The organism is Blastococcus sp. SYSU D00813, assembly GCF_054050735.1.
In genome coordinates this window covers 111,913-161,081 of record NZ_JBJGZX010000007.1, presented here as the reverse complement: position 1 = coordinate 161,081, position 49,169 = coordinate 111,913, and the positions used below count along the sequence as shown (strand labels likewise).

General features: G+C 74.8%; 50 protein-coding genes and 1 tRNA gene. 20 read left to right on the top strand and 31 right to left on the bottom strand.

The features are described 5' to 3' along the window. Positions 1–106 precede the first annotated feature (106 nt). Entirely contained in the window at positions 107–1,840 is a 1,734-nt protein-coding gene (arc, locus tag ACI8AX_RS07485) for a proteasome ATPase (RefSeq protein ID WP_456549162.1), read from the bottom strand. A gap of 153 nt (positions 1,841–1,993) precedes the next feature. Continuing rightward, positions 1,994–2,872, bottom strand: coding sequence for a tRNA (adenine-N1)-methyltransferase (locus ACI8AX_RS07480; RefSeq protein ID WP_456549161.1), 879 nt, complete (start codon positions 2,870–2,872; stop codon positions 1,994–1,996). 102 nt (positions 2,873–2,974) lie between these two features. Between ACI8AX_RS07480 and ACI8AX_RS07475 the strand changes: the two genes are divergently transcribed. The 3 genes from ACI8AX_RS07475 to ACI8AX_RS07465 are packed head-to-tail and all read left to right on the top strand — an operon-like array spanning position 2,975 to position 5,367. Beyond that, complete coding sequence (locus ACI8AX_RS07475; protein WP_456549160.1) at positions 2,975–3,952, top strand: RecB family exonuclease; 978 nt, start codon at positions 2,975–2,977, stop codon at positions 3,950–3,952. A gap of 13 nt (positions 3,953–3,965) precedes the next feature. Beyond that, the gene (locus tag ACI8AX_RS07470; RefSeq protein ID WP_456549159.1) at positions 3,966–4,754 is read left to right on the top strand and encodes a maleylpyruvate isomerase family mycothiol-dependent enzyme; all 789 of its coding nucleotides are present in this window, start codon (positions 3,966–3,968) and stop codon (positions 4,752–4,754) included. A 43-nt stretch (positions 4,755–4,797) separates the two neighbouring features. Continuing rightward, on the top strand, positions 4,798–5,367 hold the full coding sequence (locus ACI8AX_RS07465; RefSeq protein ID WP_456549158.1) for an HtaA domain-containing protein: 570 nt from the start codon (positions 4,798–4,800) through the stop codon (positions 5,365–5,367). Between the two features lie 4 nt (positions 5,368–5,371). Here the strand turns inward: ACI8AX_RS07465 and ACI8AX_RS07460 are convergent, their stop codons facing one another. Then, a complete protein-coding gene (locus tag ACI8AX_RS07460) occupies positions 5,372–6,088 on the bottom strand; it encodes an HAD family hydrolase (protein ID WP_456549157.1) in 717 nt (238 codons plus the stop codon). A gap of 81 nt (positions 6,089–6,169) precedes the next feature. On the opposite strand from ACI8AX_RS07460, the gene ACI8AX_RS07455 reads away from it, so the two are divergent. From ACI8AX_RS07455 to ACI8AX_RS07445, 3 genes are all read left to right on the top strand, one after another. Then, on the top strand, positions 6,170–6,973 hold the full coding sequence (locus tag ACI8AX_RS07455) for a thioesterase family protein (protein ID WP_456549156.1): 804 nt from the start codon (positions 6,170–6,172) through the stop codon (positions 6,971–6,973). A 65-nt stretch (positions 6,974–7,038) separates the two neighbouring features. Next, the gene (locus tag ACI8AX_RS07450; protein WP_456549155.1) at positions 7,039–7,275 is read left to right on the top strand and encodes a hypothetical protein; all 237 of its coding nucleotides are present in this window, start codon (positions 7,039–7,041) and stop codon (positions 7,273–7,275) included. A gap of 219 nt (positions 7,276–7,494) precedes the next feature. Then, complete coding sequence (locus ACI8AX_RS07445) at positions 7,495–8,676, top strand: amidohydrolase family protein (protein ID WP_456549154.1); 1,182 nt, start codon at positions 7,495–7,497, stop codon at positions 8,674–8,676. A gap of 9 nt (positions 8,677–8,685) precedes the next feature. On the opposite strand, the gene metH is transcribed toward ACI8AX_RS07445, so the two are convergent. Further along, a complete protein-coding gene (gene metH / locus ACI8AX_RS07440; protein ID WP_456549153.1) occupies positions 8,686–12,489 on the bottom strand; it encodes a methionine synthase in 3,804 nt (1,267 codons plus the stop codon). An 87-nt stretch (positions 12,490–12,576) separates the two neighbouring features. Here metH and ACI8AX_RS07435 point away from each other — a divergent pair, with 87 nt between their 5' ends. The 3 genes from ACI8AX_RS07435 (at position 12,577) to ACI8AX_RS07425 (ending at position 14,295) form a co-directional block, all read left to right on the top strand. Further along, positions 12,577–13,437: a PAC2 family protein gene (locus ACI8AX_RS07435; RefSeq protein ID WP_456549152.1), complete on the top strand. Its 861-nt coding sequence runs from the start codon at positions 12,577–12,579 to the stop codon at positions 13,435–13,437. Positions 13,438–13,521: 84 nt separating this feature from the next. Beyond that, the gene (locus ACI8AX_RS07430; RefSeq protein ID WP_456549151.1) at positions 13,522–13,965 is read left to right on the top strand and encodes a VOC family protein; all 444 of its coding nucleotides are present in this window, start codon (positions 13,522–13,524) and stop codon (positions 13,963–13,965) included. Positions 13,966–13,968: 3 nt separating this feature from the next. Continuing rightward, positions 13,969–14,295 carry a TfoX/Sxy family protein gene (locus tag ACI8AX_RS07425; RefSeq protein WP_456549150.1) on the top strand — a complete coding sequence of 109 codons (327 nt, stop codon included), beginning with the start codon at positions 13,969–13,971 and terminating at the stop codon, positions 14,293–14,295. A gap of 3 nt (positions 14,296–14,298) precedes the next feature. On the opposite strand, the gene ACI8AX_RS07420 is transcribed toward ACI8AX_RS07425, so the two are convergent. The 8 genes from ACI8AX_RS07420 to ACI8AX_RS07385 all read right to left on the bottom strand — a co-directional run bounded on the left by ACI8AX_RS07420 (position 14,299) and on the right by ACI8AX_RS07385 (position 20,613). Further along, complete coding sequence (locus ACI8AX_RS07420; RefSeq protein WP_456549149.1) at positions 14,299–15,327, bottom strand: HD domain-containing protein; 1,029 nt, start codon at positions 15,325–15,327, stop codon at positions 14,299–14,301. Continuing rightward, positions 15,327–16,625 carry a cysteine--1-D-myo-inosityl 2-amino-2-deoxy-alpha-D-glucopyranoside ligase gene (gene mshC / locus ACI8AX_RS07415; protein WP_456549148.1) on the bottom strand — a complete coding sequence of 433 codons (1,299 nt, stop codon included), beginning with the start codon at positions 16,623–16,625 and terminating at the stop codon, positions 15,327–15,329. Before mshC ends, ACI8AX_RS07420 begins: the two co-directional genes overlap by 1 nt. Before the next feature lie 55 nt (positions 16,626–16,680). After that, positions 16,681–17,127, bottom strand: coding sequence for an SRPBCC domain-containing protein (locus ACI8AX_RS07410; RefSeq protein WP_456549147.1), 447 nt, complete (start codon positions 17,125–17,127; stop codon positions 16,681–16,683). Next, entirely contained in the window at positions 17,124–17,510 is a 387-nt protein-coding gene (locus ACI8AX_RS07405) for a VOC family protein (RefSeq protein ID WP_456549146.1), read from the bottom strand. Before ACI8AX_RS07405 ends, ACI8AX_RS07410 begins: the two co-directional genes overlap by 4 nt. A 146-nt stretch (positions 17,511–17,656) precedes the next feature. After that, positions 17,657–18,412 carry an SCO1664 family protein gene (locus ACI8AX_RS07400; protein ID WP_456549145.1) on the bottom strand — a complete coding sequence of 252 codons (756 nt, stop codon included), beginning with the start codon at positions 18,410–18,412 and terminating at the stop codon, positions 17,657–17,659. Between the two features lie 34 nt (positions 18,413–18,446). Next, on the bottom strand, positions 18,447–18,998 hold the full coding sequence (locus tag ACI8AX_RS07395) for a DUF3090 family protein (protein ID WP_456549144.1): 552 nt from the start codon (positions 18,996–18,998) through the stop codon (positions 18,447–18,449). Between the two features lie 40 nt (positions 18,999–19,038). Next, positions 19,039–19,740, bottom strand: a complete 702-nt coding sequence (locus ACI8AX_RS07390; protein ID WP_456549143.1) for a histidine phosphatase family protein — start codon at positions 19,738–19,740, stop codon at positions 19,039–19,041. A gap of 21 nt (positions 19,741–19,761) precedes the next feature. Further along, entirely contained in the window at positions 19,762–20,613 is an 852-nt protein-coding gene (locus tag ACI8AX_RS07385; RefSeq protein ID WP_456549142.1) for an undecaprenyl-diphosphate phosphatase, read from the bottom strand. 178 nt (positions 20,614–20,791) lie between these two features. Between ACI8AX_RS07385 and ACI8AX_RS07380 the strand changes: the two genes are divergently transcribed. Genes ACI8AX_RS07380 through ACI8AX_RS07370 form a run of 3 tightly spaced genes read left to right on the top strand, consistent with a single transcriptional unit; the run spans position 20,792 to position 24,440 of the window. Further along, positions 20,792–21,763 carry an aldo/keto reductase gene (locus ACI8AX_RS07380; protein WP_456549141.1) on the top strand — a complete coding sequence of 324 codons (972 nt, stop codon included), beginning with the start codon at positions 20,792–20,794 and terminating at the stop codon, positions 21,761–21,763. Then, the gene (locus ACI8AX_RS07375; RefSeq protein ID WP_456549140.1) at positions 21,760–23,706 is read left to right on the top strand and encodes an AAA family ATPase; all 1,947 of its coding nucleotides are present in this window, start codon (positions 21,760–21,762) and stop codon (positions 23,704–23,706) included. Before ACI8AX_RS07380 ends, ACI8AX_RS07375 begins: the two co-directional genes overlap by 4 nt. Before the next feature lie 2 nt (positions 23,707–23,708). After that, complete coding sequence (locus tag ACI8AX_RS07370; RefSeq protein ID WP_456549139.1) at positions 23,709–24,440, top strand: alpha/beta fold hydrolase; 732 nt, start codon at positions 23,709–23,711, stop codon at positions 24,438–24,440. On the opposite strand, the gene ACI8AX_RS07365 is transcribed toward ACI8AX_RS07370, so the two are convergent. The 3 genes from ACI8AX_RS07365 to ACI8AX_RS07355 form a co-directional block, all read right to left on the bottom strand. Then, positions 24,437–25,219, bottom strand: a complete 783-nt coding sequence (locus tag ACI8AX_RS07365) for a DUF2470 domain-containing protein (protein WP_456549138.1) — start codon at positions 25,217–25,219, stop codon at positions 24,437–24,439. The genes ACI8AX_RS07370 and ACI8AX_RS07365 overlap by 4 nt on opposite strands. A gap of 62 nt (positions 25,220–25,281) precedes the next feature. After that, positions 25,282–25,752 carry a hypothetical protein gene (locus ACI8AX_RS07360; RefSeq protein ID WP_456549137.1) on the bottom strand — a complete coding sequence of 157 codons (471 nt, stop codon included), beginning with the start codon at positions 25,750–25,752 and terminating at the stop codon, positions 25,282–25,284. 60 nt (positions 25,753–25,812) lie between these two features. Next, entirely contained in the window at positions 25,813–26,082 is a 270-nt protein-coding gene (locus ACI8AX_RS07355) for a hypothetical protein (RefSeq protein WP_456549136.1), read from the bottom strand. A gap of 131 nt (positions 26,083–26,213) precedes the next feature. Between ACI8AX_RS07355 and ACI8AX_RS07350 the strand changes: the two genes are divergently transcribed. From ACI8AX_RS07350 to ACI8AX_RS07340, 3 genes are all read left to right on the top strand, one after another. Continuing rightward, a complete protein-coding gene (locus tag ACI8AX_RS07350) occupies positions 26,214–26,417 on the top strand; it encodes a DUF5703 family protein (RefSeq protein WP_456549135.1) in 204 nt (67 codons plus the stop codon). 103 nt (positions 26,418–26,520) lie between these two features. Beyond that, a complete protein-coding gene (locus ACI8AX_RS07345; RefSeq protein ID WP_456549134.1) occupies positions 26,521–27,093 on the top strand; it encodes a class I SAM-dependent methyltransferase in 573 nt (190 codons plus the stop codon). Positions 27,094–27,203: 110 nt separating this feature from the next. Then, a complete protein-coding gene (locus tag ACI8AX_RS07340) occupies positions 27,204–28,163 on the top strand; it encodes an intradiol ring-cleavage dioxygenase (RefSeq protein ID WP_456549133.1) in 960 nt (319 codons plus the stop codon). Positions 28,164–28,184: 21 nt separating this feature from the next. Here the strand turns inward: ACI8AX_RS07340 and ACI8AX_RS07335 are convergent, their stop codons facing one another. From ACI8AX_RS07335 to ACI8AX_RS07325, 3 genes are all read right to left on the bottom strand, one after another. After that, positions 28,185–28,982: an SDR family oxidoreductase gene (locus tag ACI8AX_RS07335; RefSeq protein ID WP_456549132.1), complete on the bottom strand. Its 798-nt coding sequence runs from the start codon at positions 28,980–28,982 to the stop codon at positions 28,185–28,187. Positions 28,983–29,002: 20 nt separating this feature from the next. Next, positions 29,003–30,346 carry a M20/M25/M40 family metallo-hydrolase gene (locus ACI8AX_RS07330; RefSeq protein WP_456549131.1) on the bottom strand — a complete coding sequence of 448 codons (1,344 nt, stop codon included), beginning with the start codon at positions 30,344–30,346 and terminating at the stop codon, positions 29,003–29,005. 138 nt (positions 30,347–30,484) lie between these two features. Then, complete coding sequence (locus ACI8AX_RS07325; protein ID WP_456549130.1) at positions 30,485–31,225, bottom strand: SHOCT domain-containing protein; 741 nt, start codon at positions 31,223–31,225, stop codon at positions 30,485–30,487. Positions 31,226–31,341: 116 nt separating this feature from the next. On the opposite strand from ACI8AX_RS07325, the gene ACI8AX_RS07320 reads away from it, so the two are divergent. Together ACI8AX_RS07320 and ACI8AX_RS07315 are read left to right on the top strand one after the other, a co-directional pair. Then, positions 31,342–31,426 (top strand) — tRNA-Leu (locus ACI8AX_RS07320). 181 nt (positions 31,427–31,607) lie between these two features. Continuing rightward, positions 31,608–32,564, top strand: coding sequence for an NAD(P)H-dependent flavin oxidoreductase (locus tag ACI8AX_RS07315; protein ID WP_456549129.1), 957 nt, complete (start codon positions 31,608–31,610; stop codon positions 32,562–32,564). 194 nt (positions 32,565–32,758) lie between these two features. Here ACI8AX_RS07315 and ACI8AX_RS07310 read toward each other — a convergent pair whose 3' ends face one another. From ACI8AX_RS07310 to ACI8AX_RS07275, 8 genes are all read right to left on the bottom strand, one after another. Then, positions 32,759–33,073 (bottom strand): YdhR family protein, encoded by a 315-nt coding sequence (locus tag ACI8AX_RS07310; protein ID WP_456549128.1) that lies wholly within the window; start codon positions 33,071–33,073, stop codon positions 32,759–32,761. Positions 33,074–33,221: 148 nt separating this feature from the next. Continuing rightward, positions 33,222–33,881, bottom strand: coding sequence for a response regulator (locus ACI8AX_RS07305; RefSeq protein WP_456549127.1), 660 nt, complete (start codon positions 33,879–33,881; stop codon positions 33,222–33,224). Further along, positions 33,878–34,792: a sensor histidine kinase gene (locus tag ACI8AX_RS07300; RefSeq protein ID WP_456549126.1), complete on the bottom strand. Its 915-nt coding sequence runs from the start codon at positions 34,790–34,792 to the stop codon at positions 33,878–33,880. The genes ACI8AX_RS07305 and ACI8AX_RS07300 overlap by 4 nt, the downstream gene beginning before the upstream one ends. Next, a complete protein-coding gene (locus ACI8AX_RS07295; RefSeq protein ID WP_456549125.1) occupies positions 34,789–35,763 on the bottom strand; it encodes an ABC transporter ATP-binding protein in 975 nt (324 codons plus the stop codon). Before ACI8AX_RS07295 ends, ACI8AX_RS07300 begins: the two co-directional genes overlap by 4 nt. Continuing rightward, on the bottom strand, positions 35,760–36,788 hold the full coding sequence (locus ACI8AX_RS07290; RefSeq protein WP_456549124.1) for an NAD(P)-dependent alcohol dehydrogenase: 1,029 nt from the start codon (positions 36,786–36,788) through the stop codon (positions 35,760–35,762). The genes ACI8AX_RS07295 and ACI8AX_RS07290 overlap by 4 nt, the downstream gene beginning before the upstream one ends. Then, positions 36,785–37,561: a DUF4386 domain-containing protein gene (locus tag ACI8AX_RS07285; protein WP_456549123.1), complete on the bottom strand. Its 777-nt coding sequence runs from the start codon at positions 37,559–37,561 to the stop codon at positions 36,785–36,787. The genes ACI8AX_RS07290 and ACI8AX_RS07285 overlap by 4 nt, the downstream gene beginning before the upstream one ends. Before the next feature lie 49 nt (positions 37,562–37,610). Next, positions 37,611–37,850 carry a hypothetical protein gene (locus tag ACI8AX_RS07280; RefSeq protein WP_456549122.1) on the bottom strand — a complete coding sequence of 80 codons (240 nt, stop codon included), beginning with the start codon at positions 37,848–37,850 and terminating at the stop codon, positions 37,611–37,613. Positions 37,851–38,016: 166 nt separating this feature from the next. After that, positions 38,017–40,746, bottom strand: coding sequence for a LuxR C-terminal-related transcriptional regulator (locus ACI8AX_RS07275; protein ID WP_456549121.1), 2,730 nt, complete (start codon positions 40,744–40,746; stop codon positions 38,017–38,019). Between the two features lie 325 nt (positions 40,747–41,071). Between ACI8AX_RS07275 and ACI8AX_RS07270 the strand changes: the two genes are divergently transcribed. Further along, the gene (locus ACI8AX_RS07270; protein ID WP_456549120.1) at positions 41,072–41,668 is read left to right on the top strand and encodes a TetR/AcrR family transcriptional regulator; all 597 of its coding nucleotides are present in this window, start codon (positions 41,072–41,074) and stop codon (positions 41,666–41,668) included. A 58-nt stretch (positions 41,669–41,726) separates the two neighbouring features. On the opposite strand, the gene ACI8AX_RS07265 is transcribed toward ACI8AX_RS07270, so the two are convergent. Next, on the bottom strand, positions 41,727–42,413 hold the full coding sequence (locus ACI8AX_RS07265) for a hypothetical protein (RefSeq protein ID WP_456549119.1): 687 nt from the start codon (positions 42,411–42,413) through the stop codon (positions 41,727–41,729). A 187-nt stretch (positions 42,414–42,600) separates the two neighbouring features. Further along, entirely contained in the window at positions 42,601–43,188 is a 588-nt protein-coding gene (locus tag ACI8AX_RS07260; protein ID WP_456549118.1) for a helix-turn-helix domain-containing protein, read from the bottom strand. 107 nt (positions 43,189–43,295) lie between these two features. Between ACI8AX_RS07260 and ACI8AX_RS07255 the strand changes: the two genes are divergently transcribed. Both ACI8AX_RS07255 and ACI8AX_RS07250 read left to right on the top strand, forming a co-directional pair. Continuing rightward, positions 43,296–44,291 (top strand): NAD(P)/FAD-dependent oxidoreductase, encoded by a 996-nt coding sequence (locus tag ACI8AX_RS07255; protein WP_456549117.1) that lies wholly within the window; start codon positions 43,296–43,298, stop codon positions 44,289–44,291. A 74-nt stretch (positions 44,292–44,365) separates the two neighbouring features. Then, a complete protein-coding gene (locus tag ACI8AX_RS07250; protein WP_456549116.1) occupies positions 44,366–44,626 on the top strand; it encodes a hypothetical protein in 261 nt (86 codons plus the stop codon). Positions 44,627–44,650: 24 nt separating this feature from the next. On the opposite strand, the gene ACI8AX_RS07245 is transcribed toward ACI8AX_RS07250, so the two are convergent. From ACI8AX_RS07245 to ACI8AX_RS07235, 3 genes are all read right to left on the bottom strand, one after another. Beyond that, on the bottom strand, positions 44,651–45,295 hold the full coding sequence (locus tag ACI8AX_RS07245; protein WP_456549115.1) for a GNAT family N-acetyltransferase: 645 nt from the start codon (positions 45,293–45,295) through the stop codon (positions 44,651–44,653). Then, positions 45,292–48,522 carry a heavy metal translocating P-type ATPase gene (locus ACI8AX_RS07240; RefSeq protein WP_456549114.1) on the bottom strand — a complete coding sequence of 1,077 codons (3,231 nt, stop codon included), beginning with the start codon at positions 48,520–48,522 and terminating at the stop codon, positions 45,292–45,294. The genes ACI8AX_RS07245 and ACI8AX_RS07240 overlap by 4 nt, the downstream gene beginning before the upstream one ends. 88 nt (positions 48,523–48,610) lie before the next feature. Then, on the bottom strand, positions 48,611–49,111 hold the full coding sequence (locus ACI8AX_RS07235) for an N-acetyltransferase family protein (RefSeq protein WP_456549113.1): 501 nt from the start codon (positions 49,109–49,111) through the stop codon (positions 48,611–48,613). Positions 49,112–49,169 lie beyond the last annotated feature (58 nt).

Genomic DNA, 49,169 nt, shown 5'->3' with positions numbered 1-49,169 from the left:
GGGGGGGTGGCGGGGTCGGACGCAGCCATCGCGCGCGGCCCCCCGCCCCCCGGCCGCCGGGCCCCGGCGCCGGCCCCGGCCCCCCGGGGGGCGCCGGCGCCGCACGCTACAGGTACTGGCCGGTGTTCGTGGCGGTGTCGATCGCGCGGCCGGACTCGTTGCCCTTGCCGCTGATCAGCGTGCGGATGTAGACGATCCGCTCGCCCTTCTTGCCCGAGATCCGCGCCCAGTCGTCGGGGTTGGTCGTGTTGGGCAGGTCCTCGTTCTCCTTGAACTCGTCGAGGCACGCCTGCATGAGGTGACCCACCCGGAGGCCGCCGGAGCCGGTCTCCAGCCGCTCCTTGATGGCCATCTTCTTGGCGCGGTCGACGATGTTCTGCAGCATCGCCCCGGAGTTGAAGTCCTTGAAGTACAGGACCTCCTTGTCGCCGTTGGCGTAGGTCACCTCGAGGAAGCGGTTCTCCTCGCTCTCGGTGTACATCCGCTCGACGGTGCGCTGGATCATCGCGGAGATCGTGGCCTCGCGGCTGCCGCCGTGCTCGGCGAGGTCGTCGGGGCTCAGCGGCAGCGTCGTCGTCAGGTACTTGCTGAAGATGTCGCGCGCCGCCTCGGCGTCGGGCCGCTCGATCTTGATCTTCACGTCGAGCCGGCCGGGCCGCAGGATCGCCGGGTCGATCATGTCCTCGCGGTTGGAGGCGCCGATGACGATGACGTTCTCCAGGCCCTCGACGCCGTCGATCTCGCTCAGCAGCTGCGGGACGATCGTGCTCTCCACGTCAGAGGACACCCCCGAGCCGCGGGTGCGGAAGATCGAGTCCATCTCGTCGAAGAACACGATGACCGGCGTGCCCTCGCTGGCCTTCTCCCGGGCGCGCTGGAACACCAGCCGGATGTGCCGCTCGGTCTCGCCGACGTACTTGTTGAGCAGCTCGGGGCCCTTGATGTTGAGGAAGTAGGAGCGCCCCGAGTTCGCGCTCTCGTCCCCCTGCGCCGCGGCGACCTTCTTGGCCAGCGAGTTGGCCACCGCCTTGGCGATCAGCGTCTTCCCGCAGCCGGGCGGGCCGTACAGCAGGATGCCCTTGGGCGGGCGCAGCTCGAACTCCCGGAACAGGTCGGCGTGCAGGAACGGCAGCTCGACCGCGTCGCGGATCTGCTCGATCTGCCGGGACAGGCCGCCGATGTCGCTGTAGTCGATGTCGGGGACCTCTTCGAGGACGAGCTCCTCGACCTCGCTCTTGGGGATCTTCTCGTAGACGTACCCCGAGCGGTTCTCCAGCAGCAGCGAGTCGCCGCTGCGCAGCGCCGTGTCGGCGAGGGAGTCGGCGAGGAAGACGACGCGCTCCTCGTCGGTGTGCCCGATGACCAGGGCGCGGCGCACCTCGCCCTCGACGGGCTCCAGCAGCTCCTTGAGCATGACGATGTCGCCGCCGCGCTCGAAGCCGCGCGCCTCGACGACGTTCATCGCCTCGTTGAGCATCAGCTCCTGGCCGTGCCGCAGGCTCTCCACCTCGACCGAGGGGGACACGGACACGCGCAGCTTGCGCCCGCCGGTGAAGACGTCGACCGTGCCGTCCTCGTAGCGGGTGAGGAAGACGCCGTAGCCGGACGGCGGCTGCCCCAGCCGCTCGACCTCCTCCTTGAGCGCCACCAGCTGTTCGCGCGCCTCGCGCAGCGTGCCGGCCAGCTTGTCGTTCCGCTCCGAGAGGAAGGCCGCACGGCCCTCCGCCTCGGCGATCCGCTCCTCCAGCGCACGCACCGTGCGGGGGCTCTCGGCCACCTTCCGGCGCAGGAGACCGATCTCCTCCTCGAGGTAGGAGATCTGGCTGAGCAGCGCCGTCACGTCACGTTCACGCCGCGCTCGGAACTCGTCGGGACCCAGGCCCATCGCGCACCTCCGCACACCTCGGGGGAGCCAGGACGCAAATCTATACACGCGAGGGGTGACGGTGCTGCCGGCTCGCAGCACTGCTCCCGAGGTGATATCCGGGCCCGCTCAGTACTTCTGCGCGCGCCTCTGGCGGACCGGCGGGACGGTCCCGTCGGCCAGCCGCCGGGCGGTCACCAGGAAGGCGGTGTGGGCGACCATCCGGTGCTCCGGGCGGACGGCGAGGCCGACGGCGTGCCAGGGCCGGATCAGCGACTCCCAGGCGTAGGGCTCGGTCCAGACGCCCTGCTCGCGCAGCGCCTCGACGTAGGTGGACAGCTGGGTCACGGTGGCGACGTAGCCGACGAGCACGCCCCCGGGGCGCAGCGCCGCGGCGACCGTGGGCAGCACCGCCCACGGCTCGAGCATGTCGAGGACGACGCGGTCGACGACCTCGTCGGCCGGGTGGTCGGCGAGGTCGCCCAGGCGCAGGGACCAGTTCGCCGGGACCTCGCCGAAGAACGCGCCGACGTTGGACCGGGCGACGTCGGCGAAGTCCTCGCGCCGCTCGTAGCTGGTCACCGCTCCCCCGCCACCCACGGCGCGGAGCAGTGAGCAGGTGAGCGCCCCCGAGCCGGCGCCCGCCTCGAGCACGCGCATGCCCGGGCCGACGTCACCGAAGGCCACGATCTGGGCGGCGTCCTTGGGGTAGATCACCTGCGCGCCGCGCGGCATCGACAGCACGAAGTCGGCCAGCAGCGGGCGCAGCGCGAGGTAGCCGGTGTTGGCGGTGGAGTGCACCACCGAGCCCTCCGGGGCACCGATGAGGTCGTCGTGGGCGATGGCACCGCGGTGGGTGTGGAACAGCTTGCCCGCCTCCAGGACGACGGTGTGGTGCCGGCCCTTGGGGTCGGTCAGCTGCACCCGGTCCCCGACGGCGAAGGCCCCGGGCACGGGCTCCCGGGGCGGCGCGGCGGGCTCGAGGGGCTGTTCCTGCTGCGGGTCCACGGGCGTCGAGCGTACGGAGCACGCCTCCCGTCCCCCCGTCCGGCGCGGTGGGCACGGCGCGGGGACGCGGAACTGTCGGTGGGCCGACCTAGCCTCGGTGCCATGACGGTGCTCCACCCCGACCCGGTCTCCCCCGCCCCCGTCGAGGCGCCGGGCGCTCCTGCCACGACGACCGAGGCGAGCGCGACGCCCGCGACGACCGAGGCGAACGCGGCGACCGAGGCGGCCCCCCGCCGGCCCTCGCTATCGCCCAGCCGCGCGGCCGACTTCAAGACCTGCCCGCTGCTCTACCGCTTCCGCACCATCGACCGCCTGCCCGAGCGCAAGAGCCTCGCGGCCGTGCGCGGCACCCTCGTCCACGCGGTCCTGGAGAAGCTGTACGACCTGCCGGCCGCCGAGCGCACGCCCGACGCGGCCCGGCAGCTGCTGGGCCCCGCGTGGGAGGAGCTGTCGGCCGACCCGACCGTCACGGAGCTCTTCACGGCCGAGTCCGACGGCGCCCCCGCCCCGTCGCTCGAGCAGTGGCTGGCCTCGGCCGGGAAGCTGGTCGACGTCTACTTCACGCTGGAGGACCCCCGACGCATCCAGCCCGAGGGCCGCGAGCAGCTGGTCGAGGTGACGCTGCCCGACGGGCTGCTGCTGCGCGGCTTCGTCGACCGGCTCGACGTCGCGCGCAACGGCGCCCTGCGGGTCGTCGACTACAAGACCGGCTCGATGCCCCGCGAGGCCTTCGAGGCCAAGGCGCTGTTCCAGATGAAGTTCTACGCGCTGGTGCTCTGGCGCACCCGCGGCGTGGTGGCCAGCCAGCTCAAGCTCCTCTACCTGGGCGACGGCGACGCGCTCACCTACGCCCCCGACGAGGGCGAGCTGGTCCGGTTCGAGCGCACGCTGCAGGCCATCTGGGCGGCGATCGAGCGGGCGGTGTCCACGCAGGACTTCCGGCCCAACCGGACGAGGCTGTGCGACTGGTGCGACCACCAGGCGCTGTGCCCCTCCTTCGGCGGCACTCCGCCGCCGTTCCCGGCCGAGGCCGCCGCCGCGGCCGGCTGGGCCACCCTCCCCGTGGTGGAGCGCGACTGAGAGGCTGCCGGCCGTGCCCCTGGACCACGACCGGCTGACCGCCGTCCTCACCGAGCAGACCGACCTGCTGCGCGGTGTCGTCCGCGCCGCCGACCCCGGCGCGCCGGTGCCCACCTGTCCCGGCTGGACGCTCGGCGCCCTCGTCCGGCACCTGGCCGGCGGGCTGCGGTGGGCCGCGGAGGTCGTGGCCACCCGGGCGACCGAGCCGCCGGACGACAGGTTCTTCCGCGACGTGTCCCGCGGGACCGAGCAGTCCCCCGCGGAGCTCGACGCGCAGCTGGCCGAGGGCTCGACGGCGCTGGCCGCCGCCCTGCGCGACGCCGGCCCCGACGCGCCCCTGTGGACGCCGCTCGGGCCCGGCACCGCCGCGTTCTTCGCCCGCCGCTTCTCCCACGAGACCGCGGTGCACCGCGCCGACGCCACGCTGGCCGCCGGCCTGCCCTACGCCCTCGACCCCGACGTCGCCGTCGACGCCCTGGACGAGTGGCTGGAGCTCGGCTGCCTGCCGCAGGTCCTGGACCTCTTCCCGGAGCGCCGCGCCCTGCTCGGCCCCGGCCGGACCGTGCACCTGCACGCCACGGACACCCCCGCGGAGCTCGACGCCGAGTGGGTGGTCGACCTGACCGGCGCCGTCCCCACCTGGCGCCGGGCGCACGAGAAGTCCGCCGTCGCGGTGCGCGGGCCGGTGGCCGAGCTGGTCCTCTGCGTCTACGGCCGCCGCCCGGCCGACGGCGCCGACCTCCAGGTCTTCGGCGACCGCGAGCTGCTGGACACCTGGCTGGCGGCTTCCCCGTTCGGCTGAGGCCCCGTCGCTCCTCCGCGGCCATGGGGCAGGATCAGCGGCCATGACCGAGCAGCCCCAGGACACGGCGACGCCGGGTTCCTCGACGCCGGGTTCCTCGACGCCGGGTTCCTCGACGCCGGGTGACGTCCCCTTCGGCCTGCTCTGGGGGATCAAGCGGTCGTTCATCGCCTACGTCCGCCGGATGCCCGACGGCCAGGGCTCGATCCACGACGGCGCCGTGCCGCTGGGCGAGGACACGATCCTCTTCCCGCCCGTCCCGGACACCGTGCCGGCCGCCGCCGACGCCGACCGCACCTGGGCCTTCCGCGGCGACGTCCGATTCCGGGGACACGGGGGCATGCTGTTCGTGCGGGTCGCCGCGCCGCTGATCACCGTCCGCGGGGACACCGCCGAGCTGTCGATCGAGGACCCCTACGCCCGGCCCGAGGCCGACCGCGTCCCGCTGGTCACGCTGCGCCTGGAGCCCGGCCCCGCCCCGGAGGGCGCAGCGGTGTGGCTGGGCTCCGACGTCCGGCTGACCGAGGCCGGGTCGGTGCTGTTCAACGACGTCTACCAGCCGGGCGAGCCGTTCGAGCAGCTCAGCGTGGTCCTCCCGGCCCCCGGGGCCTGACCGCTCAGCAGCCCGCGGTCGCCCGGTCGGCCAGCAGGGCGGCCAGGTCGGCCGGTCCCAGCCCGGCCAGCGTCCCCCGCAGCACGAGCCCCGGCGCCGGGTCGAGCGCCTGCATCGCGGGGACGCCGAGCACCGCTGCGCCGGAGGCCAGCCCCGCCGTCACGCCGACCACCGAGTCCTCCACGACGACGCAGCAGCGCACGTCGACCCCGAGCGCCTCGGCGGCCTGGAAGTAGGGCGCGGGGTCGGGCTTGCGGGCGGGCACCTCGTCGCCGCAGACGGTGACGTCGAACGGCGTCCGGCCGTCGAACGAACGGGCCATCGAGCCGAGCACCAGGTCGGTCAGCCGCCGCGGCGTCGTCGTCACCAGCGCCGTCAGCACCCCCGCCGCGCGCACCGCGGCGAGCAGCTCCCGGGCCCCCGGGCGCCAGTGCACCCCGCCGGCCATCAGCCCGGCGACGGTGTCCTCCACCCAGACGGCGTCGGCGGCCATCGCGGCCTCGTCGACCGGCAGGCCCAGGTCGGCGTAGAGGACGCCGAGCGCCGTCCGCATGCTCGTGCCGACCGTGGCGGCTCGCGCCGGGGCGCTGAGCTCGCCGCCGCGGCGGCGGGCGAGGGCGAACAGCGCCTCGCCCCAGTGCTCCTCGGTCTCGACGAGCGTGCCGTCCATGTCGAACAGCACCGCGCCCAGCGGCGGGTCCTGGCGGTCGGGAGAGGTCAAGGGAGTGCCCGGCAGGCCCGCGTACGCATCGCCGCCCACGGTACGGGGGCGGCCGGACCACGCTGTGAGACGGTGGCCGCCATGGCCGAGCGTGCGCTGTTCCTCCGCGAGGGCGACTCCTTCGTCGCCACGGAGCTGTCCCAGGGCGCCTGGGACCCGCGGCACGCCAACGGCGGCTCGACCCTCGCGCTGCTGGCGCACTGCCTCGACGACGTGCCGACCCTGGTGCCGATGACCCTGGGCCGGCTGACGGCCGACCTCGTGCGACCGCTGACCCTGGGCCGGCCGCTCTCGGTGACCGCCACGGTCGTCCGGGAGGGCAAGAAGATCCAGCTGGTCGACCTCGAGCTGAGTGTCGACGGCGAGCTGTGCGCCCGCGCGTCGGCGCTGCGGCTGCGCGACGCCGACCTGGGCGCGCTCCCCGGCCACCCGGTCGGCGCGCCGGTCGCGGGCACCGCGTCGCTGGCGCCGCCCGAGGAGGCCGTGAGCCTGCGCGAGACCTCGACCACCCCGGCCGGTTTCCTGCAGGCCGTCGACATGCGCTACGCGCCGACGCTGGACGGGGCGGGCCGGGGCGTGTGGGTGCGGCTCGAGGTCCCGGTGGTCGCCGGGGAGCCGGTCCGCCCCGCGTCGCGGACGGCGCTGGCCTTCGACTACGCCAACAACATCAACGTCTCCATGGACGCCGGCACCGCGACGACCATCAACCCCGACGTGAGCGCCCAGGTGCTGCGCCAGGCGACCGGCGAGTGGCTCGCGCTCACCGGGCAGACGCGGTTCAACCCGGCGCTGGGCCGGGGCGTCTCCACCGCCGAGCTCAGCGACCTCGACGGGCTCGTCGCGGTCCTGACGGTCAGCCAGCTGGTGCAGCCCCGCGCGCGCTGAGGCCCGGCGCGGGGACACGCCGCGGACCGGTGACTGTGAGGTGGGTCACGTGGGACGCTCCGCGCATGACGGTCCGATACGTGACGGGGATCCACGTGGACACCGCGCCCGGCCGGGGCAGCGGCGGGCGCCCGGTCGAGCGGCGCACGCCGCACGCGGTGCCGCTGGACGAGGACGGCGCCGCGCCGGCCCAGGCCTGCTGCGGCGCGGACGTGCAGGAGGTGCACGCCGACGTGCCCTTCCCGCCCGGGCGCACGCAGCAGCTGGCCGCCGCCTGCCTGGAGTGCCAGGCGCGCGTCTGACCGCGTCGCGCCGCGCGGGCACCCCGCCGGGCGTCGCGGGCCTGCCGGCACGGCGGCGGACGCCGTCGTCGCCCTCGGCACGGCGTGCGAGTGCTCCCCCTCCCACGAGCAGTTGCCGGCACCCGCAGCACCGCCGCCCCCGAGGCCCGGTGAGCTGACCGCGCGCACGCTCCGGAGTAGCGTCCCGGCCACCACTCCTGCGGCCCGCTGGGGGTCGGCATGCGCGGATACCGGGCCGACCGTGCCTTCGACGGCGACCGCGTCCTGCCCGACGGCGCCCTCGTGCTCGTCGAGGGCGGGCGGATCGCCGGCGTGGAACCCGCCGCGGCGCCCGCCCCGGCGGGGGTCGACGTCCGCCACCTGCCCGGGACGACGCTGCTGCCCGGGCTCGTCGACACCCACGTCCACCTCTGCGCCGACGCCGGCCCGCGGGCGCTGGACACCGTGCCCGGCCGCTCCCCCGCGGACATGGACGCCGTGATCGGGGCGGCCCTGGACGCGCACCTCGCCGCCGGCGTCACCGCGGTCCGCGACCTGGGCGACCACGACTTCGCCGTCCTCGACCGCCACCGGGACCGGCCCACCGGCCCGACCGTCGTCGGGTCCGGGCCGCCCCTCACCTGTCCCGGCGGCCACTGCGCCTCCATGGGCGGCGCCGTCGCCGGCGAGGACGCGCTCCGCCGCGCCGTGCGCGACCGCGCCGACCACGGCGCGGCGGTCGTCAAGGTGATGACCAGCGGGGGCCTGCTCACCCCCGGCACCGACCCGCAGGCCTGCCAGTTCGAGCTCGCGGAGCTGCGTGCCGTGGTCGACGAGGCGCACCGGCTCGGACTGCCGGTGACCGGGCACGCCCACCCGCTCGCCGCCGTCGAGCGGTCGCTGGACGCCGGCCTCGACGGGATCGAGCACGGCAGCTGCCTGACCCGCGACGGGGTTCGCCTCCCGCCGGCGCTCGCCACGCGGCTGCGGGAGAGCCGGACGCCGGTCTGCCCGACGCTCGGCCGGCTCCCTGGGCTGCCCGTGCCGCCGCACGTGATCGCCCGGATGGCGGAGGTCGGGGCCAGCTACGAGGCCCAGCTGGCGCACGTCGCTGACCTGCACGCGGCCGGCGTCGCCCTGCTCGCCGGCACCGACGCCGGCGTCGGCCCGGTCAAGCCGCACGGCGTGCTGCCGCAGGGCGTGGTCGAGCTGGTCGGCTGCGGCCTGCCCGTGGTGACCGCGCTGGCCGCCGCGACCGGGGCGGCGGCCCGGGCCTGCGGTCTGGCCGACCGGACCGGGCGCCTGGCCGCCGGCCTGCAGGCGGACCTGCTCGTCGTGGACGGCGACGCCACGACCGACGTCACCGCCCTGCTGCGGCCCCGCACCGTGGTCTGCCGCGGCCGCGAGGCCGTGCCCGCCTGAGCCGGCGGGTCACTCGTCGTCGGGCCGGTACCCGAGGTTCGGCGACAGCCAGCGCTCGGCCTCGGCCAGGGTCCAGCCCTTGCGCCGCGCGTAGTCCTCGACCTGGTCGCGGCCGAGGCGGCCGAGCACGAAGTAGCGCGACTCCGGGTGGGCGAAGTACAGCCCGCTGACGGCGGCGCCGGGCCACATGGCCATGCTCTCGGTGAGCGTGATCCCGGTCGCGGCCTCCACGTCGAGGAGCTCCCAGATGGTCTGCTTCTCGGTGTGCTCGGGGCAGGCCGGGTAGCCCGGCGCCGGGCGGATCCCCCGGTACTGCTCGCCGATGAGGGCCGCGTTGTCCAGGTGCTCGTCGGCGGCGTAGCCCCAGAACTCCCGGCGCACCCGCTCGTGCAGCCGCTCGGCGAAGGCCTCGGCCAGCCGGTCGGCCAGCGACTCGAGCAGGATCGCGCTGTAGTCGTCGTTCTCCGCCTTGAACGCCGCGACCCGCTCGGCCGACCCGAGGCCGGCGGTCACCGCGAACGCGCCGACGTAGTCGCGCAACCCGGTCTCCTTGGGCGCCACGAAGTCGGCCAGCGACTTGCGCGCCGACCCGTCGCGGCCCTCGGTCTGCTGCCGCAGCTGGTGCAGCGTGGTGCGGACGGCGCCGCGGGTCTCGTCGGTGTAGACCTCGATGTCCTCGCCGCCGACCCGGTTGGCCGGGAACAGCCCGAACACGCCGCTGGCCCGCAGCCACCGCTCCCCGACGACCCGGTCGAGCATCGCCTGGGCGTCGGCGTACAGCTTGCGGGCCGCCTCGCCGCTGGCCGGGTTGTGCAGGATGTCGGGGAACCGGCCGCGCATCTCCCAGGCGTTGAAGAACGGCTGCCAGTCGATGTACTCGCGCAGCTCGGCCAGCGGGTAGTCGGCGAACGTCTTCACGAACTGGGTCGCGTGGGCGTGGTCGCAGCCCGGGCCGGTGCACACGTCCCGTGCCTGCTGCAGCAGCATCCGCGGCCGCGGCGGGCTGTAGCTCCCCCAGTCGAACGCGGGCGCGGCCGCGCGGGCGGCGTCCAGCGTCAGCAGCGTGCGGGTGTCGGAGCGGGCCGCGTGCCGCTCGCGCAGCTGCTCGTACTCGGTCTCCACCCCGGCCAGCAGGGCCGGGCGCTGCTCGTCAGACAGCAGCGCGGCCACGACCGGCACCGACCGCGAGGCGTCCTTCACCCACAGGACCGGGCCGTGGTACGCCGGCGCCACCTTGACCGCGGTGTGGGCCCGCGACGTCGTCGCCCCGCCGATGAGCAGCGGGATCTCGAAGCCCTGCCGCTCCATCTCGGTCGCCAGGTTCACCATCTCGTCCAGCGACGGCGTGATCAGCCCGGACAGCCCGATAACGTCCGCGCCCTCGGCCTTGGCGGCGTCCAGGATCTTCTGGCCGGGCACCATCACGCCCAGGTCGACGACGTCGTAGTTGTTGCACTGCAGCACGACGCCGACGATGTTCTTGCCGATGTCGTGGACGTCGCCCTTCACGGTGGCCATGACGACCTTGCCGTTGCTGCGCTCGGCGTCCCCGGGCTGCTTCTCCGCCTCGATGTAGGGGATGAGGTAGGCGACGGCCTTCTTCATCACCCGCGCGGACTTGACCACCTGCGGCAGGAACATCTTCCCGGCGCCGAACAGGTCGCCGACCACGTTCATGCCGCCCATCAGCGGGCCCTCGATGACCTCGATCGGCCGGCCGCCGCGGGCGGCGATCTCGGCGCGCAGCTCCTCGGTGTCGGCCTCGACGAACTCGTCGATGCCCTTCACCAGGGCGTGGGTGATCCGCTCCCCCACCGGCAGCGAGCGCCACTCCTCGGCCGCGGCCTCGACGGCCTCGCCGCTGCCGGCGAAGTCGCCGGCGATCTCCAGCAGCCGCTCGGTGGCGTCGGGCCGCCGGTTGAGGACGACGTCCTCGATCCGCTCGCGCAGCAGCTCGGGGACCTCGTCGTAGACCTCCAGGGCCCCGGCGTTGACGATCCCCATGTCCATGCCCGCGCGGATCGCGTGGAACAGGAAGACGGCGTGGATGGCCTCCCGCACGCGGTTGTTGCCGCGGAAGGAGAAGGAGACGTTGGAGACGCCGCCGGAGACCAGGGCGCCGGGGAGGTTCTCCTTGATCCAGCGGGTGGCCTCGATGAAGTCCAGCCCGTAGGCGGCGTGCTCCTCGATGCCGGTGGCGACGGCGAAGACGTTCGGGTCGAAGATCACGTCCTCGGCGGGGAAGCCCACCTGCTCGACCAGGATGTCGTAGGCGCGCCGGCAGATCTCCTTGCGCCGCTGCAGGTCGTCGGCCTGACCGTCCTCGTCGAAGGCCATGACGACGACCGCGGCGCCGTGCTTGCGGCACAGCCGGGCCTGGGCGACGAACTCCTCCTCGCCGTTCTTCAGCGAGATCGAGTTGACGATCGACTTGCCCTGCACGCACTTGAGGCCGGCCTCGATGACCTCCCACTTGGAGGAGTCGACCATCACCGGCACGCGGCAGATGTCGGGCTCGGCGGCGACCAGCTTGAGGAAGCGGTCCATGGCCGCGACCCCGTCGATCATCCCCTCGTCCATGTTGACGTCGATGACCTGCGCACCGGCCTCGACCTGCTGCCGGGCGACGGTCAGCGCCGCGCCGTAGTCGCCGTCGCGGATCAGCCGTCGGAAGCGGGCCGAGCCGGTGATGTTGGTGCGCTCGCCGACGTTGACGAACAGCGAGTCCCCGTCGACGGTCAGCGGCTCCAGGCCCGACAGCCGCAGCGCCGGCCGCCTCTCCGCCGGCGTCCGCGGCGCCGCGCCGTCGACCACCGCCGCGACGGCGGCGATGTGCTCGGGCGTGGTGCCGCAGCACCCGCCGACGACGTTGACCAGGCCGCTGGCGGCGAACTCGCCCAGGACGCCGGCGGTGTCGGCGGGGGCCTCGTCGTACTCGCCGAAGGCGTTGGGCAGGCCGGCGTTGGGGTAGCAGGAGACGAAGGTGTCGGCGACCCGTGCGAGCTCGGCGAGGTAGGGCCGCATCTCCTTGGCGCCCAGCGCGCAGTTGAGGCCGACGGCCAGCGGCCGGGCGTGCCGCACCGAGTGCCAGAACGCCTCGGTGACCTGCCCGGACAGCGTCCGCCCCGACGCGTCGGTGATGGTGCCGGAGATCATCACCGGCCAGCGGCGGCCGCGCTGCTCGAAGAGGGTCTCCAGCGCGTAGATCGCGGCCTTGGCGTTGAGCGTGTCGAAGATCGTCTCGACCAGCAGGATGTCCGCCCCGCCGTCGACCAGGCCGTCGGCCTGGGTCAGGTAGGCCTCGGCCAGCTCGTCGAAGGTGACGTTGCGGGCGCCGGGGTCGTTGACGTCGGGCGAGATCGAGGCGGTGCGGCTGGCCGGGCCGAGGGCCCCGGCGACGTACCGCGGCCTGTCCGGGGTGCGGGCGGTGACCTCGTCGGCGGCGGCCCGGGCCAGCCGCGCCGAGGCCAGGTTCAGCTCGTACGCCAGGTCGGACATGTCGTAGTCGCGCAGCGAGACCGCGTTGGCGTTGAACGTGTTCGTCTCGATGACGTCGGCGCCGGCGTCGAGGTACTCGCGGTGGATCCCGGCGATGATCTGCGGCTGGGTGATGCTCAGCAGGTCGTTGTTGCCCTGCAGGTCGCCCGGCCAGTCGGCGAAGCGCTCCCCGCGGTAGCCGGCCTCGTCGGGCCGGTCCCGCTGGATCGCGGTGCCCATGGCGCCGTCGAGCACCAGGATCCGCTCGCGCAGCAGCGCGGTCAGCTCCGCGGTGGCGTCCGGGCGCAGGTCCGGGGTCTCAGGCACGACGACCATGGTCGCATCCCGCGGCAACCCGATCGGTCACCTCGGGCCCGTTGGGGCACGGTGCCCCGGCCGGACCGACGTAGGCTTCCAGGGGTGATGGACCCGAAGTCCCCGTCCGAGGACCTGCCCGAGCTGACCGACCCCGTGGTGGTGGTCGCCTTCGAGGGCTGGAACGACGCCGGCGACGCGGCCACCGGGGCGCTCGAGCACCTGGAGCTGATCTGGGACGCCAGCCCGCTGGCCGCGCTGGACCCCGAGGACTACTACGACTTCCAGGTCAACCGGCCCACGGTCTCGCTCGTCGGCGGGGTCAGCCGGCGCATCGAGTGGCCCACCACCCGCGTGTCGGTGGCCCGCCCGCCCGGCTCCGAGCGCGACGTCGTCCTCATCCGCGGGATCGAGCCGAACATGCGGTGGCGCAGCTTCTGCGACGAGCTGATCGAGCTGTGCCGCGAGCTGGACGTGCGCACCGTCGTCGCCCTGGGCGCGCTGCTGGCCGACACGCCGCACACCCGCCCGGTGCCGGTGACCGGCTCGGCCTACGACGCTGAGTCCGCCGAGAAGTGGGGGCTGGAGACCTCCCGCTACGAGGGCCCCACCGGCATCCTCGGCGTCTTCCAGGACGCCTGCGTGCAGGCCGGGCTGCCGGCGATCAGCTTCTGGGCCGCCGTCCCGCACTACGTCTCCCAGCCGCCCTCGCCCCGCGCGACGGTCGCGCTGCTGCAGCGCGTGGAGGAGGTCCTCGAGCTCACCGTGCCGCTGGGCGCGCTGCCGCAGCAGGCCGAGGAGTGGGTCAAGACCGTCGACGAGATGGCCCAGGAGGACGACGAGGTCGTCGAGTACGTGCGCTCGCTGGAGGAGCGGGCCACCGAGGTCGACCTCTCGCAGGCCAACGGCGACTCGATCGCCCGCGAGTTCGAGCGCTACCTCCGCCGCCGCGGCTCCTCCCCCAACTGAGCGCCCCTCTCGGGCGGGAACCCAGGGACTTCCGCGCGCGAAGTGCTCGCCGGGTCGTCGGGGGTCGCTGGCAGGGTGACTCCCATGCAGCCACGCCTGGACCTGCTCACCGTCGCGGTCCCCGACCTCGACGCCGCCCGCCGCTTCTACGTCGACGGGCTGGGCTGGACGCCGGCCCTCGACGTCCCCGGCGAGGTGCTCTTCGTCCAGGTCAACCGCGGGCTGCTGCTGGCGCTGTTCGGCGCGACGGACCTCGCCGCGGACATGGGCGTGCCGGCCGGGGACGTCGTCGTCGGCGGCGGGTTCACCCTCGCGCACAACGTCGGCAGCCCCGAGGAGGTCCGGCAGGTCGTGGCCGACGCCGAGGCGGCCGGCGCCCGGGTGGTCAAGCCGCCGCAGCAGGCCGCCTTCGGGGGGTTCCACGCCTACTTCACCGACCCCGGCGGCGTCCGCTGGGAGGTCGCCCACAACCCGGGCCTGCGGGTCGACGACGACGGCACCGTGCACATCGGCGTGGTCGAGGGCTGACCCGTGCCCTACTCGCAGGAGCTCGCCGGGCGGGTCCGCGGCGTCCTGGCCGGCCGCGACGACGTCGAGGAGAAGCGGATGGTCGGCGGCGGCCTGTCGTTCATGGTCGCCGGGCGGATGTGCTGCGGCGTCACCCGGGAGGCGCTGATGGTGCGGGTCGGCGCGGACGCCGGGCCCGCGGCCCTGGCGGAGCCGCACGCGACGCCGATGACGCTCGGCGGCCAGGAGCTGGCCGGGTACGTGCTCGTCTCCCCCGAGGGCACCGCGGACGACGCCGCGCTGGAGGCATGGGTGTCGCGGGGGCTGGCCTTCGTCGCCGCCGGCCGGTAGCCGTCAGGCGACGCGCAGCAGCGGGCGCATCCGCGCGGTGGCGTCGCCGTCGAACAGCCGGTCGTGCGTGGTGAGCGCGAACCGGTCGGTCATGCCGGACACGTGGTCGACGACCTGGGTGGTGAGGTCGGCGCCGGCGTCGCGGTAGCTGGCCGGGATGAGCTCGGGGTGGGCCAGGTGGTGGTCGACCAGCCGGCGGATCACGTCGATCGCCAGCTGCTTCTGCCCGGCCGCCGTCTCCGAGGAGTAGACCCGCTCGAACATGAAGGCGCGCAGCTCGTGCATCGCCTCCAGCGGCTCGGGCGCCATGACCACCCGGCCGCCGTCGGCCAGCGACCCGGCGACGACGGCGTCGATCATCGCGCCGACCATCGCGCTGCCCGGCTCCCCGAACACCGCGCGGGCGCGGGCCGGCAGGTCGCCCGGCCGCAGCACCCCGGCGCGGACGGCGTCCAGGGCGTCGTGCGAGAGGTAGCCGATCCGGTCCGCGTAGCGGACGCACTCGGCCTCGCGGCTGGCCGGCGGTGGGCTGATCTTCCAGCTGTGCGCGCGGATGCCGTCGCGGACCTCCCAGGTGAGGTTGAGGTCCTCGAGCACCTCGACGATCCGCACCCCCTGGGCGGCGTGGTGCCAGCCGCCGGGCACGTAGGGCTCCAGCGCGTCCTCGCCGATGTGCCCGAACGGCGAGTGGCCCAGGTCGTGGCCCAGGGCGATCGCCTCGGCCAGGGTCTCGTTGAGGCCCAGGGCCCGGGCCAGCGCCCGCGCCACCTGGTCGACCTGCAAGGTGTGCGTGAGCCGGGTGACGAAGTGGTCGCCGTCGGGGTTCAGGAAGACCTGCGTCTTGTGCTTGAGCCGGCGGAAGGCCTTGGCGTGCAGGATCCGGTCGCGGTCGCGCTCGAAGGCGGTCCGCAGGGCGTCCTCCGGCTCGGGCCGGGCCCGGCCGCGGCTGGCCGAGGAGCGCGCGGCCGACGCCGCCAGGCGCTCCTCCTCCCGCTCGCGGGTGGCGCGGTCGGTGAGCCGGAAGCCGCCCATCAGCACTCCTGCAGCGCTGAGCTCACTGCGCACGAGTCCAGCGCCACCCCGAGCAGCGCGTCGACCGCGTCGCAGACGATGCCGGGGGCGCCCTCCTCCAGCGCCGGGTGGTCACCGGCGGCCAGGGTGCGGGCGGCCCAGTCGTCGACGACGGCGATGGCGCCGGGGCTGTCCAGGTCGTCGGCCAGCCGTTCCCGCAGCTGGGTCAGCACCGGCGCCGCCGCCGCGCCGGCGGGCAGGGCGGCGGCCCGCCGCCAGGTGGCCAGCCGCTTCTCGGCGTCGGCCAGCAGCTGCGGCGTCCACGCCCGGTCGGTGCGGTAGTGCCCCGACAGCAGCGCCAGGCGGATCGCCATGGGGTCCACGCCCTCGCCGCGCAGCTTGGAGACGAACACCAGGTTGCCGCGGCTCTTGCTCATCTTCTCGCCGTCCAGGCCGATCATCGCCGCGTGCACGTACGCCCGGGCAAAGGGCTCCTTGACCCCGGTGGCCGTGGCGGTCAGCGCCTCGGCGTGGACGGCGGAGTACTCGTGGTGCGGGAAGACGAGGTCGCTGCCCCCGCCCTGCACGTCGAAGGCCATGCCGATGGTGTCCAGCGCGATGGTGGCGCACTCGATGTGCCAGCCGGGCCGGCCGGCGGTGCCGCGCGGGCCGGCCCACGAGGGCTCGCCCGGGCGCTCGCCGCGCCACAGCAGCGGGTCGAGCCGGTTGCGCTTGCCGGGCCGGTCGGGGTCGCCGCCGCGCTCGGCGAAGTACCGCAGCATGGTCGCCTCGTCGTAGCGGGACTCCCCGCCGAAGCCCGGCGCCTGTGCCACGTCGTGGTAGACGTCGCCGGTGCCGTCGTCGAGGACGTAGGCCAGGCCCTCGTCGAGCAGCGACTCGATGTGCGCCACGATCCGCGGGATGGCCTCCACCGCGCCGACGTAGTCGTCGGGCGGCAGGACCCGCAGCGCCGTCATGTCCTCGCGGAACAGCGCCGTCTCGCGCATGCCGAGCACGACCCAGTCCTCGCCGTCGCGGTCGGCCCGCTCCAGCAGCGGGTCGTCGATGTCGGTGACGTTCTGCACGTAGTGGACGGCGTGCCCGGCGTCCCGCCACACCCGGTTGACCAGGTCGAAGGCGAGGTAGGTGGCCGCGTGGCCGAGGTGCGTGGCGTCGTAGGGGGTGATCCCGCAGACGTACATGCGGGCGATGCGGTCGGGGCTGGTGGCGACCACCTCTCCCCGCGCGGTGTCGTGCAGCCGGAGCGCAGGGCCGGTGCCGGGCAGGGTCGGCAGGAGCGGGGCGGGCCAGGAGAGCACGTAGCGAGCGTAGAGGCGGGCACCGACGCCGCCGCCGGGTCGTCCCCCGCCCGGGTCAGGCCCCCAGCAGGCGCGCGAGGCGGGCCAGCGCCATCCGCCAGCCCTCCTCGTTCTGCTCGGGCGGCACGCCGTCGGGGACGCCCTCGTGGACGGCGGTCAGCTGCGTGCCGCCGGCCGCGTCGCGCAGGGTGATCGTCGTCGTCATCTCGCCCTGCAGCGCCGGGTCGTCGGTCTCGAACTCGTCGACCTCGACCACGAGCTCGCCGGGGACCAGGCGGGGGAAGCGGGCGCGGTAGCTGTCGGTGTGCCCGCCGCTCTTGCCCGGGGTGGCCGGGTCGTCGTAGGTGAGCGAGACCCGGAACACCCCGCCGCCGAGCCGCTCGACCGCGCTGGTCATCCCGTCGGGGAAGCGCCAGCCGGCGATCAGGTCGGGCTCCGTGAGGGCGCGGTAGACGGCCTCGCGCGGCGCGGCGAGGTGCGCGGTGACCCGGGTGGTGCTCACGGCCAGGTGACCGCGTGCTTGTCGAAGGCCTCGCCGGTCTGGATGCCGACGACGCAGAACACCAGGCCGGCCGGGTCGGTCATCTGCCAGAACGAGCCCATGTCCCGGAGCCGGCGTGCGCCCAGGGCCTCGAGGCGGGCGACCTCGGCGGGGATGTCGTCGGTCTCGACGTCCACGTGCCAGCGCGGCGGCGTCCCCTCCCCCGTGCGCTGCACCTCGACGTGGAAGCCGTCGCCGAAGACGCCGAGGGAGTTCCAGTCGTCGTCGGAGGGGTCGGGCTCCACCGGGTGGCCGGTGGCGGCCGACCAGAAGTCCAGGCCGGCGACGTGGTGCTCCGGGGGGAGGTCCAGCAGCAGGATCGCCAGGCGCGAGCGGTGCGGCATGGGGACAACGTAGGGACCGGAGCCGCCCCCGCGAGTGGTCGTGCGCGCCGCGGGCGCGGAGGGTCCCCGGCGCGGTGCGACGGCGGGGCTCGGCGCAGGCCGGGACGGCACCCGGCCGCGGTGCGGTCCGGAGGACCGCGATGTGCTCAGAAGGGCGGCCAGGGCAGGGCGGGCCACTCGCCGCTGGGCTCGGGGTGCAGCTGGGTGCGCAGCAGCTCGGCGACGCGCTGCTGGGTGGCGCGCACCTCGCGGCGGGTGAGGTGCTCGTGGAGCTGCTCGCCGAGGTCGCCGCGCAGGTCGTCGGCCAGCCGCTCGAGGACCTCCAGGGCGGCCACCGGCAGCGGCTTGCCGGCCCAGCGCCACAGCAGGGTGCGCAGCTTGGGGTCGGGCGAGAAGCAGATGCCGTGGTCGACGCCGTACACGTGGCCCTCGGGCGTCGGGATGATGTGCCCGCCCTTGCGGTCGGCGTTGTTCACCACCGCGTCGAACACCGCCATCCGCCGCAGTCCGGGGTGGTCGGTGCGCACGAAGGCGGCCAGGTCGACCGACTCGTCGCCGTCCACCCACAGCTGGACCATGCCGGGGCCGAACGGGCCCTCCCGCAGCACGGTCGGCGGGACGACGTCCCACCCGGTGGCCTCGGAGACCAGCGCCGCGGAGACCTCGCGGCCGGCGAGCGTGCCGTCGGGGAAGTCCCACAGCGGCCGCTCCCCCGCCACCGGCTTGTACACGCACTCGGCGGCCAGGCCGTCGCAGCGGATCGTGCCGAAGAGCGTGACGTTGGAGGCGTCGAGCATCCGGCCCTCGAGGTCGATCTCGCCGTCGAGCAGCAGCCGCCGGGCCTCCTCGGCGCCGTCGGGCGCGCGCAGGTCCGGCTCGGCGCCGGCCGACTGCTCGCTCACCGGTGGCTCCCCCGGCGCGCGGACGGGCGCCGGCTCAGCGCCGGTAGCCGTTCTGCCGGGGGCAGACGTGCCCGGTCGGGTCCAGCGGCAGCGAGCACAGCGGGCAGGCGGGTCGGCCCGCGGCGACGACCCGGCGGGCCCGGGCCACGAAGGCCCGCGCGGCGCCGGGGCTGATGGTCACCCGCAGCGCGTCGGGGCCCTCGTCGCTGTCGGAGAGGATCGCGTCCTCCTCGATCGGCTCCTCGCCGGCGGCGACCGCCTCGACGACCACGGCCTGGGTCTGCGCGTCCCAGGCCAGGCCCATGGCGGCGACGCGGAACTCCTCGTCGACCGGCGCGGTGAGCGGGTCGAGGTCGTCGACGTCGGCGTCGGCCGGGACGACAGCGCCGGGCCGGGAGGCGACCTCGTCGAGCAGCTCGGCCATCCGGTCGGCGAGGACCTGCACCTGGCTCTTCTCCAGCGCGACGCTCACCACGCGGCCGGCGTCGTCGGAGGCCTGCAGGTAGAAGGTGCGGTCACCGGGCTGGCCGACCGTGCCCGCGACGAACCGGGACGGGCGCTCGAAGAGGTGGACCTGGCGCGGCACGCTGCCAGGTTACGCGGGCCCGGCGACGGGCCGCCGCTGGTCAGACGGTGGCCCCGGCGCCGCCGCCCACCACGGCGTCGGAGTCGGCCTTCCGCCGCCGCCGTCCCTTCTTCCTGGGCGGCACCAGCGCGCTGACGTCGCCGCCGCTGTCGTTGACCCGCAGCACGAACGGGCGGGTCTCGGTGTAGCTGACCACCGAGATCGAGGCGGGGTCGACGACGATCCGCTGGAACTGGTCCAGGTGGAGGCCGAGGGCGTCGGCGAGCACGGCCTTGATCACGTCGCCGTGGGAGCAGGCCAGCCAGACGGCGTCCGGTCCGAGGCGGGCGTTCCACTCGCGGACCGCGGCCACCGCCCGCGCCTGGGTCTGGGCCAGCCCCTCCCCCTCCGGCCCGGGGAAGACGGCGGCCGACGGGTGGGCCTGGACCACCTTCCACAGCGGCTCCTTGACCAGCTCCTTGAGCGGCCGGCCGGTCCAGTCGCCGTACCGGGCCTCGCCGAGCCGGTCGTCGGTCCGCAGCTCCAGGTCCCGGCCGGCGAGGACGGCGCCGGCGGTCGCCCGGCAGCGCTCCAGCGGGCTGCTGACCACCGCCGCGAGCGGCACCGGCGCCAGCCGCTGCCCGACCGCGGCCACCTGCGCCTGCCCGGTCTCGTCGAGCTGGACGCCCGGGGTCCAGCCGGCGAGGACGCCGCCGGTGTTGGCCGTCGTCCGGCCGTGCCGCAGCAGGATGACGGTGGTCACGGCGCCGAGCCTAGGCGCTGGTCAGGGGGTCGTCTCCGCAGGCAGCGGGTCGAGCACCCCGGCGCCCACCAGCGCCAGCAGCGCCAGGCCCAGGACGACGCGGTAGACGACGAACGGCGTGAAGCTGCCGCGGTCGAGGTAGCGCAGCAGCCAGGCGATCACGACGTAGCCCACCGCGAAGGCGATGACCGTGGCCAGGACCGTCGGCCCCCAGGAGATCGGCGCCCCCTCGGTGTCACCGGCCAGCGCCTCGTAGGTCTGGAAGCCGCCGGAGCCGAGCACCGCCGGGATGGCCAGCAGGAACGAGTAGCGGGCCGCGGCGGCGCGGGTGAAGCCGAGGAACAGGCCGGCGGTGATCGTGCCCCCGGAGCGGGAGACGCCGGGCACCAGCGCCATCGCCTGCGCCAGGCCGAAGGTGATGCCCGACCGCGCGGTCAGGTCGGTCAGCTCGCGCTGCTTGCGGCCCACGCGGTCGGCCCAGAACAGCACCAGCGAGAAGGCGACCAGCGAGATGGCGACGATCCGCAGGTCGCGCAGCGTCGTCTCGATGTCGTCCTGGAACAGCAGCCCGAGGACGACGATCGGGATGCTGCCGACGATGATCAGCCAGCCCATCCGGGCGTCGGGGTCGCCGCGCAGCTCGCGCCGGGTCAGCGACAGCACCCACTGCCGGATGATCCGCCAGATGTCGGTGCGGAAGTAGAGCAGCACCGCGAGCTCGGTGCCGATCTGCACGATCGCGGTGAACGCCGCGCCCGGGTCGTCCCAGCCGAAGGCCTCCCCCACCACGCGCAGGTGCGCGCTGGAGGAGATCGGCAGGAACTCGGTGAGCCCCTGCACCAGCCCCAGGACGACGGCCTCGAACCAGCCCATCGCGCCTCAGCCCCCGACCGTCGGAGTCGCTGGGGGACGGTTTCCGCACTCGGGCGACTCCACAGGCACGGGCACCCACCCTAGGTGGCCGGTCCCGCGCAGCCCGCCCGGCACGCCGTCCCCAGGAGGCCCGCGCGCCCCCGGCCGGGGGCCGGTGCCGCCGGTAGGTTGGCACCTCGTGGAACAACGGGCGCTGGGGCGCAGCGGCCTGGTCGTCTCCCGGCTGGCGCTGGGCACCATGACCTGGGGCCGGGACACCGACGAGGACGAGGCCGCGATGCAGCTGACGGCCTTCGTCGACGCCGGCGGCACGCTCGTGGACACCGCCGACGTCTACTGCGACGGGGAGAGCGAGCGCACGCTGGGCCGCCTGCTGTCCGACGTCGTCCCCCGGTCGGAGGTCCTGGTCGCCACGAAGGCGGTGGGCCGGACCGGGCCCGGGCCGATGGGCCGGGGCGCCTCCCGCGGGCACCTGCTCGCCGCGCTCGACGCCTCGCTGGACCGGCTCGGCCTGGACCACGTCGACCTGTGGCAGCTGCACGCCTGGGACGAGCACACCCCGATCGAGGAGACGCTCGCCGCGTGCGACACCGCCGTCGCCTCCGGCCGCACCCGCTACGTCGGGATCAGCAACTTCACCGGCTGGCAGACCGCCCAGGCCGCCACCTGGCAGCGGGCCTGGCCCGGCCGGGTGCCGCTGGTCAGCACCCAGGTCGAGTACTCGCTGCTGCAGCGCGGCGTAGAGCGCGAGGTGGTGCCGGCCGCGGAGGCGCTCGGCCTGGGTGTGCTCGCGTGGTCCCCGCTGGGCCGCGGGCTGCTGACCGGCAAGTACCGGCACAGCACCCCCAGCGAGTCCCGCGGCGCGTCGCCGCAGTGGCAGGGCTTCATCGACGGGCTGCGCTCCGCCGACTCCGACCGGATCGTCGAGGCCGTCATCACCGCCGCCGAGGGCCTGGGCACCACGCCGCTGGCCGTCGCGCTGGCCTGGGTTCGCGACCGGCCCGGCGTCGTCGCGCCGGTGGTCGGCGCCCGCACCGCCGCGCAGCTGCAGGCCTCCCTGGACGCCGAGGCCGTCCGGCTGCCGGCCGCCATCCGCACGGCGCTGGAGGACGTCTCCGCGCCGCACTTCGCCTACCCGGAGCGCCGGTGAGCACGCCCGACCCGGTCTTCGCCGCCTTCTGCGCCGCCGGGCTGTGGCCCGGGCTGGGCAAGCGCGCGGCCGCCGAGCTGCCCGCCGCCGGCATCACCACCGCCGACGACGTCACCGCCGACCGGCTGCTCAAGCTGCCGCGGGTCGGTAAGCAGCGGGCCGAGCGGCTCTTCTCCGGCTTCCTGTCCGCCGCGCCCACCTACGAGGTCGTGGGCCTGCTCGTGGGCGCGGGGCTGGACGCGAAGCTGGCCGCCGGGGCCGCCGACGCGCTGGGCCCGGACGCCGCCCGCCGGCTGCGCGACGACCCGTGGGCGCTGCTCGGGCTGACCGGGGTGGGCCTCGGCGACGCCGACCGGCTGGCCATCGCGCTGCTGCCCGGTGCCGACCGGCAGGACACCCGCCGCGGCCGGGCGATCGTCGCCCTCACCCTGCGGACGGCGACCCGCGACGGGCACACCGTGCTGCCGGTCGACCTCGTGGTCGCCGCGCTGCGGGCCGAGGGCGTCACCGACCCGGCGGCGGCGATCGTGGCCGCGGTCGACTCCGGCGAGGTGCTGGAGCACGAGCCGCCGGAGCCCGACTGGGACGAGGACTCGAACAAGGAGCCCCCCGAGCCCGACCCCGCGCTGCGGATGCTGTCGCTGGCCCGCTACGGCATGGCCGAGGAGGCCGTGGCCGAGAACGTGGCCCGGCTGATGGCCACCGCGGAGCGGATCGCCGACCCCGCCGCCGTCCGCTCGGTGGCCAAGGGGCTGGACGAGGCGCAGAAGAAGGCGGTCGCGCAGGTGCTGTCGGCCGGCGTCTCGCTGCTGACCGGCGGGCCGGGCACGGGCAAGAGCCGCACCGTGGCCGCCGTCGTCAAGCTGCTCATGGCCAAGGGCAGCGAGGTGGCGCTCGCCGCCCCGACCGGCCGCGCGGCCAAGCGGCTGGAGGAGCTCACCGATCACCCGGCGGTCACCGTGCACCGGCTGCTGGGCGCGCAGGGCACGACCGGCGGCTTCTCCCGCAACGAGGAGTGGCCGCTGGACGCCGACGTCGTCGTGGTCGACGAGGCCTCGATGCTCGACGTCGAGCTCACCGCGGCGCTGCTGGAGGCCTGCCAGGACGGCACCCACCTGGTGCTGGTGGGCGACCCGGCGCAGCTGCCCTCGATCGGGCCGGGGCACGTGCTCGGCGACCTGATCGACTCCGGCGTCGTGCCGGTCACCGAGCTGACCACCCTGTACCGGCAGGCCGAGGGCGGGGCGATCGCGCGGCTGGCCAACGCCGTCCGCTCCGGCGAGCTGCCGCCGGTCGACTCCCCCGACCGCGAGGTCGTCGTCGTCCCGGCGACGGGCAGCGCCGAGGCCGCCCGGCGCGTCGTCCAGCTGGTCACCGACTCGATCCCGCGGGCGCTGAGGATCGACCCGGCGACGGTGCAGGTGGTGACGCCGGTGCACCGCGGGCCGGCCGGCACCATCGAGCTCAACAAGGCGCTCAAGGAGAAGCTGAACCCGGGCGACGGCACGGTGTGGGGCTTCGACGTGGGCGACCGGGTCGTGGCCACCGCCAACCACCTGGACCTGGAGCCGATCGGCTTCGCCAACGGCGAGACCGGCGTGGTCACCGGGACCGGCGACGGGTCGCTCGACGTGGCCTTCGCCTCCGGGCCGGTCACCGTCAACGGGACGGCGCTGTCGGACCTGCGCCACGGCTGGGCGATCACCGTGCACCGCGCCCAGGGCTCGGAGTGGCCGGGCGTCGTCGTCGTGCTGCCGCCGGAAGCGGGCGGGATGCTCTCGCGGCCGCTGGTCTACACCGCGCTCACCCGCGCGCAGTCGCACCTGTCGATCGTGCACGCGTCCGGCGCCGCGCTGGCGCGGGCGGTCCGGGAGGTCGACGTCCGGCCCCGGCGCACCCGGCTGGCCCGGCTGCTCGCCGAGACCCTCGGCGGACAGGAGTGACGGTGCACCTGCACACCGAGAGCTGGGGGGCGGGCGGTCCCCGCGCACTGCTGGTGCCCGGCATCACCTCGACCGCGGCGACGATGTGGGAGGTCGGCGAGGGGCTGGCCGCCGCCGGCTGGACCGCGGTGGCGGTCGACCTGCCCGGCCACGGGGACAGCCCTCCGGCCGCCTCCCACCGCTTCGCCGACGTCGCCGAGACGGTCGCGGCGCAGCTGGGCGACGGCTGGGACCTCGTCGTCGCGCACTCGCTGGGCGGTGCGATCGCGACCGTGCTGCTCGCCGCGCACCCCGCGACCGCGGCGCGGGCCCTGCTGGTCGACCCGGCGCTGCGGGTCCCCGACGACGTCGCCGACGGGCTGGCTCCCGAGCTGCGGCGGGACCAGGCCGGGCAGACCGAGGCGCTGGTGGCCGCGGCGAACCCGCACTGGCACCCCCGCACGGTCGCCGAGCGGGTCCGGTCCACCCGCAGCACCGACGTCGCCGCGGTCGAGGGCTACGCGGCCGACAACCGCCCGTGGGACGTCCGCGCCGCCGCCCGGGCGGTGCGCGTGCCGGTCCACGTCCTGGTGCCGACCGACGACCCGCTGGTCACGGGCGACCAGGTGCACGAGCTCACGGGGGTGACCGACCCGCCGTGGACCTTCGAGACCGTGCCCGACACGACGCACTCGCTGCACCGGGACCGGCCCGCCCTCGTCGTCGACCGGGCGCTGGGGTCCGCGCGCCGCTAGGCCCGCGCGCCCGCGCGGCGCAGCAGGTGCCGGGTGGCCGCCTGCAGCTGCCCGGCGCAGCCGAGCGGCCGCGGGAAGGGCACCCGGACGTCGGTGTGCCCGCCGGGGCGCTCGACGCGCAGCCGGTAGCCGAACCGGTCCAGGGCCAGCGGGCGGACGGCGTCGTCCCGGCCGACCGTGCCCACCGGCAGCAGCCGCGCCAGGGCGGCGAGCACCTCGGGGTGGCAGCGGTCGACGTGGGTGAGCATCCGGGTCTCGACCGGCAGCAGCGGGTCGGGCCGGGCGGCGGCGAAGTCCCCGGGGCCCACCTCGGTGCACCGCTCCCCCTCGCGCAGCACGACCTCGGCGAGGTCCAGCCGCAGCAGGGCGGCGCCCGACCCGACGTCGAGCAGGTCGCCGGCGGGGCGGACCTCGGCGAACTCCAGGGCCGCGGCGCGCAGGTCGCGCGCGGGCACCGGCGTCAGCCAGCCCGACAGCCACAGCCGGGCGCGGACCGGGTCGCGCAGCGGCACCGGCGCCCGGTCGCAGACCATGAGCAGCGCGCTGACGTCCCGGCCGGGGCTGGCCTCGACGGTGGCGGCGGCCTCCCCGTCGGCCCGCACGAGCACCAGCAGGCGCCCGTCGCCGGTCACCGCGTGGGCCAGCGGGCGGGCCGGTTCGCGGCCGGCCACGCACAGCGCGGCGGCGGTGCGGGCGGCCACCGTGCGGGCCCGCTCGGCGGGGGCGGCGGGTGCGTCCGTGGCGGCGGCGGCCGGTCCGGAGCCGGTCGAGGTGCTCATGTTCCCCTCCGAGCGATCGAGTTAGGGAAGCCTAACCAAATCGTCCGGTCGAGGGGAAGCCGTCAGAGGTTGCCGGCGATCGCGCGGCTCAGGTTGCGCCGCAGCACCCGCGGCAGCGCCGCCAGGTTCAGCAGCAGCCCCAGCGACAGGACGGCGACCAGCCAGAAGCCGGCGCCCGCGCCGCCGTCGGCGACCGCCAGGACGACGGCCAGCACCAGCGCCGCCGCGCCCAGCACGGTCATGCCGACGGCGATCCCCCGGCGCCGCGGGTGCTCGCGCTCCTGCTCGTCGACCGACCGCAGGACCGCCCGCGACCACTCGACGACCGCCGGCCGCAGCCGCTCCTCCTCGGCCCGCCGGCCACGGGCCATCGCCCGCTGGACGCGCAGCGAGTCCCCGGCCTCCAGGCCGTGCCGCTCGAGCAGCCCGGCCGGCGCCTCGGTGCCCACCGTCGCCCAGAAGCGGCGGCCGCCGACGGCGAAGCCCACCAGCGGGGCGAGCACGGCGACGACGAGCGCGAGGACGGTCCACACGCACGGCAGCATGCCCGTTCGAGGGCTCCGAGCGGGGCGCCGGATCCCCGGCGGGCACGGTCAGGAGATGCGCTCGTCCTCGTCGAGGGGGACGTCGGCCTCCTGCTCCAGGACGTCGGCGTCGTCGGCCTCCCGGTAGCCCACCGCCGTGGGCCGCCCGGCCTCGCCCGGCCGGGCGGCCAGCTGCTGCTCCAGGGCGTCGGCCTCGGGCACGTCGTCGCCGGCCGGCGGCGTGGCGGCTCCGGCGGTGGCCGGGGCGGGGGGCTCGAGCAGGGCGTCCTGCTCGGCGCGGTCGGCGTCGTTCGCGCCGTCGATACCGGGCTCGGTCACGTCGTCCTCCTCGCTGGGTCGGGCCGGGGTCGCGTCCATCCTGCCGTCGCGCCGCGGGCCCGGCTCGGTGGGTGGGCGCCCGGGTGTCCGCCGGGTGACGGGCCGGCGAACGGCGTGGCACCATCGGCCGGGTGGAGGCGGCCGGGGACTACGAGTTCGCGCCGCTGCGGATCCCGCCGGGCACGTCCCGGTCCGCAGCGGCGACCATGCTGAGCCTGCAGGCGGACACCGGCGGCTGGGAACTGGCCCGCTTGCAGCTGCACCCCGACGGCACGCGCAAGGTGATCCTGCGCCGTCGTGCCCGGCTCTCCTACCTCCCCGGCCCGCACATCTAGGCCGTACGTCTCACCCGGCCCCCGCTGGCCCGCGGGCCGGGTGTCGTGCCAGGGTCGCTGCGGGCGAGACCCGCCCGGACCCCGGCCCGGGTGGAGGACCCCCGTGAACCAGCACCTCGACGACCGCCTCAAGTTCCTGCGCGCCTTCCTGGCCAACCCCCGCCAGGTGGGCGCGATCCTGCCCACCTCCCGCTGGGCGGTGCGGGACATGCTCGACCTCGGCGACGTGCCCGACGCCAAGCTCGTGGTCGAGCTCGGCGCCGGCACCGGCGTGCAGACCGGCGAGCTGCTGGCCCGCCTCGGCCCGGAGGCGGAGCTGGTCGCCGTGGAGATCGACCCGCAGCTGGCCGAGCTGCTGGCCGGCCGCTACCGCGACCCGCGCCTGCACGTGGTCTGCGACTCCGCCGAGAACCTCGACGAGCACCTCGACGGCCGGCAGGCCGACATCGTCGTCTCGGCGCTCCCCTACACGTCGTTCGCGCCGGACCTGCGCCGGCGCATCCTGGACGTGCTGCCGCGGATCGTCGCGCCCGGCGGCGCGGTGCTGGTGATCCAGTACTCGCCGCTGATCCTCAAGGAGCTGCGCCGCCGCTTCGCCGCGGTGCGGCTGCGCATGTCGCCGTGGAACGTGCCGCCGGCGGTGCTGTTCGCCTGCCGGGAGCCGCGGGTGGACTGACCGCGCGGGGACGGCGCGGCTCCCAGCGGATCCACAGGGACGTCCCAGGGCGCGCCCTGGCCGGTCACCGACGGTGGACGGGACAGCACACCGCGTCCCCAGGAGTCCCCGTGAGCCACCCGTCCTCCCCCGGTCCCACCTTCGAGGGCCGCCCGCTGCCCCGCCCCGGCGAGGAGCTCGTCGACCAGGGGCTGGGCTTCGACGTCGGCACGCTGATGAGCCGCCGCCGCCTGCTCGGGCTCCTCGGCGTCGGCGCCGCCACCCTCGGCCTGGCCGCCTGCGGTGGGGACGGCGGCGCGGCGAGCGCGACGTCCTCCTCGTCCTCCTCCTCGTCGTCGTCGGCGGGTGCGGGCGGGACGACGGCGGCCGTGACCGGCGAGATCCCCGACGAGACGGCCGGCCCCTACCCGGGCGACGGCTCCAACGGGCCCGACGTCCTCGAGCAGTCCGGGATCGTGCGCAGCGACATCCGCGAGAGCTTCGGTGAGTACAGCGGCACCGCCGAGGGCGTGCCGATGACGCTCGAGCTGACCATCAGCGACCTCGCGAACGGCGGGGTGCCGTTCGAGGGCGTCGCCGTCTACGTGTGGCACTGCACCCGGGAGGGCGGCTACTCGCTGTACTCCGCGGGCGTCACCGACCAGAACTTCCTGCGCGGCGTGCAGGTCGCCGGCAGCGACGGGCGGGTCACCTTCACCAGCATCTGGCCCGCCTGCTACGACGGGCGGTGGCCGCACGTCCACTTCGAGGTCTACCCGGACCAGGCGTCGATCGCCGACTCGACGAGCGCGATCGCCACCTCGCAGGTCGCGCTGCCGCAGGACGTCTGCGAGACCGTCTACGCGACCGCCGGCTACGAGGCGTCGGTGGGCAACCTCTCCCGGGTCAGCCTGACCGGCGACAACGTGTTCGGCGACGACGGCGGCGCGAGCCAGCTCGCGGCCGTCACCGGCAGCGCGTCCGGCGGCTACACGGTGCGGCTGGCCGTCGGGGTCGACACCACCACCGAGCCGACCGGCGGCGGCGCCGCGCCCGGCGGGGACGGCGCCCCGCCCGGCCGGCCGTCCTGAGCGGCTGCGCCGTCGTCCCGGCTAGCGCATGTCCTTCGGGCGCAGCGCCTCCGGGACGACCGCGGCCTCGCCGGCCTCGGTCCGGGCCGCCGGCACGCCCTTGAACCTGTAGTTCACGACCCCCACACCGGGCTGGACCACGTAGGCCGCGCCGGGCTCGCCCTCGGCCCAGGCCATCACCATGGCGTCGGCGACCTCCTCGGCGGTGAGCACGGGGAAGCCGGCGGCGGTGAACTCGTGCCGGATCCGGTCGATGATCGCGGTGTCGGCGAAGCCGGGGCAGATGGCGGAGATCCGGGTGCCCTCGCGGGCCAGGCGCGGGGCCATCGACCGGACGAAGGCGATGGCCCCGCCCTTGGCCACGCTGTAGCCGGGGTCGGTGGCCATCGGCGAGAGCCCGGCCAGCGACGCCGTCACCACGATCGCTCCCCCGCCGGCCCGGGCGATCGCCGGCCGCGCGGCCTGCACGCCGTAGACGACGCCGAACAGGTCGATCTCCACGACCCGCATGAACTCGTCGAGGTCGAGGGCGTCGTCGCTCTTGGCGGCGGAGATGCCGGCGTTGAGGTAGGCGGCGTCGAGGCGGCCGTGCTCGGCCTCGACCTGCGCGACGACGGCCTCGTTGGCGGCGCGGTCGGTGACGTCGAGGGCGACGAACGGGCAGCCGAGGTCGGCGGCGACCGACCGGTTGCGCTCGCTGTCGAGGTCGGCGAGGACGGCGGTCACCTCCCGCTCGCGCAGCTTCGTGGCGAGGGCCCGGCCGAAGCCGCCGGTCCCCCCGGTGATCAGTGCGACGGAACCGGGCGCAGGAGTGGTCACCCCGGCATCACACCACCCGCTCAGGCCGAGCGCAGGAACCGGTCCAGCACCCGGATGCCGAAGCGCAGCGACTCCACCGGCACCCGCTCGTCGATGCCGTGGAACAGCGCGGCGAAGTCCAGCTCCGGGGGCAGCCGCAGCGGGGAGAAGCCGAAGCAGCGGATGCCCAGGCGCTCGAAGCTCTTGGCGTCGGTGCCGCCGCTCATCGTGAACGGCACCGGGCGGGCGCCGTCGTCCTCGCTCCGCAGCGCGGCGACCATGGCGTCGACGACGGGGCCGTCGAACGTCGTCTCCACCGCCTGGTCGTGGACGATCCACTCGCGCTGGACCCCCTCGCCGATCAGGCTCGCCAGCTGGCGCTCGAACTCCTCCTCCTGACCGTGCAGGAAGCGGCCGTCGACGGTGGCGCTCGCGGTGCCGGGGATGACGTTGGTCTTGTAGCCGGCGTCGAGCATCGTGGGGTTGGCGGTGTTGCGCAGCGCCGCGCCGATCATCCGGCTGATGCTGCCCAGCCTCGCCAGGGCCTGCTCGGGCTCGTCGGGGTCGATCTCGATCCCGTAGGCGTCGCTGACCGCGTCGAGGAAGGCGCGCATCGGCGGCGTCAGGACGGTGGGCAGCCGGGTGGAGCCGATCCGCGCCACGGCCTGGCACAGCCGGGTGACGGCGTTGTCGTCGTGCACGAACGAGCCGTGCCCGGGGCGGCCGGACGCGGTGAGCCGCATCCAGGCCAGGCCCTTCTCCGCGGTCTGCACCAGGTAGAGGCGCAGGTCGTCGCGGACGGTGATGCTGAAGCCGCCGACCTCGCTGATCGCCTCGGTGCAGTCGGCGAACAGGTCGGGGTGCTCGTCGACGATCCAGCGGGCGCCGAGGGTGCCGCCGGCCTCCTCGTCGGCGAGGAAGGCAAGCACGATGTCACGCTCGGGACGGACGCCGGTGCGGGCCCAGTCCCGGACCAGCGCGAGCACCATCGCGTCCATGTCCTTCATGTCGACCGCACCCCGGCCCCAGACGTAGCCGTCGCGCACCTCGCCGGAGAACGGGTGGACGCTCCACTCGGCCGGGTCGGCGGGGACGACGTCGAGGTGGCCGTGCACCAGCAGCGGCGGGCGGCTGCTGTCGGTGCCGGGGATGCGGGCGACCAGGCTGGCCCGCCCGCGCTCGGACTCGTAGACCTCCGACCCGATGCCGACCTCGTCGAGCAGGCCGGCGACGTGCTCGGCGGCGGCCCGCTCCCCCTTGCCGGTGGCGGTGTCGCCGGTGTTGGTGGTGTCGATCCGGATGAGGTCGCTGAGCAGCTCGGCGACCTCGTCCTGGGCGCGGCTCAGCGGGGCGTTCGGCACGCGGTCGTTCGGCTCGGCGTCCACCCGGCGAGCGTAGGCGCCGGGGACGGGCCGGTCAGGTCGTGACCCAGGTGAACAGCGCGTTCCCCCCGAGCACGCCCACCACTGCCGCGAGCAGGTAGAAGACCCACCACGGCCAGGTGCTCGGGCGCTCGGGCGGGGTCACCCCGTCACCTCCTCGCGCAGGGTGGCCGCCTTGGCCAGCCGGTACTCCTCGTCGGTCAGCTCACCGGAGGCGTGCAGGGCCGCCAGGCGCTCGAGCCGGCCGGCGATCGACATGGCCGAGGCGCGCGGGTCGTCGGCGTACGGGGCGTCGCCGCCGGGGAGGTCGTCGGCGGCCGGTGCCGACGTCGGCTGCCGTCGCTGCCTCGGCTCCTCCGGCTCCCCGAGGTGCGGGTGGTGGACGACGACCGGCGGCGGGCCGGCCTGCCTCCGGCGCGCCCTCCGACGGTCCGTGAGCAGCGAGAGCGCGAGCAGCAGCGGCGCGGCGCCCATCGCCACGAAGAGCAGACCGCAGAAGACGAAGCCGCCGATGACGCCGCCGGAGCCGTCGGGCGGGTCGAAGCCGTCCTCGAGGAAGTTCCAGCCGAGGGTCAGGAACAGCGCCGGCCAGCCCAGCCACAGCACGCCCGGGGCGCCGAGCACCGAGCTGCCGTAGAGGGTGCCGATCACGCACACCAGCGCGAGGGCGAGCACCAGGAGCACCGCCGTCCCGGTGCCGTCGGGGCACGGCTGGGCGGAGACGTACGGGCCGCCGTCGGCACACGAGCCGCCGATGGCGGTGACCGACCGCATGAGCAGCGAGAGGACCGTGATGGCCGCCGCCCCGGCGGCGACGCCCAGGCCGAGCGCCACCACGGCGCGGACACGGACGGCCAGCGGCCGCGGCTCCGTCGTCGTCACCGACCACCTCCGACCGCGCAGGACCGCTGCGGAGGCTAGGGCCGACACAACGGTCAGCGGAAGGCGCAGGGGTGCGTCGACGCCCGGCGGGCGTCTTGTAGTCTGGTCCCGCACTCGTCCGGGTGGCGGAATGGCAGACGCGCTAGCTTGAGGTGCTAGTGCCCTTTATCGGGCGTGGGGGTTCAAGTCCCCCCTCGGACACAGCAGAGAGCCCCCGTGGTCAGCGACCGTGGGGGCTCTTCCCTTTCTCGAGCCGGCGAGCTCGCCCGTCGCCGCCGGCATCCCCCGGGGGCACGTGGCCCGCGGGGACGGCGGCACGTGACCGCACGTCCTCCTGGCGGAACCGTGTCCTGGTCGCGGCCGACCGCGGGGAGGCACCGTCGTGCAGACATGCTTCACGGAGCTGGTCGGCTGTTCGGTCCCCATCCAGCAGGCGCCCCTGGGGGCGGTGGCGTCGTCGGACCTGGCGGTCGCGGTCGCGGACGCGGGCGGTGTCGGCACCGTCTCCGCGCTCGGGGTGCCGACCGAGGTCCTCGTCCGCCGCCTGGACGACATGCGGCGTCGCACGAGGGGCGTGCTCTCGGTCAACGTCCTCCTCGAGGACACCGACGAGGACGCCCTCGTCGCCGCCGCGGAGCGGGTGCAGGTGGTCGACTTCTTCTGGTTCCACCCCTCGCCGCGTCTGGTGGAGCTCGTCCACCGGTCGGGGGCACTGGTCAGCTGGCAGGTCGGGTCCGTGGAGGAAGCGCGCGCTGCTGCGGACGCCGGCTGCGACCTGGTCATCGCACAGGGCCGCGAAGCCGGCGGCCACCTCCGGGGTGACCGGGCACTGCTGCCCCTGCTGCGGCAGGTCCTCGACGCGGTGCCGACCCCGGTGCTCGCCGCCGGCGGCGTCGCCGACGCCCGCAGCTTCGCGGCGGTGGTGGCCGCCGGAGCGGACGGAGCGAGGGTCGGCACGCGGTTCGTCACGGCGTCCGAGTCCGCCGCACACCCCGCGTACAAGCAGGCACTCGTCGATGCTGCCGGCGACTGCACCGTCGTCAGCGACGCGTTCGCCCGAGACTGCCCCCTCTGCGTCTCCCGCCCACGGCACCGGGTCCTGCGCAGCGCCGTCGAACGAGTCGCGTCCTCGGACTCCGACGTGGTGGGAACGGTGAAGACGGGCGGCCGGCAGGTGGCGCTCCCGCGCGGGGCCGGCCTGCCACCGATCACCGCCGTCGACGGGGACGTGGGGGCCATGGCGCTGTACGCAGGGATGGGCGTCGGCTCGGTCACCGCCGTCCAGCCAGCAGCAGGTGTGATCGACGACCTGATGGCCGTCTCGTCTCCCGCGACGTGACCCCGACCCACGTACACCGCCGCGGGACCCGGTCAGCCGCCGGCTCACGCCCCTCGGGCCGGGCTCGGCCCATGTCGCGGCGCGGGGCCTCGACCCGGGCGAGCGGGTTCCCCGGGGTACCCGGCAGGTCCTGCGGTTCGCACGTCACGCGGACGCGTCGGCCGGCCTGGGTCGAGGCTGGAGCGGGGCGCCCGTCAGGCCGGCTGGAGCCGGCCCATCGTGACCGCGGTCGGGGCCTCGTCCACCGGCCAGTCCCGCATGGTCAGGCCAGTGATGTGCGGGTGCGCGGCCAGGGCAGCGCCGAGGTCGCCGGCGAGGAACGCCCGATAACCTGCCTCGTCATCCCACAGGTACACCCCGCCGAACTGACCGTCCGGCGACCTCAGCCAGATCTTGCTCAGCAGACCGGGCACCGCCGCGAACGCCGGAGCGAGCTGCTCGGCGCACGCTGCGGCCCACGCCTCCGCGGTGATCCCGGTGAGCCGGTACTCGAACACCGACACGTGCATGCCTTCTCCTCCCCCATCCCAGCCGTCGAGGCCTGACACGGTGCCCCGCGACGAGGGGCGCCGAACAGAGACCTCGGGCCCCATGAGGGCCGTCGGTCGAAGCCCCAAGGGCCCTCCTCGAAGGACGGAGCGCGGACGCACAGCGATCTCAGCGGGGCGCGAGCCCCGTGCGATAGGCGTAGGCGACGGCCTGGGCGCGGTCGCGGGCACCGGTCTTGGCGAAGATGTGGTTGACGTGCGTCTTCACGGTGGCCTCGCTGACGACGAGCCGCGCGGCGATCTCGGCGTTGGACAGGCCCTCGGCGATGAGGCCCAGCACCTCCGCCTCGCGTCGGGTGAGGTCGTCGGGCAGGGTTCGACCGGCCGCCGTCTCGATGCCAGCCGGTTGACCACCGAGGTTCTCGACGACCCGCAGCTGCGCGGCGGCGTCCAGGACCATCTGCCCGGAGACAACCGCCGTGATCGCCCGCGCGATCTCGTCCGCCCCCGCGTCCTTGGTCAGGTAGCCGCGGGCGCCGGCGCGCAGGGCACCCACCACGGACTCGTCATCGGCGTAGGTGGTCAGTGCCAGGACCGCCACGGCGGGGTGTCCCGCGCGGATGCGCCGGGTTGCCTCGATCCCGTCCATGCGCGGCATGCGCAGGTCCATCAGGACCACGTCGGGACGGAGTCGGTCCACGGCGTCGAGCGCCTGCTCGCCGTCCTCGGCACTGCCGACCACGTCGATGCCGGGGAGCAGCCCCAGCAGCATGGCCAACCCGTCGCGCACCACCCGCTGGTCGTCGACGACGAGGACGCGAACCGTCACGAGGCCACCGGGACGGTGAGCTCGACGCGGAAGCCGTTCGTGCCGTGCGTGGCACGGAACCGTCCACCCAGCAACTCCGCCCGTTCGGCGATGCCGGTCAGGCCGTACCCGGTCGAGCCGGACGCGGGCTCTCGGGCCGGCGTACCGCCGTGGTCCTGGACGACGACGACCACCTCGGTGCTCGCCCATCGGATGGTCACCTCGGCCATCGCGTCCGGCGCGTGCTTGCGGACGTTGCTCAGCCCTTCCTGCACGGTGCGGTACACGGCCAGCCGCGCCTCGGGACCCAACGGCACGGGAGCCCCGCTGACTGTCAGCGTGCAGCTGCCGCCGGACCGGCGGTGTTCCTCGACCAGCTGCGGCACCAGCTCCGGCCCCGGCAGCTCGTCGCCCCGCAGCGTGGCCACGGCCCGCCGGGCCTCGGAGAGACCGGCCCGGGCCAGCTCGTGGGCGCTGTCGACGGCGGTCACGAGCTCGGGCGCCGCCTGACCGGCCCGGGCCAGCAGGCGGGCGCCCTCGAGGTGGACCGCCAGGGGTACCGCGGCCAGGGTCGAGCGGATCATGCCGGTCGAGTACTCGCCGGTGATCAGCAGCGTGCCGAGCACCGCGATGGTCAGCATGCCGAGCTGGAAGCCGCCGGACACCACCTCGGCGCCGGTCAACGCGGCCGTCGCGGCCGCCGTCGCGGGATCTGTGGCGACGGCGTCGAGGGAGAACGCCACGGCCAGGGAGACGCCGACGATCAGCACCACGGTCGCCGTGAGCACCCACCAGGTGGACCGCAGGGACAGCAGCTTGATCCACTCCGCGCGTAGTACGCCGGTGAAGGTCAGGCGGGCCGGCAGGGCCGGTGCATGCGCAGTCGGCGGAACGGCGGCGACGGCGTCAGGGGCGGCGAGGGTGGTGCTCATCGATTCGTCTCCTCGGCAGCGGCAGGCATGGCGGTGGAAGGCGTGGCAGCGGTGACGCTGGAGAGGGCGGCGTCGGAGCGGTACTCGACGGCGTCCTGGGTGAGGCTCATGTAGGCCTCTTCGAGGGTGGCGCTGCGCGGGCTCAGCTCGTGCAGCACGATCCCGGCGGCGAACGCGGTCTCACCGATGGTCTCGGCGTCGACGCCGCGCAGCTCGAGCGTCCCGGGCTCGGGGGCGGTGACGACGACGTCGTCGCCTCGGACGAGCTCGGCGAGCTCGGCCGCCCGGGGCGTGCGCACCCGGACCGCCGCGGCGGAGACGGAGTCGATGACCTGCTGCACCGGGCCGGCGGCGATGATCCGGCCGCGGCCGATGACCAGCAGCTGGTCGGCTGTCTGCGCCATCTCGCTCATCAGGTGCGAGGACAGGAACACCGTCCGTCCCTCGTCGGCCAGAGAGCGCACCAGCCGGCGCACCCACTGCACGCCCTCGGGGTCCAGTCCGTTGACCGGCTCGTCGAGGATGAGCGTCCGCGGGTCGCCGAGCATCGCCGAGGCGATGCCCAGGCGCTGGCCCATGCCGAGGGAGAACCCGCCGACCCGCTTGCCGGCGACCGGAGCCAGGCCGGTCATCTCGATGACCTCGTCGACCCGGGAGGACGGGATCTTGTGCGTGACCGCCATCGTGCGCAGGTGCGAGCGGGCACTGCGGCCGGGATGCACGGCCTTGGCGTCCAGCAGGGCCCCCACCTCGCTGAGCGGGGCGCGGTGCTCGGCGTAGGGCTTGCCGTTGATGGTGACGGTGCCCGCCGTCGGCCGGTCCAGTCCCATGATCATCCGCATGGTGGTCGACTTGCCGGCCCCGTTGGGCCCGAGGAAGCCGGTGACCGAGCCGGGGGCGATGGTGAAGCTGATGCCGTCCACGGCCGCCTTGTCGCCGTAGCGCTTGGTGAGCTCGTGTGCCTCGATCATGACGCTGCCTTCCGATGGGTCTCGATGGGCTCGCCCGCGCGCTCCGGCTCGTCGGCGGCGATGCGGAGGACGACGTTGCCGCGCTTGCGGCCGGTGTCGACGTAGCGGTGGGCCTCGGCGACGTCGGCCAGGTCGAAGGTGCGGTCCCGGACCGCCCGGTAGCCGCCTGCCTCGGCGAGGGCGACGAGGAAGGCCAGGTCGTCCGCGGTGGGCGTCCCGCCGTCGGTGGTGATCCGGTGGCCGGTGCGCCGGCTGCGGATGGGTGCGCGCAGGATCGCGGGCAGGTCGGCGATGACGAGCAGGAGCGCGCCGCCGGGCCGCAGCAGGTGCCGGACGCGCTCGTACGGGGCGTTCCCGACGCAGTCCACGATCACGTCGTAGGTGGCGGGATCGGCGGTGAAGTCCTCGGTCGTGTGGTCGATCACGCGGTCGGCGCCCAGGGAGACGACCAGGTCCCGGTTGGGCCCGCTGCACACGGCGGTCACGTACGCACCGGCGTGCGCGGCCAGTTGCACGGCCGCGGTGCCGACCGCGCCGGATGCGCCGTTCACCAGCACCGTGGCACCGGGGACGAGGTGCGCTTGCTGCAGGAAGCGGCGGGCGGTGAGGCCGCCGAAGACGAGGGTGACGGCGTCCTCGAACGTCATGTTCCGGGGTTTGCGGGCGACCGCGCCGACGGACCGGATCCGGGCGTACTCGGCGTGCCCGCCGAACGCCGGACCCGGCATCGCGACCACCTCGTCGCCAGGGACGAAGCGGGTGACATTCGCCCCGACGGCCTCGACGACGCCGGCGACGTCCATGCCCAGCACCCGGTGCTTGGGACGGAGAGCGCCGATCCCAGCCGCGGCGAGCAGACCGAGTCCGCGGGGCACCTCGCGGCTGCGGGCACGGTGGTCAGCGGCGCTGACCGTGCTCGCGCGCACCCGGATGAGGACGTCGTCCCCACCGAGGGACGGCCGCGGGACGTCCTCCACCCCGACGGTGTCCGGACCACCGAACCGGCGGTAGACCGCGGCCCTCATCGGACGGTCCCGACCGGCGGCAGGGTAGCGACGGCGGAGGGCCGGAAGCCCTTGACGACCAGGTAGATGCCCAGCGACAGCTCCCAGAAGAAGATCGGCGCCAGGGCGACAAGCGACCAGACGGTGGTGTCGTCATTGACGCCGTAGATGGTCGCCGTCTTGGCGGCGAGGAGGAGTGGCGCTCCGACGAGTCCCATCAGCGGGATGAGCCGCGGGACCAGGCCCGAGCGGTACATGAGGGTGCCGAGCAGGAGGGCGTTCGCGGCGGCCATGAAGCCTGGGCCGGCGTGGAAGGTGAGGTCGCGGACCGCGACGAGGCCTGCGGCCGTGGTGGACAGGGAGCCGGTGTCGGCGTCGGGCACTCCGGCCAGGTCCTGTCGCAGCGTCACGACGGCGAGAAGGCTCACGACGCCGATGGCGATGATCGCGGCCTCGAGCAGCCGGGAGGTCACGAATCCCAGCGCCAAGGTCTGGTTCTGCCGCTTGAGCACGGGGAACAGCACGACGGCAGTGCCGATGCCGGCGACGGCGACGACGATGTCGAGCAGGCCGCCGGTGATGACGCGTGTGTCGGCCCCTGCGCCGAGGACGTACTCGGGATCGTCGAGGACCGGAGCCAGGAACCAGAACGCCGCGGGGATGGAGGCGGCGAAGGTGACGATGTACAGCGCCCCGGCGAGGAACGCGGTCCTGCGCATCGAGTCGGGCACTGTCCGGTGAACCGCGGGGACGGTCATGGTGGTGGTCGTGGTGGTGGTCGTGGTGGTGGTCATGGCGAACTCCTGAGTGGGGACTGCTCCAGTGGGGCCGGTTGGGGACAGGTCAGTGGGCGTCGAGGCGGGTGACCGAGACCAGGGCCAGGCCCAGGTCACGGATCCGCGTCAGGACGCCGTGCAGCGCCGCCTGGTCGGCGACCGGGCCGGACAGGACGGTGGTGCCGTCATCGGCGGCGGTGAGGTCCATGCCGTCGAACCAGGGAGCCCAGCGCGGCGCGAGACGGCCCCCGATGCGGATCTCGTAGTGACCTGCATCGGAGAGGCCGATGTGCCGGTTCTCCGTCATAGGAACCCCCTCGCCGGGACCGGCCGGGAGGTTCCCGGTCGCCGTCTCGGCGGCTGCTCGGTACGGCAGAGAAGCTAGGAACCGGCGTGGTGAGCGCGGATCACCATGTGTGGTGATCCGGATGGTGAAGCGAGCAGGGGGCGACGAGCCGCCGCCGGGGGACGCGCTACGGGGCGGTGGGAATGGTGCGGTCGCCGGCCGGAGTCAGCAGGTTCAGTTCCCGGCCCCGGCGGACCGCCGCGCGGCGGTTGTTCACCTCGAGCTTGGCGTAGACGTTCTTGGTGTGGGTGCGGACGGTGTTGACCGACACGAACAGCCGGCGGGCGATGGCGGGACCGTCGAGGTCGGTGTCCAGCAACCGCAGCACGTCCAGCTCACGGGCACTGAGCGGTTCCACCAGGCTCCGCTGCGCGGGAGCTGCGGGCACCGGGTCGAGACCGGCGTGCAGGAGCCGGCGGACGTGCGGATGTGGCTCCTCCCGCGTCGCGAGGACCTCCAGGAGCGAGGTCATCTCCGGTCCCTCGTCCAGGAAGACGCGCACGTAGCCCTCGGGCTCGGCCAGCGTCAGGGCACGGCGCAGAGAGGCGAGCGCACCGGAGAGATCGCCGTCTGCTCGGCACGCGCGCGCCAGGAGGACGGCGATCTCGATGACGCTCCCGGTCCGCTCCCCCTGCTCCGCCTCGTCCAGCAGCCGTTGCAGTAGTGCCCTCGCCTCCGCCACGCAGCGCTGGTCCCCCGTAGCCGCGTGCTGCGCGAGCAAGGTCCGGGCGAGCGTGACGTGCTCGAACTCGCGCAGGTACGACAGGCGGTCGCCGCTGGAGAGGCCGCGCTCGCGGACCCAGCTCAATGCCTCGCCGATGCGCCCCTGCGCGAGCCGGACGCGGGCGCGCAGCGCCGCGATCGGCCGCACGTCGGGGAACATGTCTCCGTCGTAGAGGCGCTCGGCCTCGTCGAGCAGGTCGACAGCGCCGTCGAGATCGCCCTCGGCCTGGTGGACCCGTGCCATCGCGATCCGCGAGCGGTGGCGGTTCTGCGGCAGGCCGGCGTGCTCCCCGAGCTCCGCGCTCGCCGCCAGGTGTCGGCGCGCGCTGTCGAGGTCGTCGCCCTCGCGGGCCAGCTCGCTGAGCCCCACGTGCATGTCGGCCGCACCTCGGAGGACCGTCGGCGCATGGGCAGCCGCGGTGGCCAGCCCTCGCCGGTAGACCGCCTCCGCCTCACGGAGCCGGCCCCGCGCGATGGAGATGTCGGCTACCGCGAGCGCGACACCCAGCGTGTCGGAGTGGTGCCCGGCCTGCCCCAGTTCGGTGTGCGCCTCGCTCCACCACCGGTGCGCCGCGACGAGGTCCCCGTCGCTCCAGTGGGTCAGCCCCAGCAGTCCGGCGGCCGCTCCGCGCACCAGATGATCGTCGGGGGCGGCGAAGTCGAGCACCCGCCGGGCGTGGGTGGACGCGCCGGCGGAATCGCCGGTCACCCGGGACTGCGCGGCGCGGTAGACCGCGACCTGGCTGCGCACCGCACGCACCACGGCGGCGTCGACGTCCGGGCCGGGGTGCTCCAGCCAGCGTTCCGCGTCGCGCAGGTGTTCCTCCACGCCGTCGAGCTCGCCGTGGACCAGGATCGCGCCGGCGTACCCCGCACGCAGGACCGGCCGAGTTCGGAGCACTGCCTCGGGCAGCTGCCTGAACCAGTGCCGCAGCGTCGTCTCCTGGCGGTTGCGCCGTGCCGCCGGCATGGCCAGCTCAACCAGGTCGGCGGCCCGCTCCGCATCCCCGCCGGCCAGCGCATGCCGGATGGCCTCCGACGGCTCGCCGTGGGCCGCGTGCCAGGCACTGGCCCTCCGGTGCAGCTCGACGAGGAGTTCCGGCTGCTCGGCCAGCAGGCGCGCCTGCAGCACGTCGGCGAAGAGGTGGTGATAGCGGTACCAGTGGCGGCGGTCGTCGAGCGGAACCAGGAACAGGTTCGCCCGGTCCAGGGTCTCGAGCACTGCCGTACCGCCGTCCTTGCCCACGACGGCGTCGCACAGCGCGCCGGTGAGACGGCTGAGCACAGAGGTCTGCAGCAGGAACGTGCGGACGTCCTGCGGTTGCCGCTGCAGGACCTCCTCCACCAGGTAGTCGACGATGTACCGGTCGTCGCCGGCGAACTCCGCAACGAAACCGGTCGCGTCCTCGCGGCCCTGCATCGACAGCGCGGCCAGCTGCAGCGCGGCGATCCAGCCCTCGGTCCGGCTGTCCAGCACAGCGACGTCGGTCGCCGACAGGGCCAGCCCCATCGCGTCGGTCAGGTAGGTGGCCACCTCGTCCGGGGTGAAGCGCAGGTCGGCGGCGCGCACCTCGACCAGCTCGCCGCGCCCCCGCAGCCGTGCCAGCGGCAGGGGCGGGTCGGCCCGCCCGGCGATCACCAGCTGCACCTGCGTCGGCAGGTGCTCCACGAGGAACGCCAACCCCTCGTGCACCTGCGGTGAGTCGATGACGTGGTAGTCGTCCAGGACGAGGACGAGCTCACCCGGCAGCTCGGCGAGCTCGTTGACGAGGGTCGCGAGAGCCGCGTCCGCGGGCGTGTGCGGCGATCGCAGCGAGGCGAGCGCGGCCGCACCGATCCCCGGCACCGCTGTCTGCAGCGCGGCCACCACGTAGCTCCAGAACAGCGCCGGGTCGTTGTCCCGCGCGTCCAGTGACAGCCACGCCCCAGCCCGGCCCCCCGGCACCGCGGCGGCCAGCCACTCGGTCAGCACCGTCGACTTGCCGAACCCCGCCGGCGCCGAGACCAGCGTCAGGGTTGCGTCCCTGCCCCGGTCGAGCCGCTCGGCCAGCCGGGGTCGGGGCACGAGGCCGCGCCGCCGCCGGGGCCGGTGCAGCTTGGTCGTGAGCAGGGGGCCCATCCCGACCGAGTCCACGGTTCCTCCCCCTGCCGCGCAGGTGCATCTCCGGCGTCGCGCCACCGGGGTCGCACCCGTCGGCCGGGAGCACGGGACCGACCGTCGTCGGCGCACTGCATCACCGACCACCGACGGATGCGCCGCACCCCCACGCGACGTCGGCTCCAGCAGGGACGCGCCACTGAGCACCCTGTGCCAACAGGCCGAACCGTAGCCCTGCCCACAGCAGCTACACAACCGGCAGTTGCGTAAATGCCCTCCGCACGCTTCGCCGGCATGGTGCGGCACTCCGTCCCCTCGTACGGTTCCGCTACTGCGGGTTGCGGCTGAGGGGATGACCGGAGTGAGCTCACCATCGGGCCGGGGGCGCCCACGGGATCCCGCGCTCGACGACCGGATCCTCGAACAGGTCCTCGTCCTGCTCGGCTCCCACGGCTACGCCGGGCTGACCCTCGACGAGCTGGCCGCCCGCAGCGGCGTCGCCAAGACCACGATCCTGCGCCGATGGCCGTCGAAGGCCGCAGTCGCTGCGGCAGGAGTGCAGCGGCTGGCCCTGCAGACCGTCGACGTGCCCGATTCGGGCACTCTCGGCGGCGACCTGCGGGCGCTGCTGCACGGCGCCGTGGACTCCTTCGTGCGCGGGCGGGGGCAGTTCGTCCCCCGGCTGCTCCGCGAGACGGGGCACCACCCGGAGATCGCCGACCTGTTGCACACCGTCATCAACACCCGGCGGCAGGCCTATCGGAGGGTGCTCGCGCTGGCGGTCGCACGTGGGGAGCTGCATCCGACGGTGGACCAGGAACTGATGATCGACCTGCTCATCGGGCCGGTCTGGACCCGACTGCTGATCACGCGGGAGCCCATCACCGGTGCCTACGTCGACGCCAACGTCGAGGCCGTGCTGGCCGCCTTCTCCGCGGGCCCGGCAACCAGCGGCTGAGGTACCTGGGCCCCACGGACCCGCGCCGGCGGTGCCGGTCCGCTCCGCCCCGGGAGGTTCACCGGGTCGCTGGCTGCGCCGTCGGTACCGTCGTCGGCACGTCCACGGCGCTGGTCTGCCGTCGCTGATCGCGCCACAACGAGATGCCCAAGCCGACGAGCGCGACGCCGGTGGGTACCGCGAACGGACGGTTGAAGGACTCCGGCAGCACCGACAGCGCGAGCGCAGAGATGGTGCCGTAGGCGAACAGCGCGGACGTCCATCGGGGCAGCACGCCGGCACGGAACAGCGCGATGCCGAAGAGCAGGCCGCCGAGCGAGAAGCCGATGCCGGAGACGAGCAGCAGGTCCTGCATGTGGCCGATGTCCCCGGTCGGGCTACCACCGACGGCCGCATCGAGGACGTCCTGGACGTAGCCGGGGTCCGAGCGCGCCACCGTCGGGAGGACGTAGGCGACGATGCACTGGACAGCGAACAGCGCGAGGTAGCCGACGGTCAGCAGCAGGTAGCCGGCCAGCCCGAGGATGCCGAAGCGGCGGTGGTGACGGAGGAACATCCCGGCGAAGCCGACCAGCGCCAGAACGGCCATGAGTGCCTTCGCGGTCTCCCGGACCAGCATCTCGGTCGTTCCGATGTTCGCGAGGTCCACCGGCGGGTGGTCGATCTGGACGCCGATGAAGATGGCGCCGGCGGCTGCTGCGCAGAGGCCGGCGGCTCCGATGAGGCGATGCGTGGCGATGGGCATGTCGGATTCCTGGGCGTCAGGGCCGGGCGGGATGTCCGGTGATGTCGCGACGCTAGGAACCAACATGGTGACCGCACATCACCATGTGATGTGACCTGGATGGTGATCCGGTGGCGCCCCCGGTTCCCGGTGGCGCCACCGGCACATGGCGAGGAGCGGCATCCCCTCATGACGTAGTCGGCGCGGGTCAGCCGTCGCCTCGTCGACGGGGTGCGGCGCGCACGTGGATCCGCTCCCCCTGCTGCCCCAGCAGGCTGAGGACCTCCACCGGCTGGTCCCCGGCGGGTCCGAACCAGTGCGGCACCCGGGTGTCGAACTCGGCCGCCTCACCGGGGGCCAGGGTGATGTCGTCGTCGGCCAGGATCAGCCGCACCCGGCCGGCCAGGACGTACAGCCACTCGTAGCCCTCGTGGCTGCGGAGCTCGGGCTCCCCGGGGTCGGGCGGGATGACCGTCTTCCACGCCTGGATCCCGCCGGGCCGCCGGGTGAGCGGGACGACGGTACGGCCGTTGCGGCGCCGAGGGGTCAGCCGCACGCGGGGGTCTCCGAGCTCGGGAGCCCCGACCAGCTCGTCCAGCGGGATCCGGTGGACCGCGGCGATCGGCAGCAGCAGCTCGAGGCTGGGCTTGCGCTGCCCCGACTCCAGGCGGGACAGGGTGCTCTTCGAGATGCCGGTCGCCGCGGCCAGCTCGGTCAGGGTGACCTGGCGCTGCGTCCTCGCTCGTCGAAGCCGGGGACCGACCTCTGCCAGAGCGGCCGCGATCGACGCTTCCATAGGCGTCCCGTGCACGCGGCCCACCCCACCAGTCGTTCCCGGAAACGGCAACGAACGTTGTCTCGCTCACGGCCTCCGGCGAACTCTCTGCGGCGGAGGTGATCGCCATGGAGGCGAAGGTCTATGACGTGGTGGTGGTCGGCGGCGGAGCCGCCGGCCTGAGCGCGGCACTCGTGCTCGGCCGTGCGCGGCGGCAGGTGGCGGTGGTCGACGCCGGAGCGCCCCGCAACGCGCCGGCGGCGCACATGCAGGGGTTCCTGTCCCGCGATGGGATGCCGCCGGCCGGGCTGCTGGCCGCCGGGCGGGCCGAGGTGTCCGGCTACGGCGTCGAGCTGGTCGAGGGCCGGGTGGTCGGCATCGACGCCGGCTTCTTCGTCCGGCTGGCCGGCGGCCGTGTGCTCCGGGCTCGTCGGATCCTGCTCGCGACCGGGGTCCGCGACGAGCTGCCGGACATCCCCGGAGCCCGCGAGCGATGGGGCCGGGACCTGCTGCACTGCCCGTACTGCCACGGCTGGGAGGTCCGCGACCAGCCGATCGGCGTCCTGGGCACGCAGCCCGGCGCGGTCGAGCACGCGCTGCTGGTCCGGCAGTGGTCCGACGACGTGGTCTTCTTCGCCCACACCAGCGCACTGACCGCCGGTGAACGCGACCGGCTCCGGGCCCGTGGCATCCAGGTCGTGTACGGAGAGGTGACCCGACTCGTCGTCGAGTCCGACCGGCTGACCGGGATCGAGCTGGCCGGCGGTCGGGTCATCGCCCGGACCGCGGTCTTCATCCGGCCGCGCAACGTCCCGCAGGCCGATGGCCTGCCCAGCGCGCTCGGGTGCGACACCGACGAGAGCGGCAACGTCGTCGTCGATGCCACGGGACGGACCAGCGTCTTCGGCGTCTGGGCCGCCGGCAACCTCGTCGACCCGCGCGCCCAGGTCATCGCCTCTGCCGGCGCCGGCAACGCAGCCGCGATCGCCCTCAACGCCGACCTGGTGCAGGAGGACGTCGAGCGAGCAGCCGACGGCCACCTCGTCGTCCGCGACGTGTTCTCCACGGCGACCGAAGCACGCGTCTCCGCCGCCGTCCCCAGCCACCGCCGGCACGGGTTCTGAGCCGCCCGGCCGCACAGCGTCATCACACCCTCCGCGCCGCCGAAGGCGCGGTCATGACAGAGGAGGAACACGACATGACCACCGACCCGACACCCCGAACCACGACGCACATTCCGCCGCCGTCGAAGCACCAGTTGACGCTGATGATCTGGCTGGCGGTGCTGCCGACGCTCACCGTCCTGAACCTGGGCCTGAGCGGCCTGCTCTCGGGCACCTCGGTCGTCCTGCGCACGTTCGTCATCGCGACACTCGCGGTACCGATCGTCATGTACGGGCTCATGCCGCGACTGCACCGCCTCCGCATGCGGCTGCTGGCGACGCGGGCCGCCGCATGACGGAGCCCTGACCCGACGTGCCCGTCACAGCGGAGCCGCAGCAGCCACGTGTGGATCCCGGCGCATCAACCAGGTCCGCGGACCGCCCCCGGGCAGGTCCACGACTCCCGTCTCCTCGAAACCGAGCTGTCGGTAGAGGCGCCGGTTGCGGGCGGCGCTGGTCTCCAGGTGCACCGGGAGACGGTCACGGTCCGCCCGGGCCAGGCCGGCCGCGAGCAACCGCGCACCGAGCCCCCTCCCCTGGTGTGCCCGCGCCACCCCGACGCTGGCCAGGAGGACGTGCTCGCCGGACGCCCGGTGGGGCGCCAGTGCCGCGTCGGCGGCGGCCGCGGCCGGCGCCCGGCTTCCGGCCAGGGCGGCGGCCGCCGGACCGACGGACGCCCACACCTCCTCGGGCACCGCCGAGGAGCCGAGCCAGACGGCCACTGCCACCGGCCCCTCCCCCGTCACGCCGAGGTCCACGTGCCCGTGGGGCAGCGCGACGGCCTGCAGGTAGAGGCGGTGCAGCTCGCCCAGCCGTCGACGGTGGTCGTCCGCGTCGACGGTCCACCGGGTCCAGGCGTAGCCCGTGAAGGCGTCGGCGAGGACGTCGACGGCGGCCGGGACGTCGTCGGGAGTCGCGCGGCGGACGCGCAACGTCGTCTCCGCTCCCGGGCGCACGGGCCTCACCGGGCCCGCACCGTGAACGGCACCGTGATCACCGAGCCGTCGGCGAGCCGGAACTGTCCCCACAGCCGATAGGTGCCGGCGGTCGGGAACTCCGCGTGCACGTCGAGCTCGGGCCCGAACTCCCGGCCGGGCACCGCGAAGACCGGCCGACCGGCGTCGTCGGTGACCTCGGCGTGCTCGTGGGCGAAGGTCTGCCCGTCGGCCCGCATGACGACCACGTGGCCGGCGGCGGCCAGGTAGGGCTGCAGGTCGTCGACCGGCCGCCCGGTGACGGCGTCGGTGAAGGAGAAGTCCAGGTCGCTGCGTCCGCCGGCCTCGGCCCGGCCCTCCAGCTCCACGCGGACGCCGTCCAGGACCACCGTGCGCGGCCCCTCGGTCAGGACCACGGGCGCGGGCGCCTCCCCGTGCACGGTGACGACCTGCCGCTGGTGGACGTCGCCCATCTCGCCCTGCCGGCGGAACTCGGTGTTGACGACGTAGCGGCCCGCGGTCGGGAAGGTGAGGTCGACGGCGAGCTGACCCGGCCGGCCGGTGGGCTGCGGGTGCACGTGGGCGAAGGTGCCGAGGTCCTCGCGGGTGGCGATGAGGTGCATCCACGCCTCGTGGCTGCGGACGACGTCCTCGATCGGCTCACCGGAGTCGGCGTCGACGACGGTGACGACGATTCGCGTCGGCTCCCCGGGGCGGGCCTGCGCGGGCACGTCGAGGCGGACGTCGACCCCGGCGTCGGCTGCGTCGACCGGAGGCACCTCGGCGGTCATCATCACGCTCATCGCCGGGCGCATCGGCATGCCGGTCCCCTGCATCCACGCCAGCGTGCCGTTCATGCCCCGCTCGGCGAAGTCCATCCGGCTGACCGCGGTGAGCCCCGCGCCCAGGGCGAGGGCCACCACCGCGACGGCGGTGAGGTGGGCGTACTGGCCGATCCGCGCGCGCAGCGGCGGGTGCAGGATCTCGGCCACCGTGGCGGGGCGCCGGAAGCGGCGCAGCCGCAGGGCGTTGGTGAGCACGCTGACCGAGCTCATCGCCATGGCCGCGCTGGCCAGCACCGGGTCCAGCAGCAGCCCGTCCCACCAGTACAGGGCGCCGGCGGCGACGGGGATCAGCAGCAGGTTGTAGCCGAAGGCCCAGGCCAGCCCCTGCTTCATGGTGGTCACGGTGCGCCGGGAGAGCGCGATGGCCGAGACGATGCCGCGCAGGTCGCCGCCGACGAGCGTGATGTCGGAGGCGGCGATGGCGACGTCGGCGCCGGTGCCGACGGCGATGCCGACGTCGGCGGCCGAGAGGGCGGCGGCGTCGTTGATGCCGTCGCCGGCCATGGCGACCACGTGGCCCTGTTCCTGGAGCTCGCGGATCTTCGCCGCCTTGTCGGCGGGCAGCACCTCGGCGAGGACGTGCTCGATGCCCACCTGGGTGGCGATCGCGTGGGCCGTGGCGGCGTTGTCGCCGGTGAGCATCCACACCTCGACGCCCAGTGCCTGCAGCTGCGCGACGGCCTCGGCGGATTCGGACCGGACGGTGTCGGCGACGGCGAGGACGGCGGCCGGCCGGCCGTCGACGGCGACGAACATGGCGGTGCGGCCCGCGGCGGCCTCGACGTCCGCCGTACCGGCGAGGACGGCCACGTCGACGCCGCGGGCGGTCATCAGCGCCCGGTTGCCGACGAGCACGTGCCGGTCGCCGACGGCGGCGTCGACGCCGTGGCCCGGCACGGCGTCGAAGGCCTGCAGCGCGGGCAGCGCGAGCCCCCGCTCGGCGGCGGCCGCGACGATCGCCTCGGCGACGGGGTGCTCGCTGCCCGTCTCCGCCGCGGCCACGAGGGCCAGGACGTCGTCCTCCGCCCAGCCGGGCGCGGGCGTGATCGACGTCAGTGCGGGCCGGCCGCGGGTGAGGGTGCCGGTCTTGTCCAGCACGACGGCGGTGACCCGGCGGGCGGTCTCCAGCGCGTCCCCGTTGCCGACCAGGATCCCGAGCTCGGCGGCCCGGCCGGTGCCGACCATCACCGCGGTCGGCGTGGCCAGACCCAGCGCGCACGGGCAGGCGATGATCAGCACGGCGATGGTGGTGCCGATCGCCATGGTCATCCGGCCGGTGTCGGGGCCGAGCAGCGCCCACGCGGCGAAGGTGGCCACGGCCATGACCAGCACGGCGGGCACGAACCAGGCCGAGACCCGGTCGGCCAGCCGCTGCATCGGCACCTTGGCGCCCTGTGCGTCCTCGACGAGCCGGACGATCTGCGCCAGCGCGGTGTCCGCGCCGACCGCGGTCGCGCGGAGGACGACGGAGCCGGTCCGGTTGAGGGTGGCGCCGATGACGGTGTCCCCCACCGTCTTGTCCACCGGCAGGCTCTCGCCGGTCAGCATGCTCTCGTCGACGGCGGTCGCCCCGTCGGTGACCACGCCGTCCACCGGCACCTTCTCCCCGGGCCGCACCCGGACCAGGTCGCCGACGACGACGTCCTCGACCGGCACGTCGACCTCCGCGCCGCCGCGCACCACGCGGGCCGTCTTCGGCGCCAGCCCCACCAGGGCGGTGATGGCCGCCGCGGTCCGCTTCTTCGCCCGGCCCTCCATCCACCGGCCGGCGAGCACCAGCGCGAGGATCACCAGCGACGTCTCGAAGTAGATGTGCAGCGGCAGGCCCCAGCGCTCGGCGGCGGCCGGCCACAGGGTGACGAAGGCGCTGTAGGCGTAGGCGACCCCGGTGCCGAGGGCGACGAGGGTGTTCATGTTCGTCGAGCGGTGCCGGGCCGCGGTCCAGGCGGCGGCGTAGATCTCGCGGCCGGCCCAGAACTGGACGACGGTGGCGACGACGAGGATCGCCGGCATCAGCCAGTCCATGGTGTCGATGTAGAGCGGCACGTACATCAGGCCCATCAGGCCCAGCCCGACGGCGAGGGTGACCTGCCACTTCCGCTTCAGGACGGCGAGCTCGACGTCCCGCTCGTCCTGGCCCTCGTCCTCGGCCGGGGACGGGGTCGGCTCCTGCGCCGCCCGCCGCGGCGTCGCGCGGTAGCCGGCGCGGGTCACCGCGGCGGTCAGCTCCTCGAGGCCGACCCGGTCGGGCTCGAAGCGGACGGTCGCCACCTCGGTTGCCAGGTTCACCTCGGCGGCGGTCACGCCGTCGAGCCGGTTCAGGGCCTTCTCGACCCGGCCGACGCAGGAGGCGCAGGTCATCCCGCCGATCTCCAGCGTGCACGCGGCGGTGGGCGGTGCGGTCGTCGTCATGGCAACTCTCCTGTCGGTGCGGCGGGAGCGGGCTCGGGTCGAGCCTCTGCGCGGGGACGGGTCGGTCGGACCGGCGGGATCGCCGGGTTCAGCCGCACGCGGCGGCGGCGTAGGCGGCCGGGGTCCAGGCGGCCAGCACCTTGGGCCGCAGGGTGGCGCCGAGGCGGCGGTAGAAGCGCTGCGCGCCGGCGTTGTCGGGCTCCATGCCCCAGCGGATGAGCAGCTGCTCGGGTGCGGCCAGGGCGGCGAGGGCGCCCATCAGCCTCCGGCCGACCCCGGCGTCGCGGCAGCCGGGGCGCACGTAGAGGTCGTCGAGGGCGAGGACGTCGCCGCCGGTCCACAGGTGCAGCTGCCGGACGGCGGACACGTAGCCGACCGGAGCGCCGTCCCGCTCGGCCAGCAGGACGATGACGTCGGGGCGGGCGAGCAGCGTGCGCCACTGCGCCACGTCGACGTGCACGTGCGCGGACTGGTCCTCGTGCGCGGCGATCTCGCCGACCATCGCGGCGACGTCGTCGGCGTCCCGCGGGTCGGCGCGGCGGACGCTGAGCTGTGAGCTCTCGGTGGCCGGTTCGATGGTGGTTGTCACGGTGGGTGCCTCTCGTCTCCGGCCCGCTGCGCGCGGACCGGGGGTGGGGTTCGGCCGG

What these genes read in the sequence shown, in the direction of transcription:
- ACI8AX_RS07450 (WP_456549155.1), top strand. Translation starts at nt 7,039, where the DNA reads ATGACGGTCCGATACGTGACGGGGATCCACGTGGACACCGCGCCCGGC.
- ACI8AX_RS07290 (WP_456549124.1), bottom strand. Translation starts at nt 36,788, where the DNA reads ATGAGGGCCGCGGTCTACCGCCGGTTCGGTGGTCCGGACACCGTCGGG.
- ACI8AX_RS07365 (WP_456549138.1), bottom strand. Translation starts at nt 25,219, where the DNA reads ATGAGCACCTCGACCGGCTCCGGACCGGCCGCCGCCGCCACGGACGCA.
- ACI8AX_RS07405 (WP_456549146.1), bottom strand. Translation starts at nt 17,510, where the DNA reads ATGCCGCACCGCTCGCGCCTGGCGATCCTGCTGCTGGACCTCCCCCCG.
- ACI8AX_RS07295 (WP_456549125.1), bottom strand. Translation starts at nt 35,763, where the DNA reads ATGATCGAGGCACACGAGCTCACCAAGCGCTACGGCGACAAGGCGGCC.
- ACI8AX_RS07310 (WP_456549128.1), bottom strand. Translation starts at nt 33,073, where the DNA reads ATGCACGTGTCGGTGTTCGAGTACCGGCTCACCGGGATCACCGCGGAG.
- ACI8AX_RS07385 (WP_456549142.1), bottom strand. Translation starts at nt 20,613, where the DNA reads ATGGGCTGGTTCGAGGCCGTCGTCCTGGGGCTGGTGCAGGGGCTCACC.
- ACI8AX_RS07435 (WP_456549152.1), top strand. Translation starts at nt 12,577, where the DNA reads ATGGACCCGAAGTCCCCGTCCGAGGACCTGCCCGAGCTGACCGACCCC.
- ACI8AX_RS07240 (WP_456549114.1), bottom strand. Translation starts at nt 48,522, where the DNA reads ATGACGACGACCGCACCGCCCACCGCCGCGTGCACGCTGGAGATCGGC.
- ACI8AX_RS07265 (WP_456549119.1), bottom strand. Translation starts at nt 42,413, where the DNA reads ATGCCCATCGCCACGCATCGCCTCATCGGAGCCGCCGGCCTCTGCGCA.
- ACI8AX_RS07280 (WP_456549122.1), bottom strand. Translation starts at nt 37,850, where the DNA reads ATGACGGAGAACCGGCACATCGGCCTCTCCGATGCAGGTCACTACGAG.
- ACI8AX_RS07255 (WP_456549117.1), top strand. Translation starts at nt 43,296, where the DNA reads ATGGAGGCGAAGGTCTATGACGTGGTGGTGGTCGGCGGCGGAGCCGCC.
- ACI8AX_RS07250 (WP_456549116.1), top strand. Translation starts at nt 44,366, where the DNA reads ATGACCACCGACCCGACACCCCGAACCACGACGCACATTCCGCCGCCG.
- ACI8AX_RS07465 (WP_456549158.1), top strand. Translation starts at nt 4,798, where the DNA reads ATGACCGAGCAGCCCCAGGACACGGCGACGCCGGGTTCCTCGACGCCG.
- ACI8AX_RS07455 (WP_456549156.1), top strand. Translation starts at nt 6,170, where the DNA reads ATGGCCGAGCGTGCGCTGTTCCTCCGCGAGGGCGACTCCTTCGTCGCC.
- ACI8AX_RS07285 (WP_456549123.1), bottom strand. Translation starts at nt 37,561, where the DNA reads ATGACCACCACCACGACCACCACCACGACCACCACCATGACCGTCCCC.
- ACI8AX_RS07430 (WP_456549151.1), top strand. Translation starts at nt 13,522, where the DNA reads ATGCAGCCACGCCTGGACCTGCTCACCGTCGCGGTCCCCGACCTCGAC.
- ACI8AX_RS07300 (WP_456549126.1), bottom strand. Translation starts at nt 34,792, where the DNA reads ATGAGCACCACCCTCGCCGCCCCTGACGCCGTCGCCGCCGTTCCGCCG.
- ACI8AX_RS07445 (WP_456549154.1), top strand. Translation starts at nt 7,495, where the DNA reads ATGCGCGGATACCGGGCCGACCGTGCCTTCGACGGCGACCGCGTCCTG.
- ACI8AX_RS07260 (WP_456549118.1), bottom strand. Translation starts at nt 43,188, where the DNA reads ATGGAAGCGTCGATCGCGGCCGCTCTGGCAGAGGTCGGTCCCCGGCTT.
- metH (WP_456549153.1), bottom strand. Translation starts at nt 12,489, where the DNA reads ATGGTCGTCGTGCCTGAGACCCCGGACCTGCGCCCGGACGCCACCGCG.
- ACI8AX_RS07420 (WP_456549149.1), bottom strand. Translation starts at nt 15,327, where the DNA reads ATGGGCGGCTTCCGGCTCACCGACCGCGCCACCCGCGAGCGGGAGGAG.
- ACI8AX_RS07475 (WP_456549160.1), top strand. Translation starts at nt 2,975, where the DNA reads ATGACGGTGCTCCACCCCGACCCGGTCTCCCCCGCCCCCGTCGAGGCG.